Source organism: Roseofilum halophilum BLCC-M91 (genome assembly GCF_030068445.1).
In the GTDB taxonomy this organism is placed as follows: domain Bacteria; phylum Cyanobacteriota; class Cyanobacteriia; order Cyanobacteriales; family Desertifilaceae; genus Roseofilum; species Roseofilum halophilum.
The window spans coordinates 1-57,671 of record NZ_JAQPOK010000003.1; the positions used below are offsets into that span (position 1 = coordinate 1).

Sequence of the window (57,671 nt, forward strand, 5' to 3'; positions counted from 1 at the left end):
ATAATCATCTCTGGGCAGAGCCGCTAAGATTTTTTTGACAGACGGGGGAACTTTCACTAACATAGTTATTAGTTATTATTTTTTTCTGCTCTCTATCTTACCAGATTTGAGAGCTTTTTTCTCCATCTATTCTTAACATTCAACACTTCTGAATGGATACAGATTATAGAGGAGCCAACCTGAAGAGATGAAATGGGAAGCAATGTTGAAGTCAGTCGATCAGTTAGTCTTTGAAAAAACTGGAAAACACCTTGATAGTCTGCAACTTGCTATTTTAAAGGGAGTCCTCAACAGTCAGAAATACTCAGAGATCGCAGAAAAGTACGGATGCACCACAGGTCATGCTACAGATGAGGGATATAAACTCTGGCAAATTCTATCAGAGATTTTAGGAGAAGATGTACATAAGTCTAATTTTTGCGCTATAGCTGAACGGTTGGGAATTGCTAATTCTAACTCTATGCTAGTCAATCCAGTTCAAATTGGTCATTTAAATCTTTGTTCTAATTCAGAAATCGTAGAATTAGAACAATCAGAAGAACAATCAGATATATTTACTCCTGAGTCAAGTCATCAAAATACAAAAAGTGAACGTCCGATGATTAAGGAGATTCAACTTGAAACTAAATTAAAGACGATCCCTAAATTAATAAAAATAGGCTTGACAGCACCACAAATTGCTGAAACTCTTGAGTTGTCATTAAATCAAGTACAGCAGGTTATCAATCAAATACAGCAGTAAATCAACTAGATCAAATGATTAGTTTTGTAAAGAGCGATCGCCTAACATCCATCATCCCTCCCTAAACTCTGTCATTATTCTAAATTCTAACCAACTCGACAGGATCTGAAAAGAATTAGCAATGAAGGCTAAAACTGCGCTCCGTCTAAGTTGGCATCGCTTAAGTCTGCATGGGTTAAATCAGCGCCCTCTAACTGAGCATCAGACAAGTTGGCTCCTATCAGTTTCGCTTGCCTTAAATTGGCTCCTCTAAGGTTGGTTTGGCTTAAGTTTGCGAAGATGAATTTAGTGCCTTGCAGTTGGGCATTTTCTAAGTTGGCTTCCTGAAATTGGGTGTGGATAAAGTTGGCTTGGGATAGGTTAATTCCGGGCAGTTGAGCGCCTTTTAAGTTCATGCCTTGGAAGTTTCTATCCCCGGCTGTGTAGCGATCGATGACTTCACTGATATCGGTGAGAGAAAGCGATCGCCCAAACTGAGTAGGCAGAATAAACGTAAGACTATTGTCCGATCGCAGCAGTTGATGCAGTTCTTGATACAGAGGATGGTTTCCCACTCCACTTATTCTAACCCAAGCTCTGGTGCGAGTCAAGGCAATAAATAGGTGATTTCGCAGGGATAAATTGCTCTCGTCTTGGGCAATATGATCCAGGGCGATCGCGTAAACCATATCTGCCTCATTTCCCTTCGCTTTCTCAATCGTTGAAACCGTTACACAGCCTTCACACCAAAAGTCATTTTTCGAGTAAGAATCCTGCTTGTGTCCCGGAAGATAGACATCAATACCCTTTCTTAACAGCACCTCTACTACCATCGGCTCCAGTTGGCGCGTTTGAATTCGAGATCCCAACAAAATCACCAAAATATCCCGACTCGGTTTTAGTCCATCCTGGCGTAAATTTTGCCTTAAACGATCGGCTAAATGCGCTAATTCTTCCTGGCGCGAGTCATAAGCTTGAAACTCAATCAGCGCTCCTGATGCTAACTGACTCACCGGATTTAATTCGGCATCCAATAAACGAGTAAGAGTAATCGTCTGTCCCGGTAAAATATCTCCTGTTACTTCAAATCCTAGGGCTTGCCAATCGGATTTTTGGCAGAGCTGGCTTAAACATCCTTGGGGGCGAAAAATTCCCATGGCTAAACCGTAAGCAACCCTTAATACTTGCGCGGGAGTGCGATAGGATTTACAGAGGATTTCAGTTTTGGCAATATTGCCCGGATGAACCCCATTTAAAAGATGTCCTAAATCCGAGCCGAATAAGTCGCGAACCGTCGTCACTTGCTGGGGATCGAGATGTTGATATTCATCCATTGCCCAAATTAAGCACCGTTGCTCTGGATGCAAGGAATTGCAAGGGCGCAGGGCTTGGTAAGCCAACCAGTAAAAGGGTTGCTTTTGTTCAAATTTTATGCTATCCTGGACTAAAAAATCTTGACCTTCATCGATTAAAATAGCATCAAACACTTGGGGAATTTTCCCCCGATGTAACAGGTCAATACAAACCTCTGCTAAGGCTTCATGGGGGGCAGATCTTAGGGTATCGGAAACGGTGCGGGGAGGGATACCAGAGAGACGAGATAAAAAGCGATAAAATCCGGGTTGTCCTTTGGCTCCCCAACCGTGAAAAACGCGCAAGTTGCGGTTACGAGAATTGTAGCCCACTTGCCCATCGCTAAAATGGCGAAGCCAGCGATCGAGTTGCTCGGTAATGGTTTGGTAAAGACTGCGGCTAAAGAAGACGATCGCGATTTTCCAATCGGGATATTTCAAGTGCATGTGAGCTGCTTTTTGGCAGAGAATCACGGTTTTCCCCGATCCGGCAATGCCGCGAATCCTTTGCACTCCTGGCGGAATGGTTTTGGCGAGAGTTTCTTGGGCTAAATCGAGTTGGGAAAACTGTTGCCTGGCTTGGGTTAAAATTTCGGCGCGACTGGGAGAAGGATATAAGCGCCATCGGGTACTGGGGTTAGGTTGAAAAGTGGGCGTGCCACTGATGAGCGAGAGCAAAAGTTGCCATTGCTGTTCGCTTAGGGATGTGCCTGGAGTGAGGGGGCTGATATTTTCAACTTGCTGACAAAATTGGGCAATGGCAGTTAAGCGCAGATGGTTTTCAAACAGAATAGGAGGAGCGGAAATGAGGCGATCGAATTGCTTTTCCTGCCACTGTTCTTGGGTAATATAAGGTAGGGCAACGATCGCCCGACTCATCACCCCAGAGGTTAACCCCGGTTCCCTCTCACACCGTTTCAGAAGCGCCCAAACCTGCCGTTCTGCCTGCTGATAGGGCGATCCCGTTTTCTGGTAAAATCCTTGATAGTGCCAGCGATGACCGTTAATATGGCTAATTTGGTGAATCCGTACAGACTTCACCTCAATGACGATGATTCCCAATTGGCGATCGAGAATCAGAATATCGGGTTCTTTGCGATACTTTCCCTGGGCAGAAAATAGGGGATAGCGCCAATAGGCAAGACAGGATCTGTCGCTAAAAGCATCCTGCACCCTTTCCCATACCCGAAACTCGCCTCGCTCTCCCCCATTTCCAGCAACTTCCGTAGTAATAAATTGCCCCTTCCCCATAGCTCATATCAAGTTCGTTGAATCAATTATAGTGGCGGGTAGATATAGCTAGTTTAAATGAGTTGTACAACGGGAAATGCCCTCTCCCTATATCCCTCTCCCACGGGAGAGGGACTTTTCCCCCTTCTCCCTTCGACTTCGCTCAGGGCAGCGCCTGCGGGAGAAGGGGGCAGGGGGATGAGGGGCAGCCATTACATAACTTATTTAGGTTTGCTATAGATTGGCTGTTGCCGACATAAAAATTGTTCATTGTTCATTGTTCATTGTTCATTGATATTACTCCACAATTGCCCCTTTATCGCGCAAATGTTGCTTCAGGGCTGAGGACAATTTAGGGTTATCCTTAAAATAGGCTTGATTAACATTCGCTTTATCAATATTTGCCTGTTTCAAAAGCGCTCCTGTTAACTGTGCCTCCTGCAAATTTACATCGGTTAAATCGGCATAGGAAAGATTCGCCTGGGCTAAATTGGCGCGGGATAAATCCGCCCGTTGCAAATACGCCCCCGATAAATTCGCCGCTTCTAAATTGGCATCACTCAGATCGGCGCGAGGTAAAATGGTGCGTAAATCTGCGCCTTGCAAATTGGCATACTGCAAATTAGCATCGCGCAAATTGGCATTACTTAAAATCGCCTTTTCTAGGTTGGCATGACTTAGCTGGGCATGGGATAAATCAGCTAAACTTAAATCTGCACCGCTTAAATTGGTTTCGCTTAAATTTGCGCCGCCTAAATTGGCATAATGAAAATTCATCTGGGCTAAATTGGCTCCGGCAAAATCCGAGAGGGGATTTAACCCCACCTGTTGGGCAATGTCTAAAATATCTTGGGGTTGTTTTTCTAGTAACTGCTTGGCGATCGCCCATTGCTCCTCTAAACAGCGCTGTTCCGTGTCCCGATCTTGCATTACTTTATACACTTGACGCAAATTAAATAACGCCTGTCCTTGCAGCAATAAATCCCCCCATTCCTGAGCCACAACCCATTCTTGTTGATAATAAGTCAGCGCTTGGGGAAAATCGGGCAAACTGCTATAGGCATTACCCAAATTATTCAGAGCATTCCGTTGTCCTGGGAGATCGCCAACATCTTGCGCTAAACTCAAATGCTGCTTATAGTAGGCGATCGCCTCCTCAACCCTACCCAACGCCTGACTCACCGCCCCCAAATTCCCCAAAGCCGCCCCTTGGCGCTGGGCATTCTCCAGGCTACGGTAGATCGATAAAGCCTGTTCCCAGAGAGACTTCGCCCCCTCTAAATTCCCCCCTTGATACTCCTGAATTCCCTGCTTAAATAGCGCGTCAGCATCCTGAGACATAAGATAATTAGAATCAATTCAATCAAAATATAGCGCTTTGCGTGGTAATCGGTAATGGGTAATCGGTAATCGGTAATTGTACAACCATTTTTCTCTGTTATGTGAGACATTTCGATCCCCCTTTCATCTCCGCTTGCGGAAAATCCCCCTTAATCAGCTTTTTAAGGGGGTTTGGGGGATCTACAACCGAGCATTCTTTTCTAGATTTGATATTACTCGATATTTTAATGGATTACCGAGAATCAGTATTTATGAGTGACACTCACATCCTTCATGCCCACAGCCTGAACCGTCAGGATGGCCATTCGCGCAAGCTTCACTACAATAGACCTGGCCGTTTTTCTTGAACCCAGTTGCCTCGTCAACCATACACTTACAAGACTCACAAGCACATTTGACTTGAGTTGCAGTTGCCATAACTGTGTCTCCTTGACTTACATCTGAACATATATTCATAGATTAGCATAAAATAATTGAAAGATTGTTCAGATATTGTTAAATTTGAATAAGCAGCACAAAAACGGTGTATTCATATCCAGTGCGGTTTCCGCAAGCGGACATGAAAATGGAATTCAAGAAGCAGGCAAGATGCCCGCACTCCTGGAATCCCTTAATATTACTGGAGTGGGAGCGTCTCGCTCCCTAGATTTTTAAGGTCGGACGCAGTGCGAAACAAGCGGACTTAATCAATACTCATTACTCATTACCCTCTCCCTATGCCATCCCAACTTCCCGTCTCCGAATCCACAGACTCCCCCCACTGCTCACCCCACCAGGAATTAGACACAGAACACCGCAAGGATCTAGCATCCCATCTTCTGCATCCCCGGAAAGCCCAAAAAATGGCAGAATTCTTTAGTATCCTGGGAGACCCCAATCGCTTAAGAATCTTATCCCTCTTAGCCAGCGAGGAACTGTGCGTGTGCGATTTAGCTACCACCCTAGAGTTAACCGAATCCTCCGTTTCCCATCAACTGCGAACCCTCCGCGCTCACCGGCTTGTCCGCTACCAAAAACGGGGGCGAAAAGTCTATTATTATCTAGACGATCGCCATATCCTCGATCTCTATCAGACCGTTGCCGAACACCTGAACGAAAGTAAGGAATAGGGAATAGGGAATAGGGAAATAGGAGAGCAAACTAATGTATTTCATACTAAACAATGAAAATCAACTGGGATAATCCAACAGAAGAGGCGCGGATCGAAGTTATTCCCCTCATTGATGTTATTTTCTGCATTTTGACCTTTTTTATCTTAGCGGCGGTAGGATTGACGCGCCAGCAAGCGATTTCTGTGGATTTACCCAGTGCCAAGACGGGAACCACCCAAATGCAGGATATGTTAATCGTTAGTGTGGATACCGTTGGACAAACCTATATCGAACAGGAATTAGTCCCCAGGGATCAATTGCGACAACGGTTACTCGCCTATCAGATTCAGACTCCCCAGGGCTTAATGGTGCTGTATGCCTCGAAAACTGCCCTTTATGAAGATGTTGTGCAAGTCTTAGATTTAATGCGCTCTGTGGGCGGCGATCGCGTGGCTTTGGCAACCCTTCCCGCAGGGGTGAACCCCTCAGAAGCCACCCCAGCAGAACCTCCGAATCTTGATTTAGGGATTCCTGGTTTAACGCCCCTACCGACTCCAGTTCCGGCTCCTGAACCCACTGCAACCGTCCCCCCAGCTCCAACTAATCCAGAAACCCAGGAATAGCTACTTATTCCCTCTCACACCGATGACTCCCAAGGGAAACAAAACAACGCTGGAGGTATTGATGGCGCTGGATTTTTCCGATGGGCGATCGGCTGGAGACATTTTGAGCAGATTAGATGAAATAAACAGGATAATTGGCGAAGATGTTGTTATTATCCCATCAATATCCACAATTGATCATTTATGGTAAATGCTAATTTTATACCTACCGGATTAACGGATGAGCAAGTGAAACACCGCTATCGGTCAGGCTTGCACAATAATGTTAATTTGCCCAATAGTCGCTCCTATCGAGATATTTTACTCGAAACCGTATTTACTTTCATTAATGGGGTGTTCTTTTCGATTTTTATGCTGCTGGTTTCCCTGGGACGCTACAGCGATGGGGCGATCGTGATTGCGGTGTTGTTTAGTGCAGTGATGGTGAGTGTTTGTCAGGAAATTTGGGCAAAGCGTAAGTTAGATAAGGTGGCATTGTTGACTCGGCCTCGGTCTTTGGTGATGCGGAATGGCCAAGAATGCACCCTCGATCCTCGCGAGATCGTGCAGGGGGATGTGTTGCATCTGGTGGCTGGGGAACAAATGATCGTGGATGGGGAGCTGTTGCAGGGACAGATTGAGGTGGATGAGTCCCTGTTGACGGGGGAGAGTGATGCCATTGTGAAAAAAACGGGCGATCGCCTACTCTCTGGCACGTTTTGCGTGAGTGGGAACGGGTATTATGAAGCACAACAGGTGGGTAAGGAAACCCTGGCCTATCGCCTGGCTTCGGGAGCTAGGGCGGTGCGACAGGTGTATACTCCCTTACAGCAACAGATTAACCTGGTGATTCGCATCTTTATTTTGGTGGCTGGGTTTCTGTGGATTTTAGTGGCGATCGCTGTTCTCAGTCGCACCCTCTCGGTGGCTGATGGGGTGCAAAAAGCGGCGGTGATCTCCAGTTTAGTGCCTGCGGGCCTCTATTTATCGATTACCCTAGCCTATGCTCTGGGGGCGGTGCGGATGCTGGATCGAGAGATTCTCATTCAACAGGCGAATTCCGTGGAATCTTTGAGCCATGTGGAGATTCTCTGTTTGGATAAGACGGGAACCCTGACGGCGAATCAAATTGAAGTGCATCAGTTCCAGGAAATTCGGGGAGATGAAGAGCGCCTAAGTCAGATTTTAGGGGTTTTCGCCGCCAGTGCCACGACCCAAAATGCCACCAGTGAGGCGATCGCCCGTTATTATCTCCATCCTGCACAACCGGTTAATGGGGAAGTTGCGTTTACCTCGGCACGCAAATGGAGCGGGTGTATTTTCGCCACGGGAGAGATTCGAGGAACCTATGTGTTAGGCGCTCCCGATGTTCTCAGTCGCGCCATTCCCCTGTCTGAGGATATCCGGGAAACCATTAATTTGTGGACAGAACAGGGGTATCGCGTCTTGCTGTTTGCGGGTTCTGAAGCGGTGGTGAGCCTTTACGATACTCCTTTGGAGTCGCTTCGCGAACGCGAAAATACGCCCACTATTCCCCCGAACCTTGAGCCTTTGGGCTTGGTAATTTTAGGCGATCGATTGCGTCCGGGAGTGTTAGAAACGCTGCAAGAATTTCAACAAGCAGGGGTGCAGCTCAAGATTATTTCCGGAGATTATCCGCAAACGGTACAGGCGATCGCCCGTCAAGTGGGATTAGAGGGCGATCTAGCCATGATTTCCGGAGCAGAGTTAGCCCAAATTGAGCCGCACCAATGGGCGGAAGTTGCCCAAAATCACACAATTTTTGGGCGCATTACTCCCGATCAAAAAGCCCAATTGGTGAAAGAATTGCGGCAAAAAGGAATTTATGTCGCCATGATTGGCGATGGAGTCAATGATGTTTTATCCCTGAAACAAGCCAATTTGGGGATAGCCATGGAAAGTGGCAGTAAAGCAACGAAAGCGGTAGCGGATTTAGTATTATTAAACGATTCCTTTGTTTCCCTCCCCTTTGCACTCCTTGAAGGGCAACGGATTCAAAACGGAATTCAGGATGTTTTGAAGTTATTTATTATCCGCATTTTCTCATTTACCTTACTCATTTTAGCCACCGGTCAAGTGATTGGCACATTTCCCTTATTGAATAAACATAGCGCTTTAGTAACCGTGCTTTCCGTGGGCATTCCCACCATCAGTTTACCGATTTATGCCAAACCAGGGAGGGGACAGGGTGGCGAACGGGTTCGCTCTTTATTCCGGTTTATTTTACCCGCCACATTATCCGTCACCTTAGCCGGATTAATCGTCTATTTAGGCTATTTAGTCACCAGTGTTTGGCGAGCCGTGAATCAGGGAGGAATGGTGATTGTAGACAATGAGTTATTAGCCATTCCCCGCAGCGCGTTAGTTACCCTCTTAATCTTGTGCGGCTTAACGTTAATGTTATTTCTCAAACCCCCAACCCGGTTCTGGGTGGCGGTGGAACCCCTGAGCGGAGACTGGCGATATACCAGGGTAGCGGTGAGTTTGTTGGGGTTATACGGCTTGATTTTGGCGATCGCCCCCGTGAGAAAATTCTTTGATTTGACGCTCTTATCGGCATCAGATTATGCCTTTATCGTGGCGATCGTTTTGCTGTGGATCTATCTGTTGCGCCTCACCTGGCGACGGAAATGGTTAGAGCGTTTCCTGGGGAAATTCCATTAATCGAATGTTGCTGATGTGAAAATGTAGGGAGTGAAAATGTAGGGAGTGAAAATGTAGGGAGCAAGATGCTCCCACTCCAGTAATACAGAAAATGTAGGGAGCAAGATGCTCCCACTCCAGAAAATGTAGTAGTAGATCGTTTTGCTCTCATCATCCCTTTCTATTGCCTGGGTAAGAGGGGAGTGATGTAGGCTAACAATTCAGGAATATACGTTTCAACCACTTGCCAGACGAGATCGAGTTTAACCTCATCATAGTCATGGACTAAGCGATCGCGCATCCCAGCAATTTGTCTCCACTCAATTGTCCCATGGCGATCGCGAAATTCTGGCGAAAGACGTTTGACGACTTCACCAATAATCGTAATTTCATATAAAACAGCCAGTTGTGTTCTTTCATCCTGCTCAAAATCTGCTTCAGTCATATTCTCGGTTAATCGGAGAATCGTGCGACAGAATTTAGCAATATCAAACAAATAGGACTCGTCCCGATTCATAGATTACCTGTGCTGTACTGAGAATATTTTGGCGACGAATCCAGTTATCACTGTCGATGACTGAGGCTTTTTCAATCAAGTCCACCGGGCGATCGAGCCAATCTTCCAATTGATATTGGATCTTCACCAGATCCATTAAACTCATCCGAGAACGAAACTCATCCTCAAAGACAACCAAAAGATCAATATCACTATCTGGGTTAAAATCTTCTCGGAGAATCGAGCCAAATACAGAGACTTCCACGATACCCCACTGCTGGCAAAAATCAGCCAGTTGCTCTCGCGTAATGCCTAGGCGCTCATCAAGCAGGCGATCGCATATTCTTCGCACTCATCAACCTCCTCCCTTTAGATTCAAGATCCTCTCTTCACGCAGTTGGGGGATCGCTTCTTCGCGCAGTTGAGCGATCGCTTCTTCGCGCAGTTGAGCGATCGCTTCTTCGCGCAGTTGAGGGATCACTTCTTCGCGCAGTTGAGCGATCGCTTCTTGATACAATGCATCTATAGTCACCATTAGCTCCTCATCCTCCCCATCTGCTTCTTGGTTTTTCCGCGTGCCTAAAATAGTTAAAACTTTATCGACCAATTCTATCACATTTGCTTGCCAGCGATTGGTTGGCGGCAGGCTCTCCAATTCTTGAATCGCTTGTTCTTTCACCCTTCCGCGTCCCAGAAGTCTCAACCATAGAGTTTCTGGAGTTCTTGGCAATTGATGGATAACGATGATGGCACTTTTATACAGATCCCCTAAATAATAGATTCCTGGAGCGCCGTTTTCTGCCTCCCTTGCACGAGCATTGTCTAGCAAGTTCATTGATGCGGTTGGCGTTAATATCCAGAGTCGCGGTATGGTAATTGTAGACAATGAGTTATTAGCCATTCCTCGCAGTGCGTTAGTTACCCTCTTAATCTTGTGCGGCTTAACGTTAATGTTATTTCTCAAACCCCCAACCCGGTTCTGGGTGGCGGTGGAACCCCTGAGCGGAGACTGGCGATATACCAGGGTAGCGGTGAGTTTGTTAGGGTTATACGGCTTGATTTTGGCGGCTTGATTTTGGCGATCGCCCCCGTGAGAAAATTCTTTGATTTGACGCTCTTATCGGCATCAGATTATGCCTTTATCGTGGCGATCGTTTTGCTGTGGATCTATCTGTTGCGCCTTACCTGGCGACGGAAATGGTTAGAGCGCTTCTTGGGCAAATTCCATTAATCGAATGTTGCTGATGTGAAAATGTAGGGAGTGAAAATGTAGGGAGTGAAAATGTAGGGAGTGAAAATGTAGGGAGTGAAAATGTAGGGAGTGAAAATGTAGGGAGTGAAAATGTAGGGAGTGAAAATGTAGGGAGTGAAAATGTAGGGAGCAAGATGCTCCCACTCCAGAAAATATAGTGCGGGCATCTTGCCCGCTAGTTTAACCCTCCAGTAATGTAGTGCGGGCATCTTGCCCGCTAGTTTAACCCTCCAGAAAATATAGTGCGGGCATCTTGCCCGCTAGTTTAACCCTCCAGAAAATATAGTGCGGGCATCTTGCCCGCTAGTTTAACCCTCCAGAAAATGTAGTGCGGGCATCTTGCCCGCTAGTTTAACCCTCCAGAAAATGTAGTGCGGGCATCTTGCCCGCTAGTTTAACCCTCCAGTAATATAGCCAGCAGTCATCTGGAATTGCTCAAGTCTTTTCCGCCTAAAGCAAGATCGGCTAAACCCAGATACTTGATGCCTTGTGGAGTGACCGAAAAGCGACAGGGGAGAATCTCTACCCCTTTGGCGATCGCCTGACGTAACAAGTCCCCATAGACGCGATCGGCACTATCTCCAGGGGAAAACTGCTCACAATCAGCGCGATTAATGAAATAAAGCATCACTGCTCTGGCTTTTGGGGGTAGCTCCATCAGTTCCCGTAAATGTTTTTGGCCGCGATCGGTGACGGTATCGGGAAATAAAGCCAGCCCATTTTTCGCCCAAGTGGTATTTTTCACCTCTACATAAATGGGCAGCTCTCCAGTTAAGACAAAATCCACTCGACTGCGCCGATCTTGACCATAAACGACCTCAGTTTTCAGGGTTTCATAGTCTTGTAATTCGGGAAAAATGCGCTGCTCTAGAGCTAATTTAATCACCCGATTCGGTAAGCTCGTATTCACCCCCACCCAAACCGGTTCCGGGGTTGGCAACTGAATCATTTCCCAAGTATAAGCCAACTTACGCTTAGGATTGTCATGATAGGACACCTGTACCGGAGCGCCAATTTCACAAACATCGGTCATCGGCCCCGTGTTGGGACAATGGGCCGTAATTAACTCCCCCGTTTCCAACTCAATATCCGCTAAAAACCGTTTATAGCGGCGCTTGAGAATACCCGAAAAGAGGGGAGGATAGGTATATAAAAAAGGAGACATTTCTAGACTTAACTGCACTTGTCTAAGGCGGAGATCGTCAAATCAATATAAGGAGAAGTTACGCCAACCAAATCTGTCAATAGATCGGTGATAATATTCATAGAATCTCCTTTGATAATAAACTGATTTACCCTTTGTCTCCATTGCTCATCATAGGAGGGCAAAATCATACCATAGCCAATACAGGTTAAGGGCTGATTGGGTAACAGGCTATATTCTCTATCAGATAATCCTTGTCTTTGAGCTTCTCCGACTAAGAGAACCCCATCACTGGCAAAAGCATCAATGGTTCCGGATATGGCATCTCGAACCGCTTGTTGTCGCCCCTGATTTCCAGTATAGGGAATAGAGTCAGCCAATTGATACCGACTTTCGATAAATTGGCGGGTTAGAGTATTATCTAAAACCCCAATATCTAAACCTTCAAGAAATCCCGAAGGTTTGAATAAAATGCGAGTTTGAGGACGCATCAAGAAATAAGTACCAGTGACGAAAAATTTCGCTGAAAATTGAGTTCCTTGGGGTGAATTGGTGCTAATTGTATTGGGGCCACATTCTAGGTGAACTTGTCCATCTCTGACGCTCCGATATCGACCATTGGGGGAAGATTCATCTAGAGTTGATTCAATAGTTTGTAATTGAATGGGGCGGTTTAAGTCTTGTTCTAAATCTTCTTTGAATGCCTCCATGAGCTTTAAGCAAAGCCCTTGCCATTCTCCCGATTCCATGTAGCCAAAAGGGGCTGCATCTTTACGAATACCCACTTTTAAGGTTCCGGTGTTTTGAATTTCTTCCAGAACTTCTTGCGCTGGACTGGCTCCAGCCGTTGCAAAAAAAATACCCAAGCTGGCGGCGATCGCTGCTATTTTTTTGAACATTACCGTTGTTGATTTTCCCAATAACCTGACGAGTTAGATTATCCCCAAATCTTCTTTTTGTCAATTACCCTGATGATAGCCCTACGATCTCAAGGCTTCAACAACTTGACAGCCGGTTGATCGCCTCTCATTACCAGCGCCCAGGGCTATAAAAGGCGAGTCAACCGTACCCAGGATGGAGAGTTTACCGACTTAGCCGATCGCCGATCGCCCGTTAGAATAAATTCGTATTTTCCATAATTCCTGCAAAAGACTCACAACTCCATTACAATTGGAGTGAATCTAGTTGCCTATTCCCTATTCCCTAGTGCGTAGCACTATCGTCAATATGAGGTTATCCCATCATGAGCGAAACTGATACACCTAAAGAATCTAGCATAGTAGAAGTTAGCCCCGAAACCAAAGCCATGGTTGAACAAGATGAGGGGCTAAAAGATGCTACAGAACAAGTTAAAAATGAAACCATGGCACTGATTGAAGCCATGAAAACTCGGGCCCAGTCAGAAATTCATAAAGCTGGAAACTATACCCTGGAAACTTATCTCAGTTCCGTCAAGAAAGCTAAAACCAGCTTAGAAGAAGAAAACCTATTCGATCCCGATCGCATCGAGAATTCCCTCAAAATCCTGCAAAAAGATGCGGAAAAAAACTGGGAAAACATCGTTAAGCAAGCTCAAGAATTGGGCGATCGCCTCTCGGAAGCGGCTAAGGCAGCTTGGGACATTCTAACCACTCCCCGCACCGAAAGCGATTCCCAATCCAAAGATCCCGACTAAAACTGGCTAACTTAGAGCATCTGAGAGATACCCCGCCGTGGCTTCCACCACGGCGATCGCATTTTCATACATCATCCGCGTCGGCCCCAAAACCCCCACACTGCCCACGGGAACCGAACCGCGAAAATAGGAAGAAGTCACCAGAGCGCAACTTTGCATCGGTTCTAAGGGATTTTCTGAGCCGATCCAAACCTGTACCTGACTGCCCTGTTGTTCCTGCTCTGGAACCTTAAAAATCAGGGGCAATAACTGAGTCGGTTCTTCTTCGAGTAAATGAATTAAGGTTTGCACCTGTTGCAGTTGGGAAAATTCTGGTTGTCGCAATAATTCCGCGACCCCACTAATCCAAATATCAGTATAAATCGAGGCAGAATGGCGCTGCTTAAACTGTTTTAAAACCTGGGTCAGTTGCTCTCCATAGCATTCAAACTTACTATCTAATTCAGTCCAATCTAAATGCTCCAATTCAGTCAGTAACCGTCCCTTCAAATTATGGTTGAGAAAATTGGAGAGAACTTGTAATTCCCGCGATACTTGTTCTATGGTTTCGCTTCCCTCTTCGCCCGTGTTGGGTAAATCCATCAAGATAGAATGGGTTTGGTAAGTATCCGTCACCAAAATCAACATGGCGCGACCGCTATCTACCGCCACCAATTGCAGATGATGCAAGCGAGAATTCTGGGCTTGGGGCATGGTAATCAGGGTAATATAGCCGCTTAAACTCGATAAAATTTGGGCGGCTGACTTAAAGAGCGATTCTAAACTCCATTGCCAATTGAGCTTTTCTTGTAGCAGGTTTTCCACCTGTTTCCCGGTTTTGATATTCGGGGTCATTAAATGGTCTACATACCAACGATATCCCGAATCCGAAGGCACGCGACCGGCTGAAGTATGGGGTTGATACAAGAGTCCCGATTTATCTAAATGACTTAAACAAGAACGAATGGTAGCCGTGCTTACAGAAAAATTATATTCTTCTACCAAAACTTTTGAACCCACCGGTTCTGCGGTGGCAACATAATGGTTAACCGTTGCTTGTAAGACGCGCTTATGGCGATCGTTGAGTTTAAATTCTAAATGCATTTGAGTTTATATCAGAAATATTATGGAATCGATAACCGATGGGTATCTGGGAAAACCAAAACTCTCATCGGTGGGAATTTTGCTCTATAAATCTAAAGATAGCAATAATTCGTTCAATCGGAGCGAGTCTTTCAGTCTGAATAGACTGTTACCCCTGTCTGACCCTATGAAAGATTCCCTCTTTAGCCAGACTTGATACGATCCTTGACGAAAAATCTCCCCCCAGACATGAACCGGGGAGAGATTAGCGAGAAAATCAAGGATGAGAAAACTTTATTGAATTTATTTAAATCAGGGGTTGATTATTCACCCGCCGTATCGCCACCACAGCAGGTTTCGGTGGGTCATTGGGGCCTTTACCCGGCCAGTTAGAACCCAGAGGCACTGTGCGTTTTTGCATAAACTCTTGGCCATCGGTGGTCATCATGGAAAATTCACGGGTTTCGGATGCCATATTTTTCCGCATTCCATAGAGTTCTCCAGGGTGTTGAATCGCTAAAAATAGGGTTTTGCGATCTTCTGTGAAGAAGGGGCCACAGGATTCGGTTTCCATGGGAGACAGGGCAAAGGGATAGGCTTGGCCGGCATGTTCGCCAGAGAGGGGAATGTACCACATGGAGTTATTCCCGAAAATACCCCGTAAATTGGATTGACTAATAAAGTTGCGTTGTTCATCAACCCGTCCAGGGGGCACGGCTTTATTGTGCCTGGAGGTAGACATATCGGTAACCATCCAGAGGTTGCCTTGGGAATCAAAGTCCAGGTTATCGGGGTTCGAGAAGCCCATTCCTCCCTCGGTTGCTTCTCCACCCATGGCGAAATTGTGCCAACGGAAGGTCATGGCAGCCGGATCGTTGCCTGTTTCCTCTAGACGCATGATCCAACCATGTTCGTGGCTTTCCCCTTTAGCGTTGGAGAAGACGGCTTTATGAGCGCCCCCATCTCCACCAGGACTGCCGGAGGTGAAGGCAATAAAGAGGGCCCCATCTCCGGGACGGATCATGGTATCTTCGGGGCGAGCGGTACAGGTGGCTCCGGCAGCGTTGGCGGCAAAGTGAGCATCAATAAGGATGGCTCCTTGGACTTCTTCTGGGGTGTTGCCGTGGTAGAGATCGCCGAGGGTGGGGAATTTTTGCTTGAAAACGGCGATCGCCCCATCCTGTTCGATTTTTTCAAATCCTCCTTGGGTGCGATCGCGCTTCGGTAGGGGAATCATCCCCCCATGATACTCGCTCGGTAAGTCAGGATTGACCGGAGTATCAGCTTTTAGGGCGATCCAAGACCCAGTACCATCAGGATTAAATTTAGCTGCATAGAGCATTCCGTCATTGAGCAGGCGCGAGTTAGCTTTATCTTGGGGATTACGCACTACACCTTTGCTGACAAACTTGTAGACATGCCCCCCCCGGCGATCGCATCCGGAATAAACCACCAACGGTTTACCCGCCTCAGCCCGAATGCCTACAGCCTCATGGCGGAAGCGTCCTAACCAAGTATGCTTAGTGCCATAATCATTACCATTAGCCGGATCGACTTCCACCATCCAACCATACTTATTCCCCGCCAACCCAAACGGATTTCCTTGACCCTCAAACTCATCTCGTTTAACCGGTTTTTCCTGGGGATGCAAAGATGTACCATCAGCGTAAACCCCTTCCGGGACAAAATTCTGGAAATTCTCTTCTGCACTAAAGACCGTACCCCAAGGACTGGTTCCCCCAGCACAATTATTAAACGTACCAATAATTTTATCGCTCAGGGTATCAATATAACCCATGCCCTGAGTCTTGCGGAAAATGGCCACAGCCGGGCCCGTTGCTCGCAGATAGTTGCCATCCTCTAAGCCAGAGATGCCGGTAATCCGACGGTCTTGGGGGGAATTCGTCCGCACCCATTGGCCATTCGGCTGCCGACGCAGAGAAATCACGCCAATGCCTTGATCGATCAAGGTTTCCTTAAAGAACTCATAGAATTCGGCTTTCAAAGACGAATCGTTTAACTCAAAGGCATTAATCCCTTCACTTCCGGCTTTTTCCAGTGCAGGTAACACTTTTGAAGGCAGAGCTTTACCCATCACCATGGGATAGGTTTGCTCCCAAGTAGGAACACTGACATATTCAAAGTTAATCGTTAAAAATCCTGTATCCGGCCCCGTGGGGATAAAGGACAGGTAATCATTGTTATATCCGAAGCGAGAATTCCCTAGTTTGTCTCCCCAAGCCCCAATCACATCATAGGTGTATCCTTCGGGCAGCACCACATCATCAACCACTTCATAGGTGCTGTAGCCAGATTTTTGTTGATTGACGTTTAGGCCTTGATAGGGAAGGGGACAAGGGTAGTTTACGGGCTGAAACTTTAAGCCTAGGGCTTTGGTGGAGGAGGCTGCTTTAGCCGAAGTCCCCGTTACCGAAGCCGATCCCCCCTGTTGTCCGAGGGAACCACAGGCCACTGTTGTAGCCGTTGCCCCCAGAAATAATAAGAATTGTCTGCGTTGGAGTGTCATCGTTAACCAGTCAAGTTGAGCGATCGGTGTTTTCCACTCTGACTGTATCGATGTTCAATTAAGTTTTGATTATGGACAGTTCAATGTAGTCCTCAGTGATTGTTAATCTTTGATTAAAAACTAATGATTTTTGCAGAGCGGCCTGTATCCCCAAAAGAAGAGCGATCGCAATTTATAACCAAAAGCTTTTCCTGCGAACATGAATAGCTTTTACCGCTATGAAATGCGATCGCCCCTCAAGAGCTGAGATCTAGCTTATGTTTCCACCAAAACCGGTAACTCCGGCTCCTGCTTCGAGCGTTTCAGCAGCGAAGTTTCACTGGGTATCCTCAGTTTAGAAGCTAACTTGAGAGACTCTAGCAGTTTAATAAATCTATAGGTGGGATCGGGCAGATAAACCACCTGATTCTCCCGCAGCATAATTCCATGGCGACTCGACGAGGGAAAGGCATGATGGAGATTATGCCACCCTTCTCCTAACGTCAGAAACGCCACCCAAGGATTATGGCGGCTAAAATCATCGGTTTCAAAGTATTCAGAACCGGTAATGTGGCAGAAAGAATTTACCGTTTGTACCCCATGGAACAATAGGGTGGTACTCAGGAAAAATGCGCCCAAATATTCCAGACCTCCCATGAAATAAGATAGGACTCCGAGGGCAACCACAGGCAGAAAATGCAGGCGATCGAGTATCCTTAAAGGGAGATTATTTTCCACATCACTCGGTAGTTTAGCGGGAAAGAAACTTTTCGAGAGTAACCACCCCCCTTGAGACCAATAAAATCCGCGAATTCCCTGATAGGGTTCTACTGGAGAATGGGGATCGAGGTCGCGATCGGCATATTGATGATGGCAAAGATGGTGAGCTTTCCACCAGCTTGGGCCCATTTGTCCGGCTGATGCCCCCACAATACATCCTAGCCAGAGAATAAAATCATTGGCTTGATAGCTTTTGTGGGTGAGCAGTCGATGATAAATGGCAGTGGTGGCCAGCATTCGGATCAAATATAAAAAAATAATCCAGGCGATCGCACCCCAAGATAAGCCAGTGAGTAAAACCATAAACGATCCAATATGACTGACGATAATCAATATTGGCCCGATCGCATAAGAAACCTTCGTAAGTAGGGAGTAATTCGGCATTGTATTGTTGTAGTATCCTCTGTGTAACTCCTGACCCAACCTCACGATATCACACCCATCCTCCCCACCCTTTAAAGGAATGATTTTAAGGTTTGACTGAGGAGGACTAGAGGAAACGGAGACACGGCGACACGGAGATGGGGCGAGAAGCTTCTCCGTGTTCCCCAATGCCCACGGTCTTATCAGTCAACAGGATATAACAGTATTAGAGGCACAGTATTAGAGGCCATCTCTGAGACTCGAACTAGGGATATATCACTTTCCTCTTAACCCATTACCAGCGCGAAGCGCTATGAATCATGTCTAAATCGTTTTCTAAAACCTTCATCTACCTGAGCTGCTCTACTGTCCTTGTAACTGGGGCGCTCTCTTTTCTCCAAGCATCTGTAGCCCAACTGCCCACAGAGCCTAATTTTGAACCTCCCCCTGGCGCAGGGAGACCCAGCGAAACCATCGGGGGAGGGAGTCGCCTTTTAGAAGAAGTGATAGAAATTGACTTTGAACCCCCTCCGGGACAAGGGGCCCCCCGTGAAACTCTAGGGGGAGCTAGTCGAGGCCCCAAGTGTTTGCCCCATGAAAGTCCGGTGAGTGTATTAGTGCCCAAAACGGTTCAAGGCGTGAAGTATGGCTTAACGGTCGATCCTTCTCCTGACTTTTTTGTTTATATCCCCGAAACTGTGGCTACTCAAATCGAATTTATTGTCACAGATAATCAACCTTATCCCAATGGACAAATTATTGATGAGCGATTGATTGATATTCCCCAAAAGCCGGGAATTTTAAGAGTGTCTTTGGACGGCACTTTAGAAAATAACCAGTATTATGAATGGGCCGTTTACTTAAAATGCCCCCAAGTGACACCCGGTAGCGAACCCTCATTTACTTTCCCTTCTTCCGGGTGGATAAAAAAAATTCCTGCGGATGAAACGATCCAGCAAAAAGTAGATACTTCTTCGGTTTTAGAGGCGATCGTGACCTATGCTAATGAAGGGATTTGGTTTGATACTTTAAGTATTTTGTACGAAGAATTACAACAACACCCCAACAATAAAAAATTAAAACAAACTTGGCAACGGTTTTTACAGAAGGAGATACCAGACATTGACCCTGTGATGTTAGAAACTTCTATTGTTGATTGTTGCCAATCGTAGCCCTCTTTTATCTTGCTTTCCATGTGGAAAATTCTGAAACAAAATCTGGAAGAATGGCGGGGGGTTCTTCTGATTTCTCCGAACATAGCATTGGCGGTGATTGTCTTGCGAATGATGGGAGGATTGCAACTGTTAGAATGGGTCGCCCTAGATCATTATTTTCGCTGGCGACCCCTTGAACCGGTAGATGAAAGAATTGTCATTGTAGGGATTACAGAATCGGATATTCAGCAAATCCAAAAATGGCCCCTTTCAGATCGAGTTTTGACCCAATTAATCCAAAAAATTAATGCCCAAAATCCGAGGGTGATTGGTTTGGATATTTATCGAGATTTGCCGGTGGAGCCAGGATATCAGGAATTTGTGGAGTTAGCGAGAAATACGCCTAACTTAATTGGGATCGCTAAAGTGGAGGGCGATCGCCTGGGAGAATCCGTGGCCGCTTCACCGGTTTTAGCCCAACTCAATCAAATTTCGGCAGCAGATTTGATTCTGGATGGGGATGGGAAAATTCGACGCATGTTATTGTCCGTGCGGGATAGTCAAGGGAAAACGTTTTATGGGTTGGGGACAAGGTTGGCTTTAGATTATCTGCAACAAGAGGGCATTACATTAGAGGTACTCGATCCCTCCAGGGGTAAGGTGGCTTTGGGGAAAGCGGTTTTTATGCCTCTGCAAAAACATGATGGCGGTTATGTGAATGCCGATACGGGCGGCTATCAGATGATGTTAAATTTTCGCAGTCGGTTTTGTGCCGGTTCTGAAGATCCTTGTGAGTTATTTCAAACGGTAACCCTCAGTGATGTGTTGAACGATCGCCTCCCCCCCGATCTGATGCGCGATCGCATTGTTCTCATCGGTGGACAAGCGGCCAGTCTCAATGACCGCTTTATTACTCCTTTTGGCTATAGTTTGCACAAGGGAGGTATTCGTTCAGGGGTTGAACTCCATGCGGATCTGGCCAGTCATCTCATTAGCGCGGCCCTAGATGACCGTTCCCAAATCCAGTTTTGGTCAGAGGTTGAAGAAGGTCTTTGGATCGGATTTTGGTCAACTTGGGGAGCGATCTTAGGCTGGATTTTCTTGCGTATCCGTTGGAAAATGATCGGTGTCTGTTTCTGTGGAGTGAGCATCATCTTCATCACCTATGGCGCGTTTTTGTTGGGGTGGTGGATACCGGTGGTTCCTCCCCTGGTGGGTCTGTTTGGGGCCGCTATTTCAATTACGGCCTATATCGGCTTTTTGGAGCGTACCAACCGGAAAACGATTATGCAGTTGTTTGAACGCCATGTGACTCCCAAAATTGCCCAAGCGGTTTGGAGAGACCGACATCAACTGCTTGCAGAAGGGAAACTCACCGGCCGCAAACTGACGGCTACGGTTTTATTTACTGACATCCAAGGGTTTACCACTATTAGCGAAAGTATCGACCCGGAAACTCTGATGGTTTGGTTAAATCAGTATATGAATGCCATGGTGAATATTGTTTTAAGCCATGATGGGGTGGTGGATAAGTTTATTGGGGATGCGGTGATGGCGGTTTTTGGGGTTCCTATTCCCAGCACGACGACTGAGGCGATCGCCCAAGATGCCCAATTCGCGGTACAGTGTGCGGTAGAAATGGGGAGAAAATTGCGATCGCTTAATCGCGCTTGGAAAGCTTCCGGACTGCCGACTGTAGCCATGCGCGTCGGTATTGCCACCGGGGAAGTGGTTGCGGGTTCCCTGGGTTCCGACCAACGGATGAACTATACCACCATCGGCGATAGCGTCAATGTGGCGGCCCGTTTGGAAAGTTATGATAAATCCTTAGATGGCGGTTTATGCCGCATTCTGATTAGTGAAGAAACCTATGAAAAAATCAAGGGGAAATTCCCGACCCAGGCGATCGGATCGGTCTCCCTCAAAGGTCGCACCGCACCGGTTAAAATTTATCAGGTAATGGGTAATGGGTAATGGGTAATGGGTAATGGGTAATCGTGACAAGTTAAAGTGATATCCAATCCGAATAATCAGTTACAATATTACCCATAAATTGTACACCGTAATTTTGATCGTTTATTATGCGTTTATTATCTAGAAAATCCTTCCTTCGACTGCGATCGGGGAATATTTTATTTGTACTGTCAATTTCCCTTCTCGCTTTCTTTCTCAACTTCGTCGCACCTTCTGCGCTGGCCCTGAAAGTACCTCAACCGGGAGCGAACAACTTCGTCACCAGTGCCGTTAATCAAGTCGGGCCAGCAGTCGTGCGCCTTGATACCGAGCGTACCATCGTCCGCAATGTAGATCCGTTTATGACTGACCCCTTCTTTCAACGGTTTTTTGGTCAAGAGTTTTTTGATACCATGCCTCGCGAAGAACGGCAACGGGGGCAAGGCTCAGGATTTATTATCGACTCCAATGGGATTGTTCTCACCAACGCCCATGTAGTCAGTGGTGCAGACCGGGTACAAGTGACGCTCAAAGATGGCCGCTCTTTTGATGGCAAGGTTTTAGGTACGGATCGGATTACGGACTTAGCAGTAGTGGAAATAGACGATCCCGAACAACAGTTACCCGTGGCTCCCTTGGGCGATTCCGATCGCGTACAAGTAGGAGATTGGGCGATCGCCGTCGGCAACCCCCTGGGCTTAGATAACACCGTCACCCTCGGTATTATCAGCACCCTTAATCGCCCCTCCTCAGAAGTCGGAATTCCCGACAAACGGGTAGACTTTATCCAAACCGATGCCGCCATTAACCCCGGAAATTCCGGCGGCCCCCTGCTCAACGACCAAGGGGAAGTGATTGGTATTAACACCGCCATTCGCGCTAACGCTATGGGCATTGGATTTGCCATTCCTATTAATAAAGCCAAAGCCATTCAAGGACAACTCGCCAAAGGGGAAAAAGTCGCCCATCCTTACATTGGCGTGCAAATTGTCAACCTCACCCCAGAATTAGCCCAGGAGAATAATCGCGACCCCAACGCCCCGTTATTCTTGCCAGAAATTGAAGGAGCTTTAGTTATGAAAGTGATTCCCAATACTCCTGCGGCTGAAGCCGGTTTACGCCGGGGCGATGTGATTATTGCCATTGACAACCAACCGCTTAAAACGGCTGATGAATTGCAGCATATTGTCGATCGCAGTGGTTTAGACACATCTTTATCGATTCAGGTTAGACGAGGCAATCAAACCCGACAGTTTCGGGTAAAAACTGCCCAGTTAGAAGAAGTTATGGAGCATTAATTATCCCCTCTCCCCATTCCCCTATGAACCTGTGGGTAAGGTAATTGTAATCCGGGTTTCCTCGTCCGGGATGCTGGTAATGGTTAAGCTACCTTGGTGAATTTCGGCCATCCGTTTGGCGATCGCCAAACCCAAACCTGAACCCTGTTGTTCGTGAAGCTTACGATTAAATTGCATATAGGCTCCCACTTGCTCGATTTCCTCTGGAGTCATCCCCCGTCCTGAATTAATCACGGTTAACAGTACGGTGTTTTCTTTCACTTTCGTCATCACCCGAACTGGGGTTCCAGTTGGGGAAAATTTGAAGGCATTATCGATCGCTTCTTGTACCAGTTTCTGTAATCGAGACGTTTCTATCTGCACGGGACTCTCTTCTAAATCATATTTGAGATCCCCCATACGCCCGAATCGATCGGCTTTTAAGCTAATCATTTCTTCCACCGTAGCTCGAATAGAGGCTGTAGATTGGGAGCGCCATTGCTGAAGGCGATCGCTATTTTTGCTTACCAATTCCAAATCAGCATACAGGAGGAAATTCTGAATTAGGCGGTATAGTCGATTGCTCGATTCCAGGATTTGATCGGCCATTTCCCGGATCTCTTCCGGTTTTAAATCTTCCGCTTCATAACTCATTAGTTCCGCAAACCCCATAATCCCATTCAGGGGAGTGCGTAATTCATGGGGAAGCGATCGCGTAATACTCTCGCGCAACTCATCCAATTGTCCCTGAGACGCTTCTTTAATCCGCGCCTGTTTGTCTAAACGAGTATTAATCGCTTTCAACAATTCATCCGGTAAACAGGGTTTAGTTAAATAATCATCCGCCCCTAACTCCATACCGGAGCGCACATCATTTTTTTCCGCTTTCGCCGTCAAAAAAACAAACGGAATCATTGCCGTTTTTGGCTCGGAGCGCAATTCTTCTAATACCCCATATCCATCAAGTTCCGGCATCATCACATCACAGAGAATCAGATCCGGAATTTGGGCTTTAGCGATCTCGACTCCAATATAGCCATTTTCTGCCCCTAGTCCTTCAAAATCTTCAGCATCCAAGAGATCGAGAATATTTTCTCGAATCAGTTCATCATCTTCAACTACTAATATTTTTATCGAATTCATCATTGGGATCTGCCTTTTTTTGATTAACCCACGGAAAATTTATCGCGATCTGAGTCCCTTCGTTACTGATTAGGGTTAAATCCCCTTCTAGTTGCTCAACTAAATTTTGAACCAATTGTAATCCTAAAGAATCAATTTCGTCTAGATTAAAACCTTCGGGTAATCCCCGGCCATTGTCTGCGACTGCCAGATTAATTCTATGATTTTCTTGACCGATAAACTCTATCTTTATTCTCCCTAAAGAATGTTCTAAAAAAGCATACTTAAAGCAGTTAGAAACTAACTCATTGACAATTAAGCCACAGGGAATTGCTGTATCCACATCTAAAGCAATGGGTTCGAGATTAAAATCGATCTCGATCTGTTGAGATGATATGCCATAGGAGCTGATTAAATTATTGACTACCGTATAAAGGTAATCTTGGGCATTTATTTCTCCCATTTCTTGGGAACGGTAGAGTTTTTCATGGATTAAACTCATGGATCGGACGCGATTTTCACTGTCTTTGAACAGTTCTCGATCTTGGGGATTTTGGACATAGCTCGATTGCAGTCTTAAGAGGCTGGCAATGACTTGTAAGTTATTTTTGACCCGGTGGTGCAGTTCTTTGAGTAAGATATCTTTTTCTTGCACCGATAACTGAAGTTGTTCATTAAGATGCCTCAATTGTGCGGTTCTTTTGTTGACTCTCGATTCTAGCTCTTCATTCAAGGATTCTAAGGATTCAGCCGCTTTTCGTTGGGTGGTTACATCACTAAAACAATGGACTCGACCCCTAATTTTACCCCCAATTTCATAGGGTCTAGAAACCAGTTCGATAATGCGATCGTCAATGAGTTCGATTAAATTTTGGTGAATTCCTGTGGGGTCTTGGTAATCTTGATTGATGAAACTGATAAAGTCTTCTGGATAGCGAATTTTATCGAGCAAGAAGGCATTGACTAGCTGGGAATCTCTAGAGGATAAGATCTTTGAAGGAATGCGCCACATTTGCACATATTGTTGATTAAAGTTGAGGATATTGCCTTCTCGATTTAAGACTAAAATTCCGTCAGCAGTTGAGTCTAAAGTGGCTTGGAGCAGAGAAATCGATCGCTCTAAGGCCACTTGGGTTTGTTTGCGTTCGGTGATGTCTTCGGAAATGGAGGCTAAACGATACACGCGATCGCCGGCCGGATGACGCACGGGGAAGCATCGGGTGCGAACCCAACGAGTTATGCCACTGGGGTGTAAGATGCGGTATTCTTGTTCCCAAGGGCCATGATGTTGAGCGGGTAAGATGGCTTGAATGCGATCGCTCTCTTGGGGATGAATGACCTTTAACCAGGATTGGGGATTTTCGTATAAACTCTCGCAGGATTGACCCCACACTTTTTCATAGGATGGACTGACATAAATAACGGCTTGGTTATCGATGTCCATGAGCCAAAATACTTCATTGAGGTTTTCCACCAGATGGCGAAATCGTTCTTCTGAATCTCGCAGGGCTTCAATATTGAGGGTTTTTTCGGTTAAACTATTGCCCAGACACACTTGACCGACCACTTCCCCATCTTCATTTTTCATCACCATCCCTTTGAGGCGATAGGGAATGGGGCCTGCACGGGTGAGCAATAGGGTATCAATTTCATGCTGTCCGTCCCGAAAAGCGGTTTGAATATGGCCGGTAATGAGGGGTTGTTCTTCCGGAGGAAAGAGACTTAACACCGATTCATTCATTAAGCGAGTTTGGCTTAAACCCGTGACTTTTTCCAGAGCCGGGTTCCACCGTTGCAGATAATATTCTGTATTGATAGAATATAAAATATCGGGTAAGCGATTAAATTGCCCTTGACGATTTAAGCGTTGCGATCGCTCATAGGCCGATAAAACGAGTCGTAAAAATTCTTCTTGTTTCTCCCGATTTTCTTCCCCTAACTCCCCACAAGCGATCTGATGGATATGGACGACATCGACGACGCTGATACCAGAGGCTAATGCCAATTGCCCTAAAAAGATATTGGCAGATATGGGAAGGGTAGGCGCGAGTAAACCCTCTTTCTGACCTGTTGCCAAGGTTGCGCCAGACTCCTTATCCTCTTGATGAGTGGCGTTTCCTTGAAGATAGGTTTGCAGTTCTATGGCATAACGCTGATGAAACTCAGCTAATGTCTCATCTTTTGAGAGCATTATCTCTCCCTATACGCAACCACTGTTATCTTATCCTACCGCAGTGGGGGAGTGGGATGGGGTGATGGGGAGATGGGGAGATGGGGGGATGGGGGGAGGGGGAGATGGGGGGATGGGGGGATGGGGAGACGCGGAGACACGGAGACACGGAGACGCGGAGACGCGGAGATGGGGAGATGGGGAGATGGGGAGATGGGGAGACACGGAGATGGGGAGATGGGGAGACACGGAGATGGGGAGATGGGGAGACACGGAGATGGGGAGATGGGGAGACGCGGAGACACGGAGACGCGGAGACGCGGAGAAATTGCCTATTGCCTATTGCCTATTGCCTTTTGCCTTTTCCCTATTCCCCATTCCTTATTACCTATTACCCAAATAGACTCAGTTGTTGATAGCGATAAAACTCCGTTTCGCTTACGCGATCGCCGTCCGACTCCTGTATCTTAGTTATATTAGGCAGCGTCAACGGGATGCGCGGATAGGTTTTCTCGTCTGTTCGATCACGCTGTAACCATTGCTGGAACACCTGTTCTCTAGGATCGTCGGGACAGACTAAGCCATAGATGCGTAGGCGTTTCCCGGAACCCTTGAGACTGGTGGTGCGTTGATGCTCTAAACTATAGCCCAAGAGGTTAATAAACCGGCGCAGGATCATAATTCCAGAGGCATTTTTAGCCAGTCCAATACCGAAGAGCGATCGCACTTCCTCCCGGTTAGAAAGGGAGATTTTCTTTAACTGCTCCAAGTCTACGTCGGTATTCATAAATACTCGCTCTGGATCGGCAATTAAACCCGGAATGCCCAAAAGCTCCATTGCACCAATCTTTGACCCCAATTGAGTTCCGTTAAAGTCGGGTAAAAAGAGACCCCCGGATCTCCGTGAGAGTAATTCTCGTGCCATAGCGGTGTCGCGATCGGCTAAATAGGGACGACCGACGGTGAGAAAATAATGATACTGTAATTGCTCGTACCAGCCGCGATCGTCTAAACTCACTACCTCCGGAGTAACCGGAATGCCATACTTTTGCCAGAGTTCCTGATGGCGAGATCTGCGTCGTTGATCCGGAGTTTGGCTACACCGATGATACGGCTCTTGCGGGTAAATTACGGCAGTTGGCTGGATAGCAGAATGGGCGATCGCCTCACATTCAGCCTGATAGTTTTGCTCTAAAACGCGATCGATCGTAGTTTTCAAGCTCGGTTCGCTCTCCTCTTCTACCGCTTGCGTCTGCTCCACTGCACTCTGACAAACATGACCTTCCGCCATGAGTCCGGCGATCGCCGCTTCCCGATACCGCACCATCCCCCCATTAAACCGTACCGCCAACTTGGCCCAAGTCATCAGGGATTCGGCTTGAAATCCCAGATCCAACCCGTCCAACTGGGTAAAATCCGATTGTTGCAATAGACGAATATTCACCTGGGTTAACCGATGTTCGCAACTGAGCAAACTGGCTAGAGAGGTGGAACCATTCCCCACCCGGTTAAAGCCATAGGGAGCCACCCAGACATAGCGAGGCACACTTTCCCGCAGTCGCGAGAGAGCTTGGCGTACCGAGTTTTCCCCTTGAATGCCTTGGGCGATCGCCCAAACCGAGGTAAAATGACCCATGAGATCGATACTCACCCCCGTTTCAATCGCGGGAGAAGCCAACACCCCATCATACTGACTCAAAAGGCGATCGAAATTCTTGCCCATACATTCATAAGCTGGATGAGTCGGATCGGACAGAGTTTCCGAATCGATCCGCAAAAACCGCCGCTCTGGAAAACGCTGCTGTAAATAGCTCTCTAGGGTAATCGTTCCCCACTTACTCCCCCGTTTCTGAGCCGACAAACAGACCATCGGCCGGCCCCCAGCCGCGATATGATCGGCTAAATCTTGCACCAGCCGCTCAGGGGTTTTATCCTCATAACTATACACCCGCCAAGCCTCTTCCTGGCTCGGTTTCCAAGTATTCTCCACCACCGCCACCTCCGGGTCAATTCCAGATAGGGCAATCAAATAATCTAGGGCAATATCGCTTAAATCTGCATCCGCAATCCAAACTTGACCGCTACCCCCTAAAACATTTTGAATTAAGGTTTTCAAGGTGTTAAGAATAGCCACCCGATGACGGCGACAGGTACTGGAGTTTAAACCATGCCACAGGACTTGCTCAACTTCATCAATCACCACCAGGGCATTTTGCCAGTCTTGGGGGTTCAACTGAGCGCGGGAGTTGGGATGCAAAGAGTCAATGCACAGCACCACCCCCGGTTCTGGGGAGGCTTCATCGGTAAGCGCTGGCAGTCCGAACCGAGCAGCTAATGATTTGACCAGTTGCACCCGATGACTGATGACGAGGACGGGTTGTCCGGTGCGTTTGGCTTGTTTAACAATGGTTTCGAGCAGTTGGGTTTTTCCAGTTCCTTTGGCCGATTTGATCGCTACCAGTTGGGCGGTTTCCGGTAGATCGAGGGTTGCCGGAAAGTAGCGCTCATGGAGGGTGAGGGTGCGGGGATGAGTGAGCTGTTGGGTGATGGTGGCTTTCCAGCGCTCAAAAGGGATGGCTTGGTTGTAAGCTTGATGAAAGCTGGCTGCACCTTGGCTGGCGATCAGGTCGTCTACGCCTTTTCCCCATTCCGGGTTCCAGGTGACAATGTTGACTTGACATCCGGCTTGTTGCAGCAGGTAACCCATGCGGCGAATGGCGCTTTGCATAGAGCGAAGGGTTTGGGGTTTGCTGTCTTGGTCGAAGACGATAGTGATGGGGCGGTTAGGGGCGATGAAAGGTTGCAGTTCGGGGATTAGATGGGGGTGGCCGATGCGCCGACCTTGGTCATTTTTGGGGATGCGATAGCCGCTATGGATGCCGGGAAGGGCGATCGCCCCATAGCCTGCGGTGAGCAGAGCGCCTGCTTTTTTGGCTCCTTCAGTAATGCACAGGGGAACGCTGGGGTTATCTTTTACCCATTGCCAAAAACCAAGATCCGAGTGTTCCGGTTGGATCTGTTCGGGAGTTAGGGGTACGTTTCCCCGGTTGGCGATCGTTTGCCAGATGGACTGGGTAACCCGTAGAGCAAAGAGTCGGGTGGGGGTTTTGGGAGGATGTTCGTATTTGATCGGTTTGCCGTCTGCATATCTGGGTTGGCTCGGTTTGAAGCATCCCCAGTCCTCATCTTCTCCAGTAAGGGGGTTAATGCCGGAACACCACCATCCCCCTTGCTTGAGATGCTGATAGCGTTGCATAATATTGGCTCGCAGGCGGCCATCTTTGCGCCGGGGCAGGTCATCAGCGTAGAGCAGATAGTTGTAGGGGGTTTGGCCTTCGAGGGGAATGACGTTAAGCTGGGTAAGCTGGCGATCGACTCCACTGGCTTCCCATTCGAGTAGGTGGTTCACGGCGGTTGCGTTGGCTTGATTATAGATAGGGGTATTTATCCTAAACCACACTATCTATAGTGGTCAAGTTTGTTAATGAAGATTTATAGCTCTAGATGTGGATTGTGTTTGGCGATCGCTGTTGAGTTTTTCGAGGATAGCGCTTTTCTACTGTCATGGGAAAGAGCGATCGGGGGGATGTCTCGATCGGGCGATCGCCGCCAATGCTACACTGATGAGAATCTTAGAGAAAGAAGTCTTATGAGTATTTTGATATCTGATGAAATATTAACGTTGACTCACATGACTGAGCCAGAAATGAGGCAAGAAATAGCCGTTTTACTGTTCCAAAAACGAAAGCTCAGTCTATCTCAAGCCAGTCGTTTTGCTCAGATGAACCGGATCGCATTTCAACACCTTCTGGCGAGTCGTGAAATTCCCGTTTACGATCTAGAAGATTTTGAGAAAGACATTAGGAATTTACAGGAAATGGGTCGGCTATGATTGTTATCAGCGATACGTCACCGATTAACAATTTAGCCGCTATTGGGTATCTTCATTTGTTGCAGGAAATTTATGAGACAGTCATGATTCCAGAAGCCGTTTATCGGGAGTTAACTGACCCAGAATTTCCAGTGGCTGGTGCAACGGAAGTGCAAACATTAGATTGGATTAACACTTGCGCTTGTAGGGATTTGAGTCTCGTTGAAGCTCTCTGTAATGAACTCGATCGCGGCGAAGCAGAGGCGATCGCTTTGACATTGCAGTTTCAAGCTGATGTTCTCTTAATTGATGAGCGTCAAGGTCGTTTAGTAGCGGATAAACTCCATATCTATTATACTGGCATCTTAGGGATTTTAGTGGAAGCCAAAAAACAATCTTTGATTACAACAGTCAAGCCATTGCTGGATGATTTGATCGACAAAGCTGGATTTTGGATTGCTTCACCGTTATATAATAAAGTTCTCCAGCTTGTTGAGGAGAATGAGTGATATTAATAGTATCCCCATAATCTAATGATCGAGACTTGTAGGGGCGGGTTTCACCAATATCTAGGAAAAAAGCGATCGCTCTCCTAAACCCGCCCCCCACCAGAATACAAAGGGATATGGGGCAGGTTCACTAATTGAATGGTGGGGAGTCCTAAACCTGGGTGAACCTGCCCCTACGGTAGATATAACTCTATGCTACGGTTGTCGGATCTACAGCTACAATGCCTTCGCTAACGTATCGAGTAAAATCGGTAGTATTAAAGGTTAGAATATGGGTAATATTGTTAACTTTCATTGCAGCTACTAAACGAGCATCGTGTACTTGAACTCCAGATACAGCATAGGTTATGACAAGCCTCCGCCATTCAGAATAGATTCCAGGAATATCGCTTAGTATGGGAAAAATACTTTCAATTAATGTTAAAAGCTGATTAGCTTGTATCGCAGTTAAGCCAAATCCATTTTTGTTAGCAGGTCTTGTGGCAACATTCCAAAATTCGATACAGTTTTGGGGCGTTACTTGCAGATGATGTCCGTTCTGAATTAACGTTCTGATCGCTGTTATGGTAATTGGATGTTGCCGATCGCTCTGGCGAGTAAAACGCAGGAGTATGTTAGTATCGACAAGATAAATCACAGCTTATGGGTGTTCCTGGTAAATTCCTGCACGGCTAACAGCCTCATCTGATAGTAGAGGAACATCCGGTTTGACACAAGCGGTAAAAGTATCGGTAAGCTGTTTAAGCATCGCATCAAACTCCTCGATACTGGTCAGGGTTTGCGGCTGGTCTAAAAGGCGATCGCGCTCTTCTAGAAGTTGCAGAGCGGCTTGAACGACCTCATCCGCAGTTGAGTAGCGATCACTTTTGAGCTTTTCGAGGATAGCGCGATGGGTTTCTGGTTTTAAGACTATTGTCATGATTCTTGACTACCGACTTTGACCTCTTTTAAGGGTAGCGCTTTCCTACTGTCATGTCTGTGGCTGAAATTATGGATGATTTCCCAGAACTGACACAGGCAGATATCAGAAGCTCTGTTTAGAGTTGGCCGCCGATCGCGAACATCGTTTAGTTGCTTCGGTAAGTGCCGCTTGAAACTACGGTATAGAACACCATCAAATCGGGTTTTGTAGGGGCGGGTTTCACCAACATCTAGAAAAAAAACGATCGCTCTCCTAAACCCGCCCCCCGCCAGGGTGCAAAGGTGTATGGGGCAGGTTCACTAATCGAATGATGGGGATTGCTAAACCTGGGTGAACCTGCCCCTACGGTAGATATAAATTCATCGGTATAGAACACCATCAAATCGGGTTTTGTAGGGGCGGGTTTCACCAACATCTAGAAAAAAAACGATCGCTCTCCTAAACCCGCCCCCCGCCAGGATGCAAAGGGGGATGGGGTTTTGGGGGGATGTTCGTATATTAATAATAAATTAATTATGATGATTGATGATGTGGGTCAGGTCTTGACAAGCGCGATCGACTTCTGACCAAAATACCCAAGAGAAAATAAAGAGAACAATAATCGGAAGGGGAATAAAGAGTAGAGTTTCCAGCTCCATATCTTCCGAGAACACAGTAGCAACTAGAAACAGGAGTGAAATGCTGCACCAGGAAGATCCCCAAAAGAGCAAAAAGGAACTGACGATCGGATGTAAACTGAGGGTAATATGAACGGTAGTACCATCGGGTAAGGGTTCAAATCGACCGCGAATTTGGGGTAAAAAGGAATTGCGATAGTCAATGACTCGCCGAATGTTAAAGCCATCTGGGGAAATCGTACCGCAATAGGGAGCATGATCTGGCGATCGCCTCCATTCCCAGATTTTGGGTGCTTCAATATGAGCTTCTAGGCGATGGATAATTTCCATTACCGAGTCTGATGTTTTCAGGGTCAGGCGATGGTAAGGTAAGATTCTCATGATGGATGGGGTAATGAGCCGGTTTTAGGCGATGGTAATCAAAATAAAGAAACCGGGTTTTTGGGACTGAATCTTTGCCGATTCTATCACTGTAAAAACCTGGTTTCTAAGCCACAAACTCTATTAGAGGTACGGCTATTGTAGGGTTTGAGTCAGATGGGCAAGGCGATCGCAGCAATCAAAGCGATCTAAGTGAATTTCAATAAAGCAGAGCTTGTCTGTATGGCTCTGTGTCTCTGCCAATGCCAGCTCTAGCTCGCCCTCGGTTCTCACTTCCGTACTCCAGCTTTGACCAAAAATCTGGGGCATTAAATGATATTTCCAGGGTTGAATATCATTATAGGGGCCATCGTGGATCATGCGCTCGATGGTGTAGCCGTCATTGTTGATCAGGAAAATAATCGGGTGAATTCCATTGCGAATCAGAGTTGAAACCGCCTGACAAGTCATTTGGAAGGAGCCATCACCAATAAAGAGGACGAGGCGATTTTCTGGAGAGGCTAACCCTGCACCTAAACAAGCGGGGAGAGAATAGCCAATGGACATATAAAAGGCTTGGCCAATAAATTTGGTATTTTGATGGATGAGTAAGTCGATGCAAGCAATGATGGCATCTCCGGTTTCAGCAATGACGATATCATTTTCGCCAATAAAGGTGTTCATCCGTTGATAAAATCGGGCATTGGTGAGGGGCGCGTTTTCTGCGATTTCCCAGTTATCTTTGAGCAGACAAGAAGCGGGTTGAATGTTTAAGGTTTCTGGGGCGCGATAGGGGAGTTTTTCAATCAATCCGTCGATCAAGTCACCTAAGTGGATGGGGGAATAAAAATGATGTTTAATTTGCACTCGCGCCAGGTTGGCGTTGATTAATTTGGTGGGATCGAGTTCAGCCGTAAAGCCGCCTAAGTTGGTATCGGATAAAATTGCGCCCAAACAGAGAATACAATCGGCATTTTCGACGCGATCGCGGACTTCATCTCGGCTTAAGGCTCCTACATAGTTACCAATGAATTGGGGATGCATTTCGGAAATGGCTGATTTACCGAGCATGGTGGTGGCAACGGGATAGCCGGTTTTTTCCACGAGCCGATCGAGTTGGGATTGGATGCCATAGCGATGGAGTTCCACACCGGCTAGAATAACTGGAGAGTGGGCGTTTTCTAGCAGTTCGACGGCTTCGGCGATCGCCTCTTCTAGGGCTTCGGGCTTGCTCTGGAGTACCGACAGGGAGGGCTTTCGCAGGGGTAAGACGCAGGGATGATCGACTAAATCTGCGGGAATTTCGATGTATACAGGGCGCTTATACTGGAGGCAAGCGGCGATCGCCCGATCGATCTGAGCAATGGCATCATCGGCGGTTAACGTCACTGCGGCAACCGTGACATTTTTTAATACCGAACGTTGCAGATTATAGTCCCCAATCGTGTGATGCATCAGCAAGGAATTCTGTTCTGCTGAAGTTTTGGGCGCACCGCTAATGGCAATGACGGGCACTTGTTCCGCATAGGCTCCCGCCAGAGCATTGACTAAACTCAATCCGCCCACACCGTAAGTGACACAAAGGGCACTGACTCCATTTAACCGGGCGTAAGCATCCGCCGCATATCCGGCGTTTAATTCGTTACAAGTTCCGATCAGATCCATGGAGCTTTCCACAATATGATCCATGAATCGGAGGACATAATCTCCTGGCACGCCAAAAATATGTCGAACACCAATAGATTCAAGCTTTTTGACTAAGTATTTCCCTACACTAACGGCAGTCGATTGGACGGGATACAGTCCGGATTCTGGCATCAAACTCATCAGACTCTCCTCATCAATTGGGTGTTCTTATTGCTCTACTTGTTAGGGTAACGTAAAATTTTATGAAAATTTGTTGTCAAACATACAAAGTTATGTATATAGGCGAAGCGATCGCCCCAAACGCCATGTTGTACTATGATGAGAGCCATGGTCACGCAAGGAAGAGAGAAGTTGTTATTTACTCGGTTCAGACAATCTCAGCGTTTAGGGAAATTTTTGGCGATCGCCCTCATTTGCTGTTTCATGGCGATCGCCTGTAGTCCCCAGTCAAATACAACGCAAACTCCGACAAGGAACAATCCACGAGTAATTTTAGGAACAACGCTAAAACCCCGCACCCTCGATCCAGCCGATGCCTATGAAGTTCCTTCTCTGAATATCCTCTACAATGTGGGCGATCGCCTCTATACTTACCAGGATGGCGCATCAGACTTAACACCCCAGTTAGCTACAGAATTACCAACCATAAGCGGCGATCGGCTCACCTACACCATCCCCTTACGTCAAGGAGTCACCTTCCACGATGGCACACCCTTCAACGCCGAAGCCATGGTCTTTTCCCTGCAACGGTTTATGGAAAACCAGGGCAAACCCTCCTTTTTACTCTCCGATATCGTAGACTCCATCGAAGCCACCGGAGAATATGAACTCACCCTCAAACTCAACCAACCCTTTGCCGGTTTTACCGCTCTCCTTGGCTTTGGCGGACTCTGCCCCATTTCGCCCCAAGCCTATCAGATCGGAAGCGGACAATTTCAGCCCGATACCTTTGTGGGAACTGGCCCCTACAAGGTAGCCCAAGTTACATCAGATATGATCCGCTTAGAACCCTTTGCCGACTATTGGGGAGAGGTTCCCGAAAATGAAGGCATTGATATTCAATGGTTTTCCTCTCCCGCCAACCTATTTAACGCCTTTCGCACGGGAGCCATTGACGTAACCCTTGGCACATTAGACAGCAATCAAATTGAGAGTTTAGAGAGAGAAATGGACACCCAAGGATGGCAAGAAATTGCCGCCGAAGGCAACACCCTCAACTATCTGATTGTCAACGTTCAATCCGATCCCCTCAATCAACTTCCCGTTCGCCAAGCCTTAGCTGCAATCACCGATCGCCCCACAATTAACAATCGCGTCCTCCAAGGACAAGCGGAACCGGCGTATAGCTTAATACCCAAAACCTTCGCCGCATCAGAACCGGTTTTCAAAACCGTCTATGGCGATGGCAACGCGGAACTAGCCAAAAAACTCTTAACCGAAGCGGGTTATTCCGCCGATAACCCCGCAGTCGTCGAGGTTTGGTATCCCTCCAGTTCCACCAAACGGGGACTGATTGCCAGTACCCTGAAGGCGATCGCCGATACGAAACTCGAAGGAATCTTAGACATACAACCCAACTCCGTCGAATCCACCACCGCCTTCCAAAACCTAGAAAAAGGTGTTTATCCCACATTTATGCTCGATTGGTACGCCGATTTTCTCGATCCTGATAACTACGTGCAACCGTTTCTCGAATGCACCGAAGGTTCAGAAACCGACGGCTGCACAGCCGGAGCCAGTCAATATCACGGCTCTTTTTATTATAATCCCCGCGTCAATGACCTAATTAACCAACAACGGCAAGAACAAGATCCAGAAAAACGGCGCTTACTCCTCGTGGAAATTCAAGAACTCTTAGCCGAAGAAGTCCCTTATATTCCCCTCTGGTTTGACAAAGATTATGTATTTGCCCAGCAAAACATTGAAGGCGTTATGATTGAGGCCAATCAATCTATTCCCTATAGCAAAATCACGCGAGTTGAAACTTAGTCCCCTCTTTTCCCTTCCCTGTTTCTGGGGGACTCTGTGGTGAATGAACGACGTTAGTTTTAGAGGGTAGCATCCTCCCAAAATCGGGTAAAATAAAAGTATAGGAAAACACTCATTCACCACATCAGGGAGGCATAACCATGGTTACCTTAATTTTAGCGATCGCCATCCTCTACTTAGCCCTCATTTATGGCGGCTTAACCTGGATCTCTAAACACTCGCAGACCCTCTAGACCCAAAACCGGGTTTCTATTCAAGTGAGCAACAAAAAGATAGACCAGAAACCCGGTTCCCCATTACCCATGATCCTCCGGAGTCCAAACCTTTTGGTCTCCTTGTCCCCAAAACCCATCAAATTTGGTCACAGATACATCACCTAACACCTGAGTCTGACAAGCCAAACGCAAGGGACGATCGCCAGAATGGGGAGGAAGCGATCGCCGGGTGCGATCGCGCCAATTCGGGGGCGACACCTCACCCTCCACAGACACCGCACAAGTGCCACAAGTCCCCAGTCCTCGACAATTGATTAACTTTGACTGACCGTTATAGAGCGCAATATCATGGGCTAACAGCACCTGGCGCAAATTAGCCCCAGTTTCACAGGTGATTTCTTGACCCGCCACTTTAATCTTCACCATAATTTACATTTTCCCCCTGAATTCTTTCTCTACAATTTTCTACAATGAATGACGAAATGCATAACGTGAAACAAGCGGGTTCAAAAGCATGACCACCTTATCCCCCTCTAAACCCATCTGGATCTATGACACCACGCTTCGAGATGGCGCTCAACGGGAAGGAATTTCCCTCTCCCTAGACGATAAACTACGAATCGCCCGCCGTCTAGATCGACTGGGCATTCCCTTTATTGAAGGGGGTTGGCCAGGTGCAAACCCCAAAGATGTGCAATTTTTCTGGCATCTGAAAGAACAACCCCTCACTCAAGCAGCCCTAGTCGCCTTTTGTTCTACCCGTCGCCCGAATACCAAAGCGGCTGAAGATCCCATGCTCCAAGCCATTCTCAGCGCGGGCACAGAATGGATCACCTTTTTTGGTAAATCCTGGGATCTGCACGTGACTGAAGGATTACATACAACCTTAGAAGAAAACCGAGCCATGATTGCAGATACGGCTGAGTATTTGCGATCGCAAGGTCGCCGCATTATGTACGATGCCGAACATTGGTTTGATGGCTACAAGAAAAATCCCCACTATGCCCTCTCTACCCTAGATGCTGCCGTACAAGCGGGAGCAGAATGGGTGATTTTATGCGATACCAATGGCGGCAGCCTACCTTATGAAATTAACGCCATTGTGCGAGACGTGCAAGCCCATTTTCAGCAGCAACAGTATACGGTGAAACTGGGGATTCATCCCCATAATGACTCCGATACCGCCGTAGCGAATGCGATCGCCGCCGTGCAAGAAGGAGCGCAAATGGTACAAGGAACCATCAACGGCTATGGCGAACGCTGCGGCAATGTGAACCTCTGCTCTGCGATCCCCAATTTGCAACTCAAACTCGGTTATTCCTGTTTAGCCGAAGAACAACTCGCCAACCTCACAGAAACCAGCCGATTTGTAAGTGAAGTCGTCAATTTAGCCCCCAATCATCATGCGCCCTTTGTCGGCCGTTCCGCCTTTGCCCATAAAGGGGGAATTCATGTGTCAGCCGTTGCGCGAAATCCCCTCACCTACGAACATTTACAACCCGAAAAAATTGGCAATCAACGGCGCATTGTGGTCTCCGATCAAGCCGGATTAAGCAACATTTTAGCCAAAGCCCGCTCCTTTGGCATCGACCTAGACAAGCAAAACCCCGCCTGTCGGCAAATTTTAGACCGACTCAAAGAGCTGGAAAACCAAGGGTATCAGTTTGAAGGAGCAGAAGCCAGCTTTGAACTGTTAATGCGATCGACTTTAGGACAAGCTCAATCTTGGTTTGAAATCAAGGGATTTAATGTCCATTGTGACATGGGAGCGTCTACCCCCGATCCCACCATGACCAGCAATGCCTTAGCTACCATCAAAGTGAGGGTGAACGGTCGCGATTTTCTCGAAGTCGCTGAAGGAAACGGCCCGGTTGCTGCCCTCGATGCCGCCCTAAGAAAAGCGTTGGTGAAATTTTACCCCGAAATTGGCAGTTTCTATTTAACGGACTATAAAGTACGAATTCTTGACGGAACTGCCGGAACTTCGGCCAAAACCAGGGTATTAGTGGAATCGAGCGATGGCTTAAATCGATGGACAACCGTGGGCGTATCCACCAACATTTTGGATGCCTCTTATCAAGCAGTAGTGGAAGGTTTGGAATACGGCTTACTCTTCGTTCACAAAACCCAGGAAAAAGACTCTTCTCAATCTGTGAATCTGGCTTCTTTCGGCTAAACCCAATTCGGATTAATCCCCCTACTTTTAAGGGGGATTTACTATATCTCAGAACCCCATAGCGTGAAAAATGGTTTTCCACTTACCCATTACCTATTACCCTTCTGCCGCGCAAAGCGCTATATGTCTATGAAACCGACTCCAACGTGGCAACTCGCTCCTGAAGTTGAGCCTCCAGACTGGTTTGTGTATGAACTAACCAGGTTGACTCCTCGACTCTCCCAATGGGATGGCTTGGCAAAACTGTTGTGGCAACGGGGAATTCAAAACCGGGACACTTTAGCCCGTTTCCTTTCTCCTCAGCAGTATACCCCAACTAGCCCGTTTGAATTTGGCGAAGAAATGCAACAGGCTGTTGCCCGGTTAAATCAAGCGAGAATAGAAGGAGAAAAGGTTACCATTTGGGGCGATTTTGATGCAGATGGGGTGACTTCTACCGCCGTTTTATTGGATGGCTTGGGGCAATTTTTTCCAGCTTCTCAGTTAGATTATTATATTCCCAATCGCTTGACGGAATCCCATGGCTTAAATGTTGCTGGAATTGAACGGTTGGCCGAGCAAGGAACCCAACTTATAGTAACTTGCGATACGGGAAGCACGAATTTAGCGGAAGTGGAGTTAGGGCAAAGGTTAGGCATTGATACGATTATTACCGATCATCATACTTTACCGGCTCTGCGTCCCCCAGTTGCTGCTATTATTAACCCCCGCTATCTGGCTGAAGATCACCCCCTGTTCCATTTATCTGGGGTGGCAGTGGCCTATAAATTGGTGGAAGCTCTGTATCAACAGTTTCCCGATATTCCGCAAGCGTCCTTAGATGAGTTGCTGGACTTAGTGGCGATCGGATTAATTGCTGATTTAGTCCAGCTTACGGGAGATTGTCGCTATTTAGCCCAACGGGGAATTGAGTGCTTACAGCGTGATTATCAGCGCTCTCCTGAAGCTCGTCGTCGTCCGGGAATTGGGCGTTTATTGGATTTATGCCGAAAAACAGGCGATCGCCCCACGGATATTTCCTTTGGCATCGGCCCGAGAATTAACGCCGTCAGTCGCATTTATGGCGATGCTAGTTTTTGCGTACAACTACTTACTAATCTAGACCTGAAACGCTGCCACCGGTTAGCCGAATCTGCGGAACTCGCCAATACTCGGCGCAAGGAAATTCAGCAAAGTGTAGTTCAAGATGCCATCTTGGAAGTTGCCCAATTAGACCTGTCCACCACCCAAGCGATCGTCCTCCACAAACCTGAATGGCCGGTTGGTGTACTCGGTTTAGTCGCCTCTCAAATTGCCCAGGAATACCATAAACCCACCCTTTTATTAAGCTCCGAATTGGGATCTAAATTTGCCCAAGGATCGGCTCGTTCCGTCGCTCAAATTGACCTGTATCAACTGGTCAATAGCCAAGCTCATTTACTCCATCGCTTTGGCGGTCATCCCTTCGCCGCCGGATTGAGCTTACCTCTGGAAAACTTAGCGTTGTTTACGGAAGGCATTAATCAAGAACTCAATCGTACCTTAGCTTCTGGCGATCGCGCCCCCATTCTCCATATTGACCTCGAATTAACCGTCGCCGATTTAGGCAAAGAACTCTTTCAAGAACTTAAATATTTAGAACCCTGTGGCATGGGAAATCCTGTGCCGCGCATTTTGGTTAGAAATTGTCAGTTTACTCAGGTCTATAATGCCAATATTAAAGACAATAAAGGTAATAAGGTTAAATACATTAAAACGCACTTTGTTTTAACCGACTCCAGCAGTAAGGAGGGAATTCCGGGATTATGGTGGGGACATTATCAAGATGATATTCCCTCCGGTCAGTCTCATGTGGTAGTTGAGTTAGATTTTAATGACTATCAAAAATATCACGTGCGGATTATTGATTTAGTTCCTGTCCAGCAAGAGCAGTTATCTACCCCTAACCCAGAATTAAAACCCATTCTTGATTGGCGCACCCAGCAACTCGACGAACCGGAAAAAATTGCCGAGTCCGATCCTTGGGTCATCACCAAAAATCCAGTCAGTTGGCAAGAAATTGAGGAGTGGTTAGAGCAAGCTAATCAACAGCAAAAAACTGTGGCGATCGCCTATGAACCCTTTACCCCCCATCGCCCCATCGACACCTGGACAAAGTTAGTCGGCATGGCCAAATATTTAAGCCGTACTCAAGAGTCCATATCTGTCGCTTTTCTCCAAGACAGGCTTCAAGTCACCGCAACCGCCTTACACTTGGGTTTAAATGCTTTATCCCAGATTGGGTTTACGATTAACAGCCAAGACAATCGATTAGAAATCAGCTATAATTCTAAAAACGCTTTCTCTAACTCTAATCTGATTTACACCTTTCTTTCTGCTGTACAAGAAGAACAGTTTCGCCGCCAATATTTTGCACAACTCTCCCTAGATACCCTGCAAAGAACCACATCAGGATAGCCTTGAACTAGGTGATAGGGACAATGAATTTGATAGAAAACTGGGTGAATGGGGCGATCGCCGCTTTTGACCCCCGATCTTGAATCTCAGAAAACATCAGGTCATCCGCGATCGCAGATAACGGTTACCCCTAACTCGGCGATACTCCCTGAACTTGAACGAATCAGCAACTGCTACCACTTGACATTCAACCGCGATGGTGGTTCCCCCATGGTCATAAGCCAAATTCTGAGGAGCAAAGCGATCGCGAGGGCTAAATAATTGCAGCAGCACCCAAGAATAGGCAATCCACAAAAAGAGACCAAAGATCAAGCCATTCAACTCTATCATCACTCAACTCCCTCATTCCCGGACGTTCAAGGTTATTAATGATTCATTATAAGACCTAGGGGGCGATCGCGTGACCTGATTATTTAACGAAATGTTACAAACTCTGACCCCCCAGATCAGTCCCTTGAAATTAAGATAATCTGTATATTATCTCTTGCATATCCGAAAATAAGGCTATGCTGTATCTAAACTCTATGCACAAATCCTCTCAAGTTTCAGGTTTTTAGATATGGTCTTTGACCCTGCCAATCTCCCCTATTGGATCTTTCTCGGTTTAGGAGTCGTACTGTTTCTGCTGGTCATTTTTTCTGGAGGTGGAGACAGTGATGGCGATGTCGATATCGATGGCGATGTCGATGTCGATGGCGATTGGGATACTGACCTAGACATGGAAGTAGACGCAGACGCTGATGGTAGTTTTACTGCTCTGCAAGCCTTGGGCTGGTTAGGCTTAGGAAAAGCACCCTTATTGTTATTATTAGCCATTGATTTTAGTTTGTGGGGGCTAGTGGGCTGGGTTCTTAACCTCCTCTTAGGAATCCCGACGGGAATGTTAGCAAATGCAGTGTTAATCGTCTCCTTAATTTTAAGCCTATTGGGGGGTAGTCTCATTTCTCGGCCCATTGGCAAACTGTTTGCTGCATTTGGAGAAGATACCCGTAGCGATCGCTTTATCGGATGTACGGGAACTGTAGTTTCACCCACCCTCCCCCAACAGCCTACCACCCAAATTGGCCAAGTCGATGCGATCGACACAGCCCATAATTTAGTCAGTATAAATGTGCAACTTCCCGATTGGGCTACTCAGATTCCTAAACGGGGCGATCGAGTGATCATTATTGAGTATTGTGAAAATTTTTATCTAGCGGTAGAAAAAGATAGTGTAGACCAAAAACGCTGGTTAGGCTAATTTTAGCACCCGTGAATCTTCATCCACGCTTGTCTGTTGTGCATGCTCTGAACCCTTGAATAGAACTATCCAAGGGAAACAGTTTACCCATTACCCTTCTGCCCATTACCCTTCTGCCCATTATGAAACAAACCATTATTGAACAACCAACCCAACCCATCCTCGCCCAAAACCCACTCCCGCAGATGGGATCGGTGGGTATGCTTTTAGTCAGTGGTTCCTTGGGTTTTGTCTTCTTCTTAATCCTCGGAATTATCGCTTATACCAGCGTTTACAAAATCACTCCTAATAACGAAGCCTTTGTGCGGACTGGGGGTGTATTTATTAAACAAAAACGAGTCTTTCTCAACGGGGGCTGTGTGGTAATTCCCGGATTCCATGAAATCACCCGCGTTCCTTTACGAGAAATTTCCATCGACGTGGAACGCACGGGGAATTTAGCCGTGCGGACTCAAGACTATTTACGGGCAAATATGCGCGTTACCTTTTATGTGTGTGTCAGTGCCAATCAACAGGATGTTCTCACGGTGGCGGCTCGTTTATCTAAGGAGGGAAAAATTTCAGCAACAGATATTAAAGAAGCCCTAGAAAAACGGGCAGATGATGCCATTCGTGCGGCAGCGAAAAAGAAAAGTTTAGCCGAAATTGATTCAGACAAATTAGGGTTTGCCGATGAAGTATTGAACCTGATTCAGCAGGACTTGAAAAAAATTGGCTTAACCCTGAATAATATTGCCATTTCTGAGATTGAAGAAAGCGATACCTATGATGAAAATAACTTTTTCGATGCTCAAGGCGTGAGGCTGCGAACAGAAACGATTCAGAAATCCATTCAGCAGAAACGGGAAGTGGAACTGAAAACCAAAGTGCTGATCGAGCAACGGGAACTGGATGCGGAAAAACAATCCTTACGCATTTCTAGGGAGAAAGAAGAGGCGAATTTAGACCAAAAATTGGAAGTTGAATCAATGACGGCTCAACGGGAGCGGGAGATTCAGGAATCGAAAGACCAGGAATCGGCAAAAATTGAGCGGAATAAACTCTTGCAAACGAAGGCGGTTGAGGAAGAAAAAATTCAGCAACAGTTGTCCGTTCAACAAAGTCAAATTGATGCTAATATTGCCTTAGAAGAGCGCAATAAACAGTTGAAAATTGCCCAAGCACTGCAAAAACAAGAATCCGAAGTGGCAGAAATTAACCGCGAGAAAATGGTGGAATCTTCCCAGCTTAAAGCCAGAATTGAAATTGCAGCAGCCGAACGGGAATCGAAGATTGCCCAACAGGAAGCGGCGATCGCCATTGTAGAAAAAGAAAAGCAACGGTTAGTTGCCGATGCCGAACGCGCCCAAGCCGAAGCCGCCGTCATTACTGCCCAAGAAATCGAGCAAGCGGAACGGGCACAACGCCTAACGGCGATCGAAGCAGAAAAAGAAGCCCAGAAACAACGGATCTCCGAGCAAAACGTGGTGGAAATCGACGTTTTCCGTCGCCGTCGGCAAGCGGAAATTGCCCGCCAAGCCGCCGAACTCGAAGCCGAATCCATCCGTACCCTCGCCGCAGCCAACCGGGATAAAGCCTTAGCCGAAGCTGAGGGAGAAAAAGCCTTAATTGAAGCCAGAAACGCCCTATCAGATGCCAAACTCTCCGCCCAACTGATTTCGGAAATTTGGCCCACCCTAGCGCCCCATGTTCCCGAAATTGTCAAAGCCCTTGCACCCCAACCTGGTATCTTGGGCGATACCCGCATCTACTCTTTCCCTGGAGCCAATGGCAACAACGGCAATGGGATGGGCGATATCAATAAGCTGCTGATGTCCACCAGTGGCTTATCCCTCGTCAATGCCCTGATGGAAGAAGGCAAATTGGGGACACTCCTACAACAAATTAGCCAATTAATCCGCAACCCCAATGCCCCAGAAGCCTCGGAGCAAAACGCCCAAGCCAAACCCAGCCAAACCCCCACCAAGCCGTCCCCAGACGCAAAACGCTCAAAGGCGATCGCCCCAACAACCCAAAGCCAACCGATGAAACAACCCTCAGCTCCAGAAAATCCCACCGCCAGTTAACCCCACTCAGGGCAGTTAACCTGCCCCATCCCCCCATCCCCCCATTCCCCCACCCTTTTAAATTTCCAAGCGAATTTGATAGGCTAATCTAAATATATTCTGGGAAACGCAAGAGAGACAGTGGATATTCAAATTGGACGGGGAAAAACAGCCCGCAGAGCTTACGGAATCGATGAAATCGCCCTAGTACCTGGCATTCGGACGCTCGATCCGACTCTAGCCAACACCACCCTCACCTTGGGGGGAATAGAGCGGGAAATTCCCATTATTGCCAGCGCCATGGATGGGGTTGTGGATGTGACAACAGCCGTTACCCTATCGGAGTTAGGCGCAATGGGAGTGCTGAACTTAGAAGGAATTAACACTCGCTACGACGATCCCAACCCCGTCTTAGACAAAATTGCCTTAGTGGGAAAAGATGAATTCGTATCCTTGATGCAACAGTTGTATGCCCAACCCATCGATCCAGAATTAATTACTAAACGGGTTAAAGAAATCAAGGATCGAGGGGGTATCGCAGCGGTGAGTGCCACTCCAGTGGGGGCAATAAAATATGGTCAGGTGGCAGCCGAAGCGGGGGCAGACCTGTTTTTTGTCCAAGGGACTGTCGTCTCTACCGATCACCTCTCCCCTGAGTCCGTCGCGCCTTTAGACTTAGCCCAATTCTGCGAACAGATGCCGATTCCGGTGATTTTAGGCAACTGTGTGACCTATGATGTGGCACTGAAGTTAATGAGAGCGGGAGCTTCTGGGGTATTGGTGGGTATTGGCCCGGGGGCTGCGTGTACGTCGCGGGGCGTTTTAGGGGTAGGTGTTCCCCAGCCAACGGCGATCGCCGACTGTGCCGCCGCACGGGATACCTATTACCAAGAAACCGGCAAATATATCCCCGTAATTGCCGATGGCGGCATCATCACCGGCGGCGATATTTGTAAATGTTTAGCCTGTGGTGCAGATGGAGTCATGATCGGCTCTCCCCTAGCCAGAGCCAAAGAAGCCCCCGGCCGAGGCTATCACTGGGGCATGGCCACCCCTAGCCCCGTATTACCCAGAGGCACAAGGATTCGGGTCGGTAGTACCGGAACCCTAGAACAAATCCTGCGCGGCCCAGCTCAGTTAGACGACGGAACCCACAACCTCCTGGGGGCACTGAAAACCAGCATGGGAACCCTAGGCGCTCAGACCATTAGCGAAATGCAGCAAGTGGAAGTTGTGATCGCCCCGTCCTTACTCACGGAAGGCAAAGTGTACCAAAAAGCCCAACAACTGGGGATGGGCAAATAGATTCAGTTTTTCTCAAGAGAAAGAAATCTGAGAAAGATTTGTACAAATTGTACAAAATTCGGGGAAAAGTGAAATCTGTTGTTTACAATAGGGTATAGCGGAGACGCATGATGTTTCCGTTCACTCCTCACACCACACTCCGCCTGAACAGTTTGTTCGGGCGGTTTCTTATTTAAACCAATCGGTCTGTTATGATAGAATTCCTGATGTGCAATGTAGGATAAGGATTGCCCCAAATGACAGCAGCAGCCGTTACAGATAATAGTTTTGACCAGGAAGTGCTTCAAAGCGCAATTCCTGTTTTAGTTGATTTTTGGGCCCCCTGGTGTGGCCCCTGCCGCATCGTTGCGCCAGTCGTTGAAGAAGTGGCCGAACAATTTGATGGGCAGGTCAAAGTGGTGAAAGTCAATACGGATGAAAATCCGAGTGTGGCCAGCAAGTATGGTATTCGCAGTATCCCCACCCTGATGATCTTCAAAGATGGCCAGCGAGTTGATATGGTTGTTGGGGCGGTTCCGAAAACCACTTTGATTACAACCTTAGAAAAGTATATGTCGGAGGGGGGTGAGAGTGCCCCTGAAGGCTGATCGCTTAACCAAGAGTGAGGGTTAAACCGAATACGAAATGGATTGAGTTCAGCACATGGGCTTTTCTAAGGTCGTCAATCTTCCGCAACGGAAAGGCCCTATGCTAATTTTGCCATTGCCCCAACTTTATCTAAAATCGGTCAGCATAGATTTAGACCTAAATAATGCCTAATTAGGTTTCTCAGTGGAGAAGCCTAAATTCTCTCTACTACTCCTGTTTACTCACAAAGCGTAAATTGCGGATGACTTTATCCTCCCCAGATGCTCGCGCTACACTGAAAGCCGATTTATCAGAACTTGTGGCTCAATTGCCCAATTTAGAACATGGTAAATGGATAGAACAAGCTCTGATTAGTATCCTGCGAATTGCCGCAGAAGATATGGAGCGTTTAGACTGGAAGATTCTAACGGCTTCTCTACAGGATATGGAAAGAGCCTTCCAAATCTTTTCCGACTATCGCCATGTGCGTAAAATTAGTATTTTTGGGTCGGCTCGCCTACCGTCTGATGCCCCAGAATACAAGATTGCCCTGGAGTTTGGCCGGCAAGTTGCCCAACAGGGGTTTATGGTGATGACGGGAGCGGGGGGCGGAATTATGCAAGCGGCGAATGAAGGTGCGGGGTTAGAGCAGTCATTTGGACTCAATATTCAGCTTCCCTTTGAACAGGGATCGAATCCCTTTGTCAGGGAAGATAAACTGGTTTTGTTTAAGTATTTCTTTACTCGTAAGCTGTTTTTCTTGCGGGAAACGGATGCTGTGGCTCTTTTCCCTGGTGGGTTTGGGACGCAAGATGAAGCCTTTGAGTGTTTGACGCTCTGCCAAACGGGAAAGGCTGGGCCGATGCCTTTGGTGTTATTGGATAAGCCAGGGGGACGATATTGGTACAGATGGGAGCAATATGTTAAGGATCATCTGTTAAGCCAGAAATTGATTAATGGGGAAGATTTAAGTCTGTATACGATTACAGACCAGGTGGAGGTGGCCTGTCAGGCGATCGCCCAATTTTATCGAGTTTATCATTCCAGTCGCTATGTGCGCGAGCAGTTTGTCATGCGCCTGAAAACTGAACTGTCGGATACAGATGTAAAACAGCTCAATCAGGAGTTTGGGGACATCCTCGTAAGCGGTAAAATCCAAAAAACGAAAGCTTTACCGGAAGAGAGTCTCAATGATGTCCATGACTTGCCCCGATTGGTCTTACACTTTAATCAACGGGATCATGGACGACTCTATCAAATGATTAATTGTATTAACCAAATGGGCCAACCTTCGGAGGCTGACAATCATCCAGAACGGAAGTAGATTGGGGGGCGATCTCCGGATTCCCTACCCTGTCAGCCAGAATACAGTGACCTACTCCCACCGCTAACCTGACGGTATAGGGGTTGGCTCTTCCGGAGACTCCCAGATCACTCTAGAACATTAACCGAACTATTAAGGACTGAATGCCCTACCGCCCTATACAGCGCGTTTCATGTCTGCGAAGCAGAAAGCGCTATAGCCTGTATTGGTAGGCTATTCTCATGTCCAACAGAAAATTGGTGTATGCTTATAAAATAACACTGATTTTAGGAAAAATGCAAACTGACTTTATTTCACGGGGGCGTTCGGTTTCAGACCTCAAGGCACACCTGGTTCTGACAACCAAGTACAAGCGCAATGTTTTTACGGGTGAAATGCTGCACCGCTTACATGAGATACTTGAAGTGCTTTTGGTTAAATGGGAATGCAAATTAATTGAATTTAATGGAGAGGAAAATCACATCCATCTTCTTTTTCAATATCATCCCAATGTTCTCTTAAGTAAATTAGTTAATAATATTAAAACTGTCACCAGTCGCAAACTCAGACAAGAGTTTGTTGAACCCGTTAACAAGTTGTACTGGAAAGATGCACTTTGGAATGGCTCGTACTTTGTAGCTTCTTGCGGTGGAGTCACTATTTCTACTTTAAAAAAGTATATTGAAAATAAAAACTCTCCTCAATAGGATGTTGTAAAATTTTGGGTATCGAACCCAAAATTTTACCCGATTCATCTCACGCCAAATCACAGATTATGGCGCGAGGCTTCTCGGATTTAAGCTAAAATAGAGCAAATTAGCTTATGCTCAGAATTTTAGAATGGTGAATAGTTCTCCTTCCCCTACCGACCTTGACCCGAAACGCTTGTTTTCCTTTGAACTTGATGAGTTCCAAGATGAAGCGATCGCTGCATTGAACGCGGATAAATCGGTTGTGGTGTGCGCTCCCACTGGATCGGGTAAAACCTTAATCGGAGAATACGCCATCTATCGCGCCCTATCGCAGGGAAAACGGGTCTTCTACACCACTCCCCTGAAAGCGCTCTCGAATCAGAAACTGCGAGATTTTAGCCAACTCTTTGGCGCAAAAAATGTAGGATTGGTTACGGGTGACTTATCCCTGAACCGAGAAGCTCCCGTGGTAATCATGACCACAGAAGTATTTCGGAATATGCTATACGGAACTCCGATTGGTCAAATTGGCACATCGATCCAGGGAGTAGAGGCGGTCGTTCTAGACGAATGTCACTACATGAACGATCGCCAACGGGGAACAGTTTGGGAAGAATCCATTATTTATTGTCCTCCCCATATTCAACTAGTCGCCCTATCTGCAACCGTAGCCAACAGTGACCAGCTCACCGACTGGATCTCCCAAGTCCACGGCCCCACAGAACGGATTTACGCAGACTTCCGCCCCGTCCCCCTGCAATATAACTTTTGCAATCTTAAAGGGATCTTTCCTCTGCTGAACAAGAAAGGCAATAGTATTAACCGCCTATTGCTGAATACAAAATACAAGGGCAAAAAACCGCCCAAAGTCAAACCCAAAGATCAAGTCCCTAGCTTATTAACCGTGGTGTCCCGACTGCAAGAGCGGGATATGCTACCGGCAATTTACTTTATTTTCTCCCGTAAGGGATGCGATCGCGCCGTGGCGGAAACCGTGGGACTCTCCCTGCTCACCTCCGAAGAAAAACGGCAAGTCGCGGCCCATCTAGAACTGGTGCTGCATCAGCATCCGGAAGCCATTCGGCGATCGCAGGTAGAATGCCTCTATCGGGGGGTAGCCGCTCACCATGCGGGGTTATTACCGGCTTGGAAATCTCTGGTAGAAGAACTGTTTCAAAAGGGATTAATTAAAGTTGTCTTTGCCACGGAAACCCTAGCGGCTGGAATTAATATGCCCGCTCGCACCACGGTGATTTCCAGTTTATCTAAACGCACCGATCAGGGCCATCGCCTGCTCAACCCCAGTGAATTTCTGCAAATGGCCGGACGGGCAGGACGCAGAGGAATGGATGAAATTGGCCATTTAGTGGTCGTCGAAACCCGGTTTGAAGGAACCAAAGAAGCAGGCTATTTAGCCACCGCAGGGCCCGATCCCTTGGTGAGTCAGTTTACCCCCAGTTATGGGATGGTGCTGAACCTGCTGCAAACCCATAGTTTAGACGAAGCCAAACAACTGATCGAGCGCAGTTTTGGTCAGTATATGGCCAATTTAAGCTTAATTCCCCAACAGCAGGCGATCGCCGATTTGCAAGCCGAACAAAAGCAAATTTTCGCCCAACTCGCTCCCTATGGCGACCTAGAAACCCTCCAAGAGCAAGCCGCCAGCTATAAGAAACTGCAAGAGCGACTCCGGGAAGCCAAACGACTGCATAAAACCTTGCAAAATCAAGCAGAACGGGCGCGAACAAAAGATTTAGCGGCGGCGATCGATTTTGCCGTCCAGGGAACCGTCTTAAGTCTCAAAGGCAAGTATATTACCGTTTCCGAGCCAGTTTCTGCCATTTTGGTTAGAAAAGTACCCGGCAGCGGCCAAGCCCCTTATTTAGTCTGTTTGGGGGAAGATAATCGCTGGATGGTGGCCACCTATGGGGATGTAGTGGGATTATATGGAGATATTCCCCGGTTTAAGGTCGTCGATAGTTGGGAGTTGCCCCCAGAATTAGGCTTAAAACCAGGAGAGTGTCGCAAGAGTGGCGCAGAAACAGCAGCCACAGCCAGCCACATTCCCCAGTTAGAACCTACGTTAGTCGCTCCAGAGGTGGATGAGCAACACTTAGAAGTCGAGAAAATTACAGCTTGGATACTGGAGCATCCCGTGCATCAATGGCCGGAACGGGGTCAAACGATCAAAAAAATTGCCCGTGCCGAGAAACTAGATAAACAAATCGGCGATCGGCTCAACAAGTTTCAGCGTCTCAAATCCCGTTATTGGGAAGAGTTTCTCAATTTAATTGCCATTTTGCAAACCTTTAACGCCCTAGATCCTAAGCTCGTTCCCACGACTCTCGGTGAATCGGCCGCTACCCTGCGAGGAGAAAATGAATTATGGCTCGGTATCGCCTTAACCTCTGAAATCTTTGCCCAGCTAGAACCCCATCATTTAGCCGCCGCTTGCGCTGCCCTAGTGACAGAAACACCACGTCCCGATAGTTGGGTCAACTACAATACTTCTCAACCCGTGATCGAAGCCTTATTAGACTTACAATCGATGCGCCGCCAACTCTTCCAGCAACAACGGCGCTATGATGTCGCCCTGCCCATTTGGTTAGAGTATGAGCTAATTGCTTTAGTGGAACAATGGGCCCAGGATCTCGATTGGACTCAACTGTGTGAACAAACGAGTTTAGATGAAGGGGATATTGTACGCCTACTCAGACGAACCTTAGATTTATTATCGCAAATTCCCCATATCCCCCATATTTCCAATACGCTCAAGGATAATGCTATTTGGGCCATGAAGTTGATCGACCGTTTCCCCGTTAATGAAACGGCCAATGGTTGATCGAGCCAGTCAACTCGATCTGAATCTCCCAACTGTCCACTTTCAACTGCCATAATAGAACAGTATAAGTGTCCAAACGTCCAAACATTGACTTAGCACTGAGGAATAATACCCGTACATTAGGTTTAAAGCCAAAAGATATTCACCCTAGAGAACGTTTAGGAGTATGTTCAAATATGGATTCAGTATTTCATCGCATTGGGGAATGGAATCCCCAATTATTGAGGGAGCTAAAAGGCCGGCTTAAACCTGGTCCCCTCGTTTTAGCCTTGGGAGCGGCTGTGCTTTTGCAAGGTCTTTTGATTCTAGTAGCCACGGAATATGATTATATCGGTCAGGAGTTCTCCTGGTCAGTCATTTATAGTTCCCTGGATTGGATTTTACCGTTAACTTTATGGGTTTGTGGGGTCTTTTTATTGACTAGCGATCTGGCCAAAGAAGTCAGAAAAGGAACCCTTAATTTTATTCGCTTTAGTCCTCAAGAGAGTGAAAAAGTCTTATGGGGTAAAGTGCTGGGTGTACCAATTGTTGTATACTGTTTTACTCTGCTCTGTTTACCCCTCCATGCTTTGGCTATCCTACAAGAGTATTCTTTAGTCAGTCTGTTAGCGCTGTATAGTCTTTGGGGATTGGGGTGTGCAGTCTGTTACTCTATGGCCCTATTATTCGGCATCATCGGCCATGATAAAGTGGGGGAACAAGCCCGTGCTGGGAGTGCGAGTGTTATTAGTTTAATGGTGATGCCCTATTATTTACAAGGGGTACGTCATTGCTGGGATGCCTATTCTTTGGGTAATGTAGAATACTTTCAGGATTCTTGGTTTATCTTTCCTTTCTCTTCAGCTTGGGTGGGCTATGGATTAACGATGGTCACGGGTATGGCGATCGCCTATTGGATGGCTTCTATGGTCAATCGTGTCTATCAAAATCCCCTAGGAACGCGGATGAGTAAGTCTCAAAGTTATGGGATGCTGGCAACGTTTCAGATCTGGTTATTGGGGTTTGCTCTGCCTGCTGAATTAGATTTCCCTGACGAAGGATTTTACCTGTTATTCGCGATCAGCGTGTTTAATTTGATGGTGGTGCTTCTGAGCAGTTTCCTGATCGCTCCAGAGCGTCAAAATTGCTTAGACTGGGCTAGATATCGTCATCAGCAACCGAAGCACAATCGAGGATTGATTCAGGATTTGCTTTGGGGTGAAAAGAGTCCTGCGGTAGGGGCGATCGCCCTGCAAGTGCTGATGATTACGGCCGTTTGGGTATTCTGGGCGATCGCCCGCTTACCCAACCCAGAAAGAACTTGGGCGATTTTGTCTTTGATTATCTCGGCCAATCTGATGCTCATTTATGGGCTGATTGTCCAATTGAGCTTACTGAATCGTTCTCAAAAGCGGGTGGCGATCGCCGGATTTTTAGTCTTCGCGGGGTTACTGCTCCCCTTAATGATTGTAGGAATATTAGAACTCAGCCCCAAAATGGCCGCTACTTGGTGGATGTTCTCCGTATTTGGGGGCGCTTGGTTCGCCTTAGAACAAACTGCCCAGACGTTGGTCTTACCTTTTGCCTTTTCCCTACTGACTCAATGGGCCCTTTTTGCCGCTTTGAACACGAGCTTATTTTCTCGGTTAAATAAAATGGGACAATCGACCACTAAGGCTCTGATGAGCTAAAATTACCTCATATTCTAATCTCCTATCCTCTTCTCCCTAGGGAGAAGAGGATTACTTTTGGCGATCGCTTACAGCGCAAAGCGCTATAATATGACGCAAAAAAAGACGGGATAAACCCGCCTTGATTTCAAGCTTTGAATGTTGTCCAGTCGAAGACTAAGAGCCGATTTGTTGGGAAACTTTCAAACCGGCTAAGGCTTGATTATATTCTTCCAGTTCAACTTTTACGGGTTTCACACCCCAAATTTGCTGGCAATATTCGCGAATAGTGCGATCGCTGGAGAATTTGCCCATACGAATCGAATTGATAATGGACATCTTCGTCCAATTTTCTTGATCGGCATAGGCCTGATCTACCTGGTCTTGACAATCGATATAAGCCTGATAGTCAGCGAACAGCATATAAGGATCGTTGTACATCAGGGAGTCTACCAAAGGCTTAAACAGATTGCGATCGCCGTGGGAGAACAATCCAGAGGAAATGCGATCGATCGTTTGCTTGAGTTCCGCATTTTGTTCATAATACTCCCAAGGCTTATATCCCTGTTGTTTCAGCTCTGCCACCTCTTGAGCCGTCAAACCAAACAAGAAGAAATTCTCTGCACCCGCTTCTTCCCGGATTTCAATATTGGCTCCATCTAACGTACCAATAGTGAGAGCGCCATTCATGGAAAACTTCATATTTCCCGTTCCCGATGCTTCCTTACCCGCAGTCGAAACTTGTTCAGATAAATCGGCACAGGGATAAATTTTCTGCCCCAAAGAAGCATTAAAGTTAGCCAAGAACACCACCTTAATCCGACCGCGTACATCGGGATCTTTATTCACCACTTCAGCCACCGAATTAATCAACTTAACGATTAATTTAGCCATGAAGTATCCCGGTGCAGCCTTACCCCCAAAGATGAATGTCCTCGGTTGAATATTCAGATTTGGATTCTGTTTGATCCGGTTATACAGGTTAATGATATTCAACACATTCAGGTGCTGGCGTTTATATTCATGAATCCGCTTCACCTGAATATCAAACAGGGAATTCGGATCGACCTCTAAACCATTGTGAGTGCGAATATACTCCGCCATCAACTGTTTATTGTGCTGTTTAATTTTGCGCCACTCGGCTCGAAATTCTGGATCTTCAATAGAACTTTCGAGTTGACGCAGTTGATCGAGATCCTTTAACCACCCTTCACCCAACTTACGGCTAAAGAGTTCCGACAATTTGGGATTACTGAGTAAGAGCCAACGACGCGGGGTTACTCCATTGGTCTTATTGTAGAATTTCTCCGGCCAAAGCTTGTAAAAGTCTTGGAGGGTATCCTGTTTGAGTAATTCGGTATGTAAGGCAGCCACTCCATTAATGGCATGGGAACCCACACAGGCTAAATTAGCCATGCGAACTTTCTTTTCTGCCCCTTCTTCAATCAAGGACAGACGACTGAGGAGTTCTAAATCGTCAGGATACCATTGCTTCACATCTTCGAGGAATCGATGGTTGATTTCGTAGATGATTTCCAGATGACGGGGAAGAACGGTTTCAAATAAACTGACTGACCACCGTTCTAAGGCTTCTGGGAGGAGGGTATGGTTGGTGTAGGCAAAGGTTTTTTGGGTAATGCGCCAAGCGATATTCCAATCCAAGCCATGTTCATCGAGCAATAAGCGCATCATTTCGGCGATCGCCACAGTTGGGTGGGTATCATTGAGTTGAATGGCAGTCGTCTCTGGTAAATTATCCAGAGTCTTATGGCGCATCAAGTGAACCCGGATAATATCTTGGAGGGAACAGGAGACAAAGAAGAATTGTTGTTCAAGTCGCAGTTGTTTCCCTTGGGGAGTATTGTCATTGGGATAGAGAACTTTGGAGATGGTTTCAGAGCGCATTTTTTCCGAAACCGCGCCATCGTAGTTCCCGGCATTAAATTCGCTGAAATCAAAATCATCACTCGATTCAGCTTTCCATAACCGTAGGGGGTTTACAGTATTGGTATCGTAGCCAGGAACCGGCGTATCATAGGGAATTCCCATCACCGTCGTACCGGGAATCCAACGAATTCTGGGCCGTCCTTTTTCATCGTGGTAGGTTTCCGTATGGCCGCCAAATTTGACTTCTGCGGCTTGATCGGGACGGGCAATTTCCCAGGGGTTGCCCAAGCGTAACCATTTGTCAGGAATTTCAGCTTGCCAGCCATCCTGAATGATCTGATGGAAAATCCCGAATTCATAGCGAATGCCGTAACCGACGGCAGGAATTTCTAGAGTGGCGAGGGAGTCCAGGAAGCAAGCGGCTAACCGGCCTAAACCGCCATTGCCTAAACCGGGATCGGGTTCGTGTTCCAGGATTTCTTCGAGATCGAGACCGGATTCTTCTACGGCTTGACGCACCCTCTCGTAGAGGTTCAGGTTAATCAGACTGTTGCCCAAATGCCGACCCATGAGGAACTCGGCAGAGAGATAATAGACGGTTTTTACGTCGTTTTCCAGATAGGTTTTTAGGGTTTTGAGCCAACGACTCAGGAGGCGATCGCGCAATGTGTACGCCAGAGCCATGTAGAAGTCGTCTTGTGTGGCTAGGGATTCATATTTTCCTTGTAAGTAAAATAGGTTATCTGCAAAGGCACGTTTGAGAGTCTCTACATTCATGCCCGTCCGATCGTCTTCAATTTGGATCGGACATTGGTCTTCAGGAATCATACGTTCGTTCATAAGTTCTCGGCTAGTGGGAATTTGCCATTCTACAGCCTATTGAAAAACTGAAAGCGAACTTTTGATGCAATTTTAAGATTTTATTTACCCCTACAATCCTTTTTCGACTCTGAATCGGGGAATGGGGGAATAGGGATAGCCCGAAATTCTATAGACTTATCCCATGCTCTGTATCCCTGTGTCCTTATGTCCCCGTGTCAATCCACTGTAGCCAACATCTACCATCCCAATAAGGAAACGGCTGATTCTTGTTCCCAGGAGGATTTGAGGGCTTCTGGGAGAGCTGTGGCGTTGGTATCTGCGGCCGAACCGATGCGGGTTTCAATGCAGAAGGAGGCGGTGTTAAATCCTCCAAAGCGTTTGACGGTACTGGTTCGCATCCGAATATCGTCAGAATCACCCGCAAAGGAAAATCGCTCGATCGCACTCATGGTTTCGTATTCGGTGACTAAGTTGAGTCCGTCTTCATCATCCATTTCATACTCTCCAGCGACAGGGACGATTTCCGCATAGCCTTTTTCTCGCAACAGTTTCCCTTTCCGAGGATTATCTACATCGGGAACGATCACCATCACGGTAGAATCCTCATGGCCTTCCCCTTCCCGATCCCAATTCATGCTGCCATGCCATTGTACCAGGGCCCCACCAGCAGCTAATTGGCCATCAACTTCATGCATGGTGCAAATTTCTTGCACTCTGGGATCGTCTGGGGTTAAGGCGCTAACGGTGATTTCTAGTTCTCCTAGTTCTGCCCGCCGAAAGGCGAGGTGATGGGTTGAACGTTGCGATCGCCATGTGCCTGCACTGCGCTGAAAAAATTCCATTGCATCCATCTCCTGACCCCCTGGATTATTGAGTAACGATTTTGACGTTTTTATTTTAGGCTTCCTTTGATCCTAGACACAAGATCTAGGTAAATATGAATTCTTGTTAATCTTACTACTTTTTCCTTGACAAGATAGACGCTATAATATCCATGTGCTAAATTAAGGCACAAAGCTACCCAAGGGAAGCCTTAAACCGCTTCCATCTTCTGAAATCGTGCAGGAGGAGTGAATATGGACATGCCTGGAAAATTGACAATTGAGCAACAATTCAAGATGAAAGTCTACGAAGATCAAGTTCAGTCTTTAAGCCACGAAGAAGCTCAAACCTATCTACTGGAAGTGTTGCGGCAAATGATGGTGAAGGATAATCTGGTTAAGCACCTGATGAAGAACGCTTAATCCGTGAGTCAATTGGGTGCTGGGCATAGATCCGGATTCACCAGCACCTATTTGATTTGCACTCTTGAATCCAATCGAGCAATTCTTGAAACTGAAAGTTGTCCACAAAAGGTTGCAAATATTGGGCAATTTTTTCCCCTTCAGCCCCTAATTGGGCAAGGGAGTTATATATCTCATCATCCATACCCACAATCACAACTTGTTCAAACTCCTCCAGCCAGCTTAAGGAGAGAGATTTTAGATCTTGTTCCGTTAAGGATTCGGGTGTCAATAGGCTTCTATCTTGGGTAGTTTGATAGATAAATTGAACCTGAAGATGCCGTTCTAAACATTGACTAATTTCTAAGGGAAGAAAGGGTTTAGCAATTACATCATCACAGCCGGATGCGATGACAGAATCTCTTTGATGATGAAAAGCACTAGCCGTAACGGCAATAATAATCGGTGGGTGTGTTTTGGTTTGGCTTTTAATTTCACGGGCAGCTTCTTCACCTGTCATCTTGGGCATCCGAATATCCATAAAGATGAGGTGGGGTTCCCAGGTTTGCCAGATTTGTACGGCTTCTTCTCCGTCCCTGGCTTCTTGGACTTGAAATCCCCAAGTTTGGAGTAAAGAAATGAGTAAGAGTCGATTGGATTCATAGTCATCGACGACTAAAATTCGATAAGTGGGTTGATCTTCGGCTAGGGAAATCACCTGTGGATCGTTTGGATTGCCTGGCTCATCTCTAGAATCATCCCGTTGAATATCCTCCACGGTTTGGAATTCTTCAATATTGAGTTCAAAGTGAAACTGAGTGCCTTTATCCACGGTACTTTCAACCCTCAAGGTAGAGCCAAGCATCTGCACAAACTGTTGACTAATGGCTAACCCTAAACCGGTTCCTTCTTGACTCTGGCGACCACTTTGGGTTTGCATAAAGGGTTCAAACAGAGTGTTCAATTCCTCTGAGTCTATGCCGACTCCGGTATCGGTGATGGTAAATTGGATCTGTTTGCTGGATATCTTGTGGATTTCTAAACTGACTCGCCCCACAGCAGTAAATTTGAGCGCATTATTGAGTAAATTAATTAAAATTTGTTTTAATTTTACGCCATCGGTTTCAATCCACAGGGGGACATCCGGGGCTAGGTCTATCTTTAAATCTAGACTTTTGGCTGTGGCTTTTAAGTCAAATAAAGTCTTCAGCTCTTCGACTAGGTTAGGCAGATTAACTGAAGTGATATTTAAGGTGAAACGACCAGCTTCAATTTTAGAGAGATCGAGAATTTGATTAATTAAACTGAGTAAATAGGTTCCGCTAGTTTCAATTAGACGTAGGTGTTTTCGGTCTTCGTCAGAGAGGTTAGGACTTTGTTCTAGTAGGGTGGGATAACC

Annotated in this window: 48 protein-coding genes and 2 pseudogenes (1 of these 50 running past the window's edge); 27 read left to right on the plus strand and 23 right to left on the minus strand. The window is 46.9% G+C overall.

Going from position 1 to position 57,671, the window contains the following annotated elements; translation table 11 throughout:
- The first annotated feature begins 187 nt into the window (after positions 1–187).
- Positions 188–742: a helix-turn-helix domain-containing protein gene (locus tag PJF56_RS00435; protein WP_283760651.1), complete on the plus strand. Its 555-nt coding sequence runs from the start codon at positions 188–190 to the stop codon at positions 740–742.
- A 128-nt stretch (positions 743–870) separates the two neighbouring features.
- On the opposite strand, the gene PJF56_RS00440 is transcribed toward PJF56_RS00435, so the two are convergent.
- The 3 genes from PJF56_RS00440 to PJF56_RS00450 form a co-directional block, all read right to left on the minus strand.
- On the minus strand, positions 871–3,324 hold the full coding sequence (locus PJF56_RS00440) for a pentapeptide repeat-containing protein (protein WP_283760652.1): 2,454 nt from the start codon (positions 3,322–3,324) through the stop codon (positions 871–873).
- A 276-nt stretch (positions 3,325–3,600) separates the two neighbouring features.
- Positions 3,601–4,644, minus strand: a complete 1,044-nt coding sequence (locus PJF56_RS00445) for a pentapeptide repeat-containing protein (protein ID WP_283760653.1) — start codon at positions 4,642–4,644, stop codon at positions 3,601–3,603.
- A 249-nt stretch (positions 4,645–4,893) separates the two neighbouring features.
- Complete coding sequence (locus tag PJF56_RS00450) at positions 4,894–5,061, minus strand: metallothionein (RefSeq protein WP_283760654.1); 168 nt, start codon at positions 5,059–5,061, stop codon at positions 4,894–4,896.
- A 299-nt stretch (positions 5,062–5,360) separates the two neighbouring features.
- Between PJF56_RS00450 and PJF56_RS00455 the strand changes: the two genes are divergently transcribed.
- The 3 genes from PJF56_RS00455 to PJF56_RS00465 all read left to right on the plus strand — a co-directional run bounded on the left by PJF56_RS00455 (position 5,361) and on the right by PJF56_RS00465 (position 9,022).
- The gene (locus PJF56_RS00455) at positions 5,361–5,753 is read left to right on the plus strand and encodes an ArsR/SmtB family transcription factor (RefSeq protein WP_283760655.1); all 393 of its coding nucleotides are present in this window, start codon (positions 5,361–5,363) and stop codon (positions 5,751–5,753) included.
- A gap of 53 nt (positions 5,754–5,806) precedes the next feature.
- Positions 5,807–6,358: an ExbD/TolR family protein gene (locus PJF56_RS00460; RefSeq protein WP_283760656.1), complete on the plus strand. Its 552-nt coding sequence runs from the start codon at positions 5,807–5,809 to the stop codon at positions 6,356–6,358.
- A 183-nt stretch (positions 6,359–6,541) separates the two neighbouring features.
- Positions 6,542–9,022: an HAD-IC family P-type ATPase gene (locus tag PJF56_RS00465; RefSeq protein ID WP_283760657.1), complete on the plus strand. Its 2,481-nt coding sequence runs from the start codon at positions 6,542–6,544 to the stop codon at positions 9,020–9,022.
- Positions 9,023–9,182: 160 nt separating this feature from the next.
- On the opposite strand, the gene PJF56_RS00470 is transcribed toward PJF56_RS00465, so the two are convergent.
- The 3 genes from PJF56_RS00470 to PJF56_RS00480 are packed head-to-tail and all read right to left on the minus strand — an operon-like array spanning position 9,183 to position 10,332.
- The gene (locus PJF56_RS00470) at positions 9,183–9,518 is read right to left on the minus strand and encodes a HepT-like ribonuclease domain-containing protein (RefSeq protein WP_283760658.1); all 336 of its coding nucleotides are present in this window, start codon (positions 9,516–9,518) and stop codon (positions 9,183–9,185) included.
- The gene (locus PJF56_RS00475) at positions 9,490–9,849 is read right to left on the minus strand and encodes a nucleotidyltransferase family protein (protein ID WP_283760659.1); all 360 of its coding nucleotides are present in this window, start codon (positions 9,847–9,849) and stop codon (positions 9,490–9,492) included. The genes PJF56_RS00470 and PJF56_RS00475 overlap by 29 nt, the downstream gene beginning before the upstream one ends.
- A gap of 3 nt (positions 9,850–9,852) precedes the next feature.
- A complete protein-coding gene (locus tag PJF56_RS00480; protein ID WP_283760660.1) occupies positions 9,853–10,332 on the minus strand; it encodes a hypothetical protein in 480 nt (159 codons plus the stop codon).
- Between PJF56_RS00480 and PJF56_RS00485 the strand changes: the two genes are divergently transcribed.
- The 3 genes and pseudogenes from PJF56_RS00485 to PJF56_RS21950 all read left to right on the plus strand — a co-directional run.
- Positions 10,316–10,570 carry a hypothetical protein gene (locus PJF56_RS00485; RefSeq protein ID WP_283760661.1) on the plus strand — a complete coding sequence of 85 codons (255 nt, stop codon included), beginning with the start codon at positions 10,316–10,318 and terminating at the stop codon, positions 10,568–10,570. The two genes, PJF56_RS00480 and PJF56_RS00485, sit on opposite strands and share 17 nt — an antisense overlap.
- Positions 10,571–10,587: 17 nt before the next feature.
- Positions 10,588–10,728: a hypothetical protein gene (locus PJF56_RS00490; protein WP_283760662.1), complete on the plus strand. Its 141-nt coding sequence runs from the start codon at positions 10,588–10,590 to the stop codon at positions 10,726–10,728.
- Between the two features lie 32 nt (positions 10,729–10,760).
- Positions 10,761–10,907: pseudogene (locus tag PJF56_RS21950) on the plus strand (hypothetical protein); the annotation flags it as partial.
- A gap of 263 nt (positions 10,908–11,170) precedes the next feature.
- On the opposite strand, the gene sfsA reads toward PJF56_RS21950, so the two are convergent.
- Both sfsA and PJF56_RS00500 read right to left on the minus strand, forming a co-directional pair.
- Positions 11,171–11,914: a DNA/RNA nuclease SfsA gene (sfsA, locus tag PJF56_RS00495; protein ID WP_283760663.1), complete on the minus strand. Its 744-nt coding sequence runs from the start codon at positions 11,912–11,914 to the stop codon at positions 11,171–11,173.
- An 8-nt stretch (positions 11,915–11,922) separates the two neighbouring features.
- Positions 11,923–12,792 (minus strand): transporter substrate-binding domain-containing protein, encoded by an 870-nt coding sequence (locus PJF56_RS00500; RefSeq protein ID WP_283760664.1) that lies wholly within the window; start codon positions 12,790–12,792, stop codon positions 11,923–11,925.
- A gap of 344 nt (positions 12,793–13,136) precedes the next feature.
- On the opposite strand from PJF56_RS00500, the gene PJF56_RS00505 reads away from it, so the two are divergent.
- Positions 13,137–13,568 carry a hypothetical protein gene (locus PJF56_RS00505; RefSeq protein ID WP_283760665.1) on the plus strand — a complete coding sequence of 144 codons (432 nt, stop codon included), beginning with the start codon at positions 13,137–13,139 and terminating at the stop codon, positions 13,566–13,568.
- A 6-nt stretch (positions 13,569–13,574) separates the two neighbouring features.
- Here the strand turns inward: PJF56_RS00505 and hrcA are convergent, their stop codons facing one another.
- The 3 genes from hrcA to PJF56_RS00520 form a co-directional block, all read right to left on the minus strand.
- A complete protein-coding gene (hrcA, locus tag PJF56_RS00510; RefSeq protein WP_283760666.1) occupies positions 13,575–14,651 on the minus strand; it encodes a heat-inducible transcriptional repressor HrcA in 1,077 nt (358 codons plus the stop codon).
- 286 nt (positions 14,652–14,937) lie between these two features.
- Positions 14,938–17,157 carry a PhoX family protein gene (locus PJF56_RS00515; protein WP_283760667.1) on the minus strand — a complete coding sequence of 740 codons (2,220 nt, stop codon included), beginning with the start codon at positions 17,155–17,157 and terminating at the stop codon, positions 14,938–14,940.
- A gap of 255 nt (positions 17,158–17,412) precedes the next feature.
- Positions 17,413–18,300 carry an acyl-CoA desaturase gene (locus tag PJF56_RS00520; RefSeq protein ID WP_283760668.1) on the minus strand — a complete coding sequence of 296 codons (888 nt, stop codon included), beginning with the start codon at positions 18,298–18,300 and terminating at the stop codon, positions 17,413–17,415.
- 299 nt (positions 18,301–18,599) lie between these two features.
- Here PJF56_RS00520 and PJF56_RS00525 point away from each other — a divergent pair, with 299 nt between their 5' ends.
- The 3 genes from PJF56_RS00525 to PJF56_RS00535 all read left to right on the plus strand — a co-directional run bounded on the left by PJF56_RS00525 (position 18,600) and on the right by PJF56_RS00535 (position 22,684).
- Positions 18,600–19,451: a DUF928 domain-containing protein gene (locus PJF56_RS00525; protein WP_283760669.1), complete on the plus strand. Its 852-nt coding sequence runs from the start codon at positions 18,600–18,602 to the stop codon at positions 19,449–19,451.
- A gap of 21 nt (positions 19,452–19,472) precedes the next feature.
- Positions 19,473–21,407 carry a CHASE2 domain-containing protein gene (locus tag PJF56_RS00530; protein WP_283760670.1) on the plus strand — a complete coding sequence of 645 codons (1,935 nt, stop codon included), beginning with the start codon at positions 19,473–19,475 and terminating at the stop codon, positions 21,405–21,407.
- A gap of 107 nt (positions 21,408–21,514) precedes the next feature.
- A complete protein-coding gene (locus PJF56_RS00535) occupies positions 21,515–22,684 on the plus strand; it encodes an HhoA/HhoB/HtrA family serine endopeptidase (RefSeq protein ID WP_283760671.1) in 1,170 nt (389 codons plus the stop codon).
- Between the two features lie 21 nt (positions 22,685–22,705).
- On the opposite strand, the gene PJF56_RS00540 is transcribed toward PJF56_RS00535, so the two are convergent.
- The 3 genes from PJF56_RS00540 to PJF56_RS00550 form a co-directional block, all read right to left on the minus strand.
- On the minus strand, positions 22,706–23,809 hold the full coding sequence (locus PJF56_RS00540) for a hybrid sensor histidine kinase/response regulator (protein WP_283760672.1): 1,104 nt from the start codon (positions 23,807–23,809) through the stop codon (positions 22,706–22,708).
- Entirely contained in the window at positions 23,778–25,976 is a 2,199-nt protein-coding gene (locus PJF56_RS00545; protein ID WP_283760673.1) for a PAS domain-containing sensor histidine kinase, read from the minus strand. The genes PJF56_RS00540 and PJF56_RS00545 overlap by 32 nt, the downstream gene beginning before the upstream one ends.
- A 370-nt stretch (positions 25,977–26,346) precedes the next feature.
- A complete protein-coding gene (locus PJF56_RS00550; protein ID WP_283760674.1) occupies positions 26,347–29,364 on the minus strand; it encodes a plasmid replication protein, CyRepA1 family in 3,018 nt (1,005 codons plus the stop codon).
- A gap of 97 nt (positions 29,365–29,461) precedes the next feature.
- Here PJF56_RS00550 and PJF56_RS00555 point away from each other — a divergent pair, with 97 nt between their 5' ends.
- Genes PJF56_RS00555 through PJF56_RS00565 form a run of 3 tightly spaced genes read left to right on the plus strand, consistent with a single transcriptional unit; the run spans position 29,462 to position 30,335 of the window.
- The gene (locus PJF56_RS00555) at positions 29,462–29,608 is read left to right on the plus strand and encodes a hypothetical protein (RefSeq protein WP_283760675.1); all 147 of its coding nucleotides are present in this window, start codon (positions 29,462–29,464) and stop codon (positions 29,606–29,608) included.
- Positions 29,605–29,847, plus strand: coding sequence for a UPF0175 family protein (locus PJF56_RS00560; protein ID WP_283760676.1), 243 nt, complete (start codon positions 29,605–29,607; stop codon positions 29,845–29,847). Before PJF56_RS00555 ends, PJF56_RS00560 begins: the two co-directional genes overlap by 4 nt.
- Positions 29,844–30,335 carry a PIN domain-containing protein gene (locus tag PJF56_RS00565; protein WP_283760677.1) on the plus strand — a complete coding sequence of 164 codons (492 nt, stop codon included), beginning with the start codon at positions 29,844–29,846 and terminating at the stop codon, positions 30,333–30,335. The genes PJF56_RS00560 and PJF56_RS00565 overlap by 4 nt, the downstream gene beginning before the upstream one ends.
- Positions 30,336–30,525: 190 nt before the next feature.
- Here PJF56_RS00565 and PJF56_RS00570 read toward each other — a convergent pair whose 3' ends face one another.
- Positions 30,526–30,972 carry a type II toxin-antitoxin system VapC family toxin gene (locus PJF56_RS00570; protein WP_283760678.1) on the minus strand — a complete coding sequence of 149 codons (447 nt, stop codon included), beginning with the start codon at positions 30,970–30,972 and terminating at the stop codon, positions 30,526–30,528.
- A gap of 3 nt (positions 30,973–30,975) precedes the next feature.
- Positions 30,976–31,254, minus strand: a complete 279-nt coding sequence (locus PJF56_RS00575) for a ribbon-helix-helix domain-containing protein (RefSeq protein WP_283760679.1) — start codon at positions 31,252–31,254, stop codon at positions 30,976–30,978.
- A gap of 53 nt (positions 31,255–31,307) precedes the next feature.
- Between PJF56_RS00575 and PJF56_RS21955 the strand changes: the two are divergent.
- Positions 31,308–31,429, plus strand: a pseudogene (locus tag PJF56_RS21955) (DUF433 domain-containing protein); the annotation flags it as partial.
- A 337-nt stretch (positions 31,430–31,766) separates the two neighbouring features.
- On the opposite strand, the gene PJF56_RS00580 reads toward PJF56_RS21955, so the two are convergent.
- Positions 31,767–32,255 (minus strand): hypothetical protein, encoded by a 489-nt coding sequence (locus tag PJF56_RS00580; protein WP_283760680.1) that lies wholly within the window; start codon positions 32,253–32,255, stop codon positions 31,767–31,769.
- A 135-nt stretch (positions 32,256–32,390) separates the two neighbouring features.
- Entirely contained in the window at positions 32,391–34,061 is a 1,671-nt protein-coding gene (locus tag PJF56_RS00585; protein ID WP_283760681.1) for an alpha-keto acid decarboxylase family protein, read from the minus strand.
- Between the two features lie 147 nt (positions 34,062–34,208).
- Here PJF56_RS00585 and PJF56_RS00590 point away from each other — a divergent pair, with 147 nt between their 5' ends.
- Complete coding sequence (locus PJF56_RS00590) at positions 34,209–35,870, plus strand: ABC transporter substrate-binding protein (RefSeq protein ID WP_283760682.1); 1,662 nt, start codon at positions 34,209–34,211, stop codon at positions 35,868–35,870.
- Positions 35,871–36,166: 296 nt separating this feature from the next.
- Here the strand turns inward: PJF56_RS00590 and PJF56_RS00595 are convergent, their stop codons facing one another.
- Positions 36,167–36,511 carry a 2Fe-2S iron-sulfur cluster-binding protein gene (locus PJF56_RS00595; protein ID WP_283760683.1) on the minus strand — a complete coding sequence of 115 codons (345 nt, stop codon included), beginning with the start codon at positions 36,509–36,511 and terminating at the stop codon, positions 36,167–36,169.
- Between the two features lie 88 nt (positions 36,512–36,599).
- Between PJF56_RS00595 and cimA the strand changes: the two genes are divergently transcribed.
- Positions 36,600–38,261, plus strand: a complete 1,662-nt coding sequence (gene cimA, locus PJF56_RS00600) for a citramalate synthase (RefSeq protein WP_283760684.1) — start codon at positions 36,600–36,602, stop codon at positions 38,259–38,261.
- Positions 38,262–38,390: 129 nt separating this feature from the next.
- Complete coding sequence (gene recJ / locus PJF56_RS00605; RefSeq protein ID WP_283760685.1) at positions 38,391–40,697, plus strand: single-stranded-DNA-specific exonuclease RecJ; 2,307 nt, start codon at positions 38,391–38,393, stop codon at positions 40,695–40,697.
- A gap of 96 nt (positions 40,698–40,793) precedes the next feature.
- Here the strand turns inward: recJ and PJF56_RS00610 are convergent, their stop codons facing one another.
- Positions 40,794–41,027, minus strand: coding sequence for a hypothetical protein (locus PJF56_RS00610; protein WP_283760686.1), 234 nt, complete (start codon positions 41,025–41,027; stop codon positions 40,794–40,796).
- A 229-nt stretch (positions 41,028–41,256) separates the two neighbouring features.
- On the opposite strand from PJF56_RS00610, the gene PJF56_RS00615 reads away from it, so the two are divergent.
- The 8 genes from PJF56_RS00615 to PJF56_RS00650 all read left to right on the plus strand — a co-directional run bounded on the left by PJF56_RS00615 (position 41,257) and on the right by PJF56_RS00650 (position 52,361).
- Positions 41,257–41,937: an OB-fold-containig protein gene (locus PJF56_RS00615; RefSeq protein WP_283760687.1), complete on the plus strand. Its 681-nt coding sequence runs from the start codon at positions 41,257–41,259 to the stop codon at positions 41,935–41,937.
- A 122-nt stretch (positions 41,938–42,059) separates the two neighbouring features.
- The gene (locus PJF56_RS00620; RefSeq protein WP_283760688.1) at positions 42,060–44,003 is read left to right on the plus strand and encodes a flotillin family protein; all 1,944 of its coding nucleotides are present in this window, start codon (positions 42,060–42,062) and stop codon (positions 44,001–44,003) included.
- A 120-nt stretch (positions 44,004–44,123) separates the two neighbouring features.
- Positions 44,124–45,287 carry a GuaB3 family IMP dehydrogenase-related protein gene (locus tag PJF56_RS00625; protein WP_283760689.1) on the plus strand — a complete coding sequence of 388 codons (1,164 nt, stop codon included), beginning with the start codon at positions 44,124–44,126 and terminating at the stop codon, positions 45,285–45,287.
- Between the two features lie 236 nt (positions 45,288–45,523).
- Positions 45,524–45,874 (plus strand): thioredoxin, encoded by a 351-nt coding sequence (gene trxA, locus PJF56_RS00630; protein ID WP_283760690.1) that lies wholly within the window; start codon positions 45,524–45,526, stop codon positions 45,872–45,874.
- A gap of 242 nt (positions 45,875–46,116) precedes the next feature.
- Positions 46,117–47,178 (plus strand): LOG family protein, encoded by a 1,062-nt coding sequence (locus PJF56_RS00635; RefSeq protein ID WP_283760691.1) that lies wholly within the window; start codon positions 46,117–46,119, stop codon positions 47,176–47,178.
- Positions 47,179–47,453: 275 nt separating this feature from the next.
- Positions 47,454–47,864 (plus strand): IS200/IS605 family transposase, encoded by a 411-nt coding sequence (tnpA, locus tag PJF56_RS00640; RefSeq protein ID WP_283760704.1) that lies wholly within the window; start codon positions 47,454–47,456, stop codon positions 47,862–47,864.
- A gap of 133 nt (positions 47,865–47,997) precedes the next feature.
- Entirely contained in the window at positions 47,998–50,691 is a 2,694-nt protein-coding gene (locus tag PJF56_RS00645; protein ID WP_283760692.1) for a DEAD/DEAH box helicase, read from the plus strand.
- Positions 50,692–50,867: 176 nt separating this feature from the next.
- Positions 50,868–52,361, plus strand: coding sequence for a G protein-coupled receptor family protein (locus PJF56_RS00650; RefSeq protein ID WP_283760693.1), 1,494 nt, complete (start codon positions 50,868–50,870; stop codon positions 52,359–52,361).
- 156 nt (positions 52,362–52,517) lie between these two features.
- On the opposite strand, the gene PJF56_RS00655 is transcribed toward PJF56_RS00650, so the two are convergent.
- A complete protein-coding gene (locus tag PJF56_RS00655; protein ID WP_283760694.1) occupies positions 52,518–55,067 on the minus strand; it encodes a glycogen/starch/alpha-glucan phosphorylase in 2,550 nt (849 codons plus the stop codon).
- Between the two features lie 218 nt (positions 55,068–55,285).
- The gene (locus PJF56_RS00660; RefSeq protein WP_347179395.1) at positions 55,286–55,900 is read right to left on the minus strand and encodes a phycobiliprotein lyase; all 615 of its coding nucleotides are present in this window, start codon (positions 55,898–55,900) and stop codon (positions 55,286–55,288) included.
- A gap of 225 nt (positions 55,901–56,125) precedes the next feature.
- Here PJF56_RS00660 and PJF56_RS00665 point away from each other — a divergent pair, with 225 nt between their 5' ends.
- Positions 56,126–56,293: an NblA/ycf18 family protein gene (locus PJF56_RS00665; RefSeq protein WP_283760696.1), complete on the plus strand. Its 168-nt coding sequence runs from the start codon at positions 56,126–56,128 to the stop codon at positions 56,291–56,293.
- A gap of 37 nt (positions 56,294–56,330) precedes the next feature.
- Here the strand turns inward: PJF56_RS00665 and PJF56_RS00670 are convergent, their stop codons facing one another.
- On the minus strand, positions 56,331–57,671 hold the 3' end of the coding sequence (locus PJF56_RS00670; RefSeq protein ID WP_283760697.1) for an ATP-binding protein. 1,923 nt of this gene lie beyond the right edge of the window; 1,341 of the gene's 3,264 nt are visible here — the last part of the coding sequence; its start codon lies off the right edge, out of view — the gene reads right to left on this strand; it ends in the stop codon at positions 56,331–56,333.

Excerpts from the sequence above, each read along its gene's own strand:
- PJF56_RS00585 (WP_283760681.1), bottom strand. The coding sequence starts at position 34,061 with ATGAGTTTGATGCCAGAATCCGGACTGTATCCCGTCCAATCGACTGCC.
- PJF56_RS00435 (WP_283760651.1), top strand. The coding sequence starts at position 188 with ATGAAATGGGAAGCAATGTTGAAGTCAGTCGATCAGTTAGTCTTTGAA.
- PJF56_RS00535 (WP_283760671.1), top strand. The coding sequence starts at position 21,515 with ATGCGTTTATTATCTAGAAAATCCTTCCTTCGACTGCGATCGGGGAAT.
- recJ (WP_283760685.1), top strand. The coding sequence starts at position 38,391 with ATGAAACCGACTCCAACGTGGCAACTCGCTCCTGAAGTTGAGCCTCCA.
- PJF56_RS00480 (WP_283760660.1), bottom strand. The coding sequence starts at position 10,332 with ATGAACTTGCTAGACAATGCTCGTGCAAGGGAGGCAGAAAACGGCGCT.
- PJF56_RS00635 (WP_283760691.1), top strand. The coding sequence starts at position 46,117 with ATGACTTTATCCTCCCCAGATGCTCGCGCTACACTGAAAGCCGATTTA.
- PJF56_RS00615 (WP_283760687.1), top strand. The coding sequence starts at position 41,257 with ATGGTCTTTGACCCTGCCAATCTCCCCTATTGGATCTTTCTCGGTTTA.
- PJF56_RS00620 (WP_283760688.1), top strand. The coding sequence starts at position 42,060 with ATGAAACAAACCATTATTGAACAACCAACCCAACCCATCCTCGCCCAA.
- PJF56_RS00520 (WP_283760668.1), bottom strand. The coding sequence starts at position 18,300 with ATGCCGAATTACTCCCTACTTACGAAGGTTTCTTATGCGATCGGGCCA.
- tnpA (WP_283760704.1), top strand. The coding sequence starts at position 47,454 with ATGCAAACTGACTTTATTTCACGGGGGCGTTCGGTTTCAGACCTCAAG.
- trxA (WP_283760690.1), top strand. The coding sequence starts at position 45,524 with ATGACAGCAGCAGCCGTTACAGATAATAGTTTTGACCAGGAAGTGCTT.
- PJF56_RS00470 (WP_283760658.1), bottom strand. The coding sequence starts at position 9,518 with ATGAATCGGGACGAGTCCTATTTGTTTGATATTGCTAAATTCTGTCGC.
- PJF56_RS00665 (WP_283760696.1), top strand. The coding sequence starts at position 56,126 with ATGGACATGCCTGGAAAATTGACAATTGAGCAACAATTCAAGATGAAA.
- hrcA (WP_283760666.1), bottom strand. The coding sequence starts at position 14,651 with ATGCATTTAGAATTTAAACTCAACGATCGCCATAAGCGCGTCTTACAA.
- PJF56_RS00505 (WP_283760665.1), top strand. The coding sequence starts at position 13,137 with ATGAGCGAAACTGATACACCTAAAGAATCTAGCATAGTAGAAGTTAGC.
- PJF56_RS00440 (WP_283760652.1), bottom strand. The coding sequence starts at position 3,324 with ATGGGGAAGGGGCAATTTATTACTACGGAAGTTGCTGGAAATGGGGGA.
- PJF56_RS00590 (WP_283760682.1), top strand. The coding sequence starts at position 34,209 with ATGGTCACGCAAGGAAGAGAGAAGTTGTTATTTACTCGGTTCAGACAA.
- PJF56_RS00650 (WP_283760693.1), top strand. The coding sequence starts at position 50,868 with ATGGATTCAGTATTTCATCGCATTGGGGAATGGAATCCCCAATTATTG.
- PJF56_RS00575 (WP_283760679.1), bottom strand. The coding sequence starts at position 31,254 with ATGACAATAGTCTTAAAACCAGAAACCCATCGCGCTATCCTCGAAAAG.
- PJF56_RS00645 (WP_283760692.1), top strand. The coding sequence starts at position 47,998 with ATGGTGAATAGTTCTCCTTCCCCTACCGACCTTGACCCGAAACGCTTG.
- PJF56_RS00465 (WP_283760657.1), top strand. The coding sequence starts at position 6,542 with ATGGTAAATGCTAATTTTATACCTACCGGATTAACGGATGAGCAAGTG.
- PJF56_RS00460 (WP_283760656.1), top strand. The coding sequence starts at position 5,807 with ATGAAAATCAACTGGGATAATCCAACAGAAGAGGCGCGGATCGAAGTT.
- PJF56_RS00525 (WP_283760669.1), top strand. The coding sequence starts at position 18,600 with ATGTCTAAATCGTTTTCTAAAACCTTCATCTACCTGAGCTGCTCTACT.
- PJF56_RS00545 (WP_283760673.1), bottom strand. The coding sequence starts at position 25,976 with ATGCTCTCAAAAGATGAGACATTAGCTGAGTTTCATCAGCGTTATGCC.
- PJF56_RS00660 (WP_347179395.1), bottom strand. The coding sequence starts at position 55,900 with ATGGATGCAATGGAATTTTTTCAGCGCAGTGCAGGCACATGGCGATCG.
- PJF56_RS00580 (WP_283760680.1), bottom strand. The coding sequence starts at position 32,255 with ATGAGAATCTTACCTTACCATCGCCTGACCCTGAAAACATCAGACTCG.
- PJF56_RS00595 (WP_283760683.1), bottom strand. The coding sequence starts at position 36,511 with ATGGTGAAGATTAAAGTGGCGGGTCAAGAAATCACCTGTGAAACTGGG.
- PJF56_RS00445 (WP_283760653.1), bottom strand. The coding sequence starts at position 4,644 with ATGTCTCAGGATGCTGACGCGCTATTTAAGCAGGGAATTCAGGAGTAT.
- PJF56_RS00565 (WP_283760677.1), top strand. The coding sequence starts at position 29,844 with ATGATTGTTATCAGCGATACGTCACCGATTAACAATTTAGCCGCTATT.
- PJF56_RS00455 (WP_283760655.1), top strand. The coding sequence starts at position 5,361 with ATGCCATCCCAACTTCCCGTCTCCGAATCCACAGACTCCCCCCACTGC.
- cimA (WP_283760684.1), top strand. The coding sequence starts at position 36,600 with ATGACCACCTTATCCCCCTCTAAACCCATCTGGATCTATGACACCACG.
- PJF56_RS00540 (WP_283760672.1), bottom strand. The coding sequence starts at position 23,809 with ATGATGAATTCGATAAAAATATTAGTAGTTGAAGATGATGAACTGATT.
- PJF56_RS00450 (WP_283760654.1), bottom strand. The coding sequence starts at position 5,061 with ATGGCAACTGCAACTCAAGTCAAATGTGCTTGTGAGTCTTGTAAGTGT.
- sfsA (WP_283760663.1), bottom strand. The coding sequence starts at position 11,914 with ATGTCTCCTTTTTTATATACCTATCCTCCCCTCTTTTCGGGTATTCTC.
- PJF56_RS00610 (WP_283760686.1), bottom strand. The coding sequence starts at position 41,027 with ATGATAGAGTTGAATGGCTTGATCTTTGGTCTCTTTTTGTGGATTGCC.
- PJF56_RS00560 (WP_283760676.1), top strand. The coding sequence starts at position 29,605 with ATGAGTATTTTGATATCTGATGAAATATTAACGTTGACTCACATGACT.
- PJF56_RS00515 (WP_283760667.1), bottom strand. The coding sequence starts at position 17,157 with ATGACACTCCAACGCAGACAATTCTTATTATTTCTGGGGGCAACGGCT.
- PJF56_RS00530 (WP_283760670.1), top strand. The coding sequence starts at position 19,473 with ATGTGGAAAATTCTGAAACAAAATCTGGAAGAATGGCGGGGGGTTCTT.
- PJF56_RS00655 (WP_283760694.1), bottom strand. The coding sequence starts at position 55,067 with ATGAACGAACGTATGATTCCTGAAGACCAATGTCCGATCCAAATTGAA.
- PJF56_RS00500 (WP_283760664.1), bottom strand. The coding sequence starts at position 12,792 with ATGTTCAAAAAAATAGCAGCGATCGCCGCCAGCTTGGGTATTTTTTTT.